This is a genomic window from Algibacillus agarilyticus (assembly GCF_003286125.1).
GTDB classification, from domain to species: Bacteria; Pseudomonadota; Gammaproteobacteria; order Enterobacterales; family Alteromonadaceae; genus Algibacillus; species Algibacillus agarilyticus.
Genome location: NZ_QMED01000024.1, coordinates 1 through 57,671 on the forward strand (window position 1 = coordinate 1; position 57,671 = coordinate 57,671).

A 57,671-nucleotide genomic window follows, 5' to 3' on the forward strand; every position below is an offset into this window, starting at 1 on the left:
CTGGCTCGTTGGCTAATTCATCTGAAGTAGAAAGATTTTCGTCTTCTTCAAGTTCAAATTCAGGTAAGTCAAGCTCTTCATCTGAGTCTTCAAGCTCAAACTCGGATAGATCAATTTCGTCTTTGACTTCTATCTCAGAAGCATCTATATCACTCGTTGGCTCAGATAACTCTTCAACTGGCTCATCGCTAGATTCTTCTGTATCAGGAGTATTCTCATCATCTTCAAGTTCGAATTCTGATAAATCAATATCATTATCTGAATCAGTATCTAAATCGACAAGCTCTGATTCAGGCGTTTCAATATCACCTTCAGATTCTGAAGTTAACGCGGCTAGATCAATATCGTCATCTGAGTCTTCAAGCTCAAATTCGGATAGATCAATTTCGTCTTCGACTTCTATCTCAGAAGCATCTATATCACCCGTTGGCTCAGTTAACTCTTCAACCGGCTCGTCGGCTAATGCTTCTGTATCAGGAATACTCTCATCATCTTCAAGTTCGAATGCTTCTGTATCAGGAACACTCTCATCATCTTCAAGTTCGAATTCTACTAAATCAAGTTCATCATTGATTTCAGTACCTGCCTGAGGAGAATCTACATCATTATCTAGCTCTGTTAGTTCTTCAACTGGCTCGTTGGCTAATTCATTTGGAGAAGTATTTTCATCGTCTTTAAGTTCAATATTTTTATTGATTGACGAAGGAGAAGATATGAAACTATCGAGCAATTCACCCAAATAGACTTCATCTAATTCTGGACGCTCTGGCTCTGGCTCTGGCTCTGGCTCTGGCTCTGGCTCTGGCTCTGGCTCTGGCTCTGGCTCTGGCTCTGGCTCTGGCTCTGGCTCTGGCTCTGGCTCTGGCTCTGGCTCTGGCTCTGGCTCTGGCTCTGGCTCTGGCTCTGGCTCTGGCTCTGGCTCTGCAGGTGATTGTAAATCCATACTTTCTTCGTCAGAAAGCATTTCTTCATTTTCAGTTGAATTATCTTCAGCTTCAAGCTTTGGGCTAGTACCTACATTCTCCTCTTGCTCATCTTCTTTTAATAAGTCCTTAATTTCATCAGAGCTTATTTCATCAGGATTTGTTAGTTCTTGGTCATCGCTTGTTTCATCTAATAATGATTCAATATCATTTAAATCAAAGTCGTCAGCTAAATTATCATTATTTTCTTCATCAAATAACGCATTAATATCATCTTCATTTAACGAGTCACTATCCTCTAAGGACTGTTTTTGCTCTTCTTCAAGTAAACTATCAACATCTATATTCTCTAACGCATCGATATCATCAGTTTCGTCTTCATTTGAAGACACTACTTCAGCACTTGCTTGCTCATCAAGTAATGAGTCAATATCAAAATCATCTTCAATATCGTTAGTTTCGGCTGTTTCTGTATCCGCTTGCTCATCGATTAATGAATCAATATCAAAGTCATCTTCAATATCGTTAGCTTCGGCTGTTTCTGTATCCGCTTGCTCATCGATTAATAAATCAATATCAAAGTCATCTTCAATATCGTTAGTTTCGGCCGCTTCGGTTGTCTCTGTTTCCGCTTGCTCATCAATTAATGAATCAATATCAAAGTCATCTTCAATATCGTTAGTTTCGGCCGCTTCGGTTGTCTCTGTTTCCGCTTGCTCATCAATTAATGAATCAATATCAAAGTCATCTTCAATATCGTTATTAACGGCCGCTTCGGTTATTTCTGTATCCGCTTGCTCATCAATTAATGAATCAATATCAAAGTCATCTTCAATATCGTTAGCTTCAGCAGCTTCGGTTGTCTCTGTTTCCGCTTGCTCATCAATTAATGAATCAATATCAAAGTCATCTTCAATATCGTTAGCTTCAGCAGCTTCGGTTGTCTCTGTTTCCGCTTGCTCATCAATTAATGAATCAATATCAAAGTCATCTTCAACATCGTTAGTTTCTGATGCGCCTGTACCGGCTTGTTCATCAAGCAAAGAATCTATATCGAAATCCTCTTCGCTATCGGTATCAGGCTTCGCTTCATCAAGCAACGATTCAATGTCTATGTCAGTGTCTAGCTCATCTTCACTTATTGCTTCAGTGCGACTGCTATCACCGGCTGCCAACAATGCATCGATATCGTCATCATTCATATCTTCATTAGACGTTTCTGAATCTTCAGATAAGAAATCTTCAGCATCATCGTTGTCGATTTCAGGCGCCGTCGCTTCATCCAACAACGCATCTAATGAGGCTTGATCTAATTCAGATTCACCGGCTTCATCTGGTGAATCGACACCGGATAATAAATCATCAATATCAGATTGATCGACCGTTGCATTATCATCATCTTTTTCTTCTGGTCCTCCTCCATTCAATAACTCGTCTAATTCGTCCTGCGATAGTTCTTGTGGAGGCGCTTCTTCATCAACACTGTCTAGTAGTGCATCGATATCCGTTTCATCAACCGTATCATCACCACTTAATAAATCATCAATATCAGATTGATCAATTAAGCTATCACCATCATCACTTTCATCAATGGCTTCATCAGGGACCGATAATAAATCATCGTCATCATCTTCGTCATAAACCAGAATATCATCGAGATCATCGTCATCCTCCATAGGAGCCAGTAGGTCATCGTCGTCATCTTCATCTAAACGAATTGATTCTTCATCAGGTACAAGCAAATCATCAACCGCATCGTCTAAATCATCACCCATCAATAAGTCATCTTCTTGTAAACTTAAATCGAGATCAGGCGCGGCGGCAGCGCTGTTAGCATTAGCGGATGTAGGTGATTGAGGTTGAAAAATAGCTTCGGGTTCAGCGGTTTGCTTTTTTCGGAAGAAAATTAAAAAAGTCAGCCCCACAATCAGTAATACAGAAAATAAACACGTTAAGATCAGATACAGTAAATTATTACTAATAACCTGCCAAAGCTCAGCTAAAGGGTTTTTAGCAGACTCTTCTGCATCTCGTTTTTGTTCTTCTATAAATTGAGTTTGTTGAGCGAGCAACAATTCTATCTGTTGCTGTAATTCACTACCTTGACCCACTTGTGTCCGTAAATTTTTAACTTCTTCATCGACAGAGGTTAACCTGTTTTTCAATCTTTCATTTTCTTCGAGTAATACTTGGATACTTTCTAAAGAAACTGAAAATTGATCTTTCATTATTTTATATGAAGCAACCTGCTCCATTTGAAGAGCTTTTATCTTGCCTTCAAGCTGATCTTTCGCAACTTCAATATCCGCTTGTTTAGCATTGGTTTGACGTTTTTTTTCCGCAGGTGATGTTTTAGCCGCCGCAACACGGCGCATTTTATCCGCCCAAAGGTCGTCATCTAAATCAGATTTATTTTTTGCTGCGGTTTTATTTATTTTACGAATAGCAGAAACGGTTGGAATTTTTAAAGAGGCACCAGTGCGAATATGGTTAAGGTTGTTATCTAAGAAAGCTTCAGGGTTTGCTTGAAATATCGCAACCATCACTTGGTATGTCGATACACTTTTATCAGGTTTAACTTTTTCAGCAATGCGCCATAACGTGTCGCTTGAAAGAACAGGACCATATGCAGTGCCGCTTAAACCATTATCAGTTTCTTTATCACCTCGAATACGCATACCTTCTGCGTATGCATTATTGATGAATAAGCCAGTTGATAAGAAAAATTCCGAACTAATTATTGTGGCCAAAGCACACACTAACAAGATTCGTCTTATTAAGTGCATCATATTTATCCTGAAATTGACTTTTTGTGAGTCAATTATTTATTTAAAACCCAGCGTTTTTTTATTAATAAGCAAACACTGTTCCAGCTCGTCACTATATAGCAGATTATACACAGGGTCTAATTTAGCCCTTTTGTAATGCTTTTGCTAAATCTTCAGGTGTATCAATGCCCGCAGGCGGAACCACATGCGCTTGCTCAACATGAATTTTTTCGCCGTACCAAAGTACGCGCAGTTGCTCTAGTGATTCTATTTTTTCAAGTGCTGTCGGGTTCCATGTAATGTATTGTTTAACAAAACCAGCCCGATAAGCGTAGATACCAATGTGACGAGAATAGAATTCGCCTATTTCTTCAATGGTTTCTTTATTCATAAATCGCTGTCGATCATAAGGGATTGTCGACCGACTAAAATATAATGCGTAACCATCGTGATCGGTGACAACTTTCACTGCATTTGGGTTTAATGCTTCTTCAATATCTAAGATAGGCACTGATAAAGTTGCCATATTAATATGCGAACGTGACACTAAATTCTGAGCGACTTGTTCAATTATCGCTTGTGGGATAAAAGGTTCATCACCTTGTACATTAACGATTACTTCATTTGGCTCAAGGTTAGCCAGTTCAATAACTTCTGCAATTCGCTCCGTACCCGATTCATGCTTTGCCGATGTCATAATAACTTCAGCATCAAATGATTTAGCAACATCGGCAATGCGTTGATCATCAGTAGCAATAATAATACGCTCAGCTTGAGTTTTAACACATTTATCATAAACATGTTGAATCATTGGCTTACCTTGAATATCAACTAAAGGCTTACCCGGAAAGCGAGTTGAACCATATCGAGCAGGTATGACAATCGTATAACTCATAGCATTATTCCTTTTCAGCGAGTGTAATTACCCGAGCTTCATCCTCAATTAACACCGGTATCCCCTCTAGAATAGGATAAGCTAAATTAACGGCTTGGCTGATTAATTCATTTTTTTCAGCATCGTATTCAAGTTTGCCTTTGGCGACTGGACACGCAAGGATCTCTAATAATTTTTTATCGAAGTTCATATTTTTTAACTAAGCCTTGAATTTTGTTTTGTAGGGTCGATGTAAATGAATCGCTCACCACCGCTGAAATTGGTAAATACCAATAATTCTCAGTTGCAAAATGCCGACACTTCACGGCATCTTTCTCTGTCATAATGATACATTGATCATAGAGCTGACTAAAATCTGTTTTTTGATATTGATGGTGATCAATAAATTCTATTTTTTGATCAATATCGATACCGCATTCAGCTAACGACTGATAAAACCGTTGCGGGTTACCAATAGCAGAGACCGCCACGACAGCCCCCGATAAATTTGAAAAAACACGATTCGGATCTAATAAGTTGATAGGGGCTTGCGGCTTTATTTGCATATGATTGGGTCTATCATTTATGCCCGAATATAACGTCAAATCATGATCTTTAATCCGCCATTTCCCTTCTCTTAATGGTCCGGCTGGCAGTAAAAATCCATTTCCTAATTGTCGGTTTCCGTCGATAAGAATAACTTCTAAATCACGGTCTAACGCATAATGCTGTAGACCATCATCACTTATAATAATGTTGCAATTTGTATACTGAGTGATAAATGCGGCTGCTTTTGTTCTTTGTGGTGCAATGACGACAGGCACTTGTGCTTTCTCAAACAGCAATAAAGGTTCATCACCGACCTGCTCTGCGGTGTCTTTAGAAGATAGAAGGTGAGGAAAGGTTTTAATGTTGGCCTGATAACCACGAGAAACAATTGCCGGCTTTAGCCCCATTGATTTCAACAATTTGACTAGCCACAACGTAAAAGGCGTTTTACCGGTTCCCCCAACCGAGATATTACCAACGATAATAACCGGGATACCAGGATGGAATGTCGATAACAAATTGAAACGAAATAAAAGTCGTCGCAGGCTTGATAGTAAAAAAAACAAACCACTTAGCGGTAATAAGAGCCAAGTGATTAAATTAGGATTATACCAACTCGCTTCAATTTTACTCATTTACTCTACGCTGCTGTAAATTGCAAATCATGTAAGTTACGATAATGACCATTTAAAGCAAGTAACTCATTATGAGTGCCTTGTTCTATTATTTGTCCTTCATCAACCACAACAATTAAATTTGCATTTTCAATTGTTGATAGGCGGTGGGCAATGACTATCGCAGTGCGATCAGAGCGCAAGCGATCAATTGCTTCTTGGATATGTCGTTCTGATTCAGTATCTAAGGCCGAAGTAGCTTCATCTAAAATTAAAATAGGGGAGTTACGTAAAATAGCACGAGCAATCGCGATACGCTGCCTTTGGCCACCCGATAACATGACCCCGTTTTCACCAATTTCAGTATCTAAACCATTAGGCATATTATTAGCAAATTCATTAACATGAGCCGCTTGTGCTGCTGCAATTATTTGTTCATTGGTGACTTTATCGGCACTACCATAGGCAATATTATTTGCAATCGTGTCACTGAATAAGGTGACATGCTGCGATACCATCGCAAACTGCTTTCGCAATGATGTTAATTCAAACTCATTAATGTTCATTCCATCAATTAAAATTTGGCCTTCATCGTGATCATAAAAGCGGGTAATTAAATTAGACAGCGTTGATTTACCGCTGCCTGATTTCCCAACCAGAGCCACGGTTTGTCCAGATTTGATTGCCAGGTTAATATTTTTAAGTGCCGGCTTATCTTTATTCTGATAAGTAAAAGTTACATTATTAAATTCAATATTTCCGTTAACCCGTTTTATGACTTGCGTGCCTGTATCAACTTCTGTTTTTGAATCCAAAACCGCAAAAATACTATTACAAGCCGCTAACCCCTTTTGAAATTCACTGTTCACAGTGGTTAATTGTTTTAACGGACGTAGCATCATCATCATAAAAGTGAGTACAGTCGTGAATGTCCCTGTACTTAATTTATCTAAGAATTCAGGGTTACTCGCAATAATCAAAACCGCTGATAGCGCAAAAGACGCTAACACTTGAATAACCGCAACACTGGCCACTCGGGTTGTCACCAACTTTAATTGTTGTTGACGGCTTTCATTATTAACTTCAGAAAACTTTTCACCTTCAATTTTTTGCCCGCCATGTGTGATCACCACTTTATGGCTATTTAACATTTGTTCAGTCACGGTAGTTACACCACCAATGGCCGTTTGAATGCGCTGGCTAACCAGACGAAATCGTTTGCTGACATAACTAACGATAATACCAACAGCAGGGCCTAAAATTAAAAATATGAGTGATAATTGCCAACTCAAATAAAAGACCCAAGCTAACAAACCAATAACAAACGCGCCTTCGCGGATTAAAATAGTTAACGCTTTACTTGATGCATTATTAACTTGCTCAGTATCAAACGTTATTTTAGAAATCATTTCACCAGTCGAGTGCTGATCATGAAAACTGACCGGTAAAGCAATCAAGTGCTCAAATGTTTGTTGGCGCATTTTTGCCACAACTTTAGCACCGACCCAAGACAAAGCATAAGTACTAATAAAGTTAGCGACACCACGGAAGAAAAAGATCACGGGGATAGCAAGACCCATGTTAAAAAGCAATTCATGCTTTTTTTGTGTTAAACCTTCATCAATAAATTTTTCTATATTTGACAAAAAATAAACATCGATAGCGGCATAGGCTAACATGCCAATAATAGCGATAGAAAAGACGGTTCTATATTCTCGAATATAAGTTAATAAACGTAAAAAATTATTTTTGTGAGGTACTGAAACGTTTGAATCCTGCATCATGCAAATGGTACTTAATACTTTATCACCAAAAGATAGGCTCTATTCTAAAGGCATAAGGCAATCAATGTCACTTGTTAATTATCAGTTAATTATATTGTTTAATTTTTGAGCCACCAAGGATTAAACAAACGCCCCAATTGAGTCTCTATTGCTATTTTCTCCTCAAAAAGAGTAAAAGTAGTTTGGCCATTGTATGCCGTATCCCAAACGGGGTAGCCAGATAAACGCTTTACAACATCTGAATGAGGGTGGCCAAATCGATTATATAAACCTCGACTGAGTAACCAATGGTCTGCATTAACCAGATTAACAAACGCATCTGTCGTCGATGTTTTACTCCCATGATGAGGCACTAAGGCAAAAGTTGATGTTAACGTATCGTCATTAAACCGAGTGGCTAGTTCAAACTCGGCTTTACGCTCGATATCTCCCGTTAATAATAACGACATGCCCTCTTGGCTTACTTTCATAACACATGAGCTATTATTATCACTTAACCGTTGGGTTAGATGCTGATCAATCGAGTTTTGATTGGGCGCCAATACCTGCCAATCTAGGGCTAACCAAATAAATTGCGCAGGATAAATACAACGATTATTTTGAGGCGTGACTAATTCAGTAAATGGAAATTCATCTTTAATTTTTTGCAAACCGCCGGCATGATCATTATCTGAGTGACTAATAATAACAGCGTCTAACGTAAGTCCTTTTGCTTGAATATAAGGTAAAACGACAGCATCAATCATATTAAAACCACTAGCATAGGCCGCACCTGTATCATAAAGTACAGCATGATTTTCACGTTCAATTAAGACAGCAAGTCCTTGCCCTACATCAAATAATTGAATACGCCACCAGCGGTCATCTTCTATCGGAATGAGTAATAAACTGAATATAACACCGCCAAAAAATTTTAAATATTTATTTATCGGAAGCAAAATCAACCCGATAGAAAGAAAAGCACACCCAATAAATAAGGGGGAAAATTGAACGGATATAGCAGAAGATAATGAAGATGCATAGATAAGCACTCCCCATAATAATTCAAAACAATAATCAGCCGAGCTATATAACATATAGCTCAATGTAGGTTCAATAAAGGAAAGTAATAACCCAAGTAAGGCTAAAGGAATAACCGTAAATGACATCCAAGGTATCGCGAGAGGATTAACGATAAGGCTCAAGATTGAAAATTGCCCTAACACCCACCATTGAATCGGAATAAGTAAAACGCCGAGAGCCAATTGAATACCTAAAAATTGTCGCCAGTATAATGCCCAACCTTTAAAATGCAGTAATTTTCGCTTGGTAATCACCAAGCTAAACATAATGGCCGCTACCGCACCAAATGAAAGCCAAAAACCAACACTTAAGGGCGCAAAAGGATCATAAATTAAAACGCAAAACATCGCTAAATAAAAACGTAACGACCAACTTACCGGTTTAAAAAACAAATAACCGACAACAAAAACACTCAACATGATCAATGCACGAACAGTCGGGATCGCAAACCCCGAAAACCAAGCGAAAAAAATCGTCGCCACTAATGCAACAAGACTAGAAAATAAATAAATCTCGCCTTGCTTAAATACACACAAAGCCCATGCATTTATATTGGCCGATTTAAAATTCAAAATGAGCAAACTATATGCTTTGATAACAAGCAGGCTTAGCGTAAATGTCCAAGCAAATATTAAACTTAGATGTAAACCCGAAATAACCATTAAGTGCACAGTGCCGGTATTTTTAAGCACTAACCATTGGTCTTGAGAAATCGCCTGTTTATCACCCGTTAACAGAGCATACAGTAAAGCTTGTGAAGTAAAGGAATGCAGTGATTGCTTGATCTTTACATATTCATTTTCACGCCAATCCAATCCGTGCTCAATCACGGTAATGGCTTTAACATAACCTATCGCTTGTATTTTATGACTTACCAACCACTTTACATAATTGAAACCATATTGATTGTGCAGACCATTAATTGGTTTTAAACGCAAGGTTGCTTCTATTTTGTCGCCAACATTCAGCTTTTCTTCAAGTTTGTATGTATTAACCCGTAATTTTGCACTTAATGCTTGGTCATTTAGACTGATAGTTTGTAAAGTTAGCGTTTGATTCTGATTTGACTTAACCATTTGTGCCGTTACAAATGCCGTAACTTGCACATCTTTTGCAATATCTTGCGCTTTAACTTGCCAGCTAAGGTAGTTATTTGTAAAAATAGCGCAGATTATAAAACCAACGGTGAAACTACTTGTTATTTTAGCTTTATTTATGAGCAGCACACTTAAGATAAGTAAAATAATAAGAATGTAATAAGGCGCTTGTATAACAGGTGAAAAATTAGCGGTTACCCAACCCATTATTATCGCTAACAGACACTTTTCCATGTGACACCTCTAAATAATATTAGGTAATGCGCAACTATGCCCAAAAAATTGATAAAACGAATTCTTCCGGACCACGAAACCATTAAAAAAAATAAATCATTGAAAATGTTTGGCCCGGTTTTAAACAATCCAAATTTGTGGTGTTTAAATCGCCGTTCAGTTTCAGGCGCTTTTGCCTTAGGCTTATTTAATGCGTTTATACCCGTGCCTTTTCAAATGTGGCTTTCTGCATTGGGGGCAATTACTTTTAAGGTTAATTTACCTCTGTCAATTGCGCTAGTTTGGATCACGAATCCTTTAACTATCCCCCCTATGTTTTATTTTTGTTATATTGTCGGTGAATGGGTTCTTGGTGATAGTGGGCATGAATTTGCTTATGAAATGAGCTGGGAATGGCTAACTAATAGTATTTCCACTATTGGCCCCACATTTTTAACCGGTTGTTTAGTTTGTGCGACCTTTTTCTCTATCGTAGGTTACTTTGGCATTAATATATTGTGGCGACACAGTGTAAGAAAAAACTGGGCCAAACGAAAATTGCGCGTAGCTCATGCCGTATAACCTTAAAATGAGATTAAGTGATTAATTCAATATTAATCACTTAATCAATGTAAAAAGCAACATAATGAATCCCCCCACTATTCTCTCAAGAAAACTTGTAACACATGTAATGATTTGTAAAATAAAGCAGTTTAAACTCACATTTTTACTTAAATTAGTTACACTTAAAAAGGTGTATACCCAGCTCGCTGCAACACACAGGAGCCAGTGCGAATTTAAATTTATTTAAGCACGGCTTCCTGTTCACGCTAAGCACCTTGGTCCTGCAGGCGAGGCAAATAGGTGCAAGTTTAACTAATGGGTTAAATTAAGTCGGTTTAATGCAGCATAAATCAATTTATAGCCTACCGAAATAAAGTCTCTTAGCAGATGTTACTTCGGCATTAAAATCACTTGAGCATATTGGTTTAAGCGCTTAATAAACTGTCAATTGTAGGATTTTAGTCATGATCAAATTAATCTTTTTTATCAGCTTAACAATCAATTTAATAAGCTGTGCGCAGCTGCCAACAGAGAAAAAAATACCATCAATCAGTGATATTTTAGCCGAAAAAACCCAACAAGATGGCAGGGTTTGTATTGATAAAAGTGATATTAAAGGGTTTGGTACGGGTCCTTTCGACACTTTATTTGTCGATGGTAACCGCGATGAGTATTATATTATCACGACTCGCTTATCTTGTTTTTCTTTAGATACCGCCTTTCAAATCGGTTTTGAATCACGGAGTTATCAGATTTGTGGTAATCGAACAGATTCGATTGTGACAGCCGATTATAAATGCCCAATAGGTAAAATATTTAAACTTGAAAGCCGAAAAAAAGCACATGATTTAATGGATGAAGCGCAAGCAATACGTGAGTCAATGATGGAATAAACGACGGCTATAAAAAACGCTCTACTTATAGAGCGTTTGTAGTGTTATGCGTTAAATAAGCAAATCAGTTTATTTGTCGCGACGTAACTCGGCTTTTCGTACCGCTTTTCGAATGCGGTTTGATTTAATGACATCGACTTTATTACTACGAGGTAATTCTTTACGTGCTTCAATCGGCCCCATTTTAACGGTTTTTCGCAAATAATTAACTTCTTTACTATCAAGTTCAGCCCAGCCACCTAATGGTAATGAGCGTGGCATTTTTATATCACCATAACGAATACGCGTTAAGCGACTCACGACTACTTCTACCGCTTCCCACATGCGTCGAACTTCACGGTTTCGGCCTTCAGATAATGTAACATGATACCAACGATTTAATCCCTCTCCGCCTTGGCGAGAGAGCTTAGAAAACTTAGCCGGACCATCTTCTAATTGCACGCCAGTTCGTAATTTTTGTGCCATACCATCGGTCACTTCACCAAATACACGAACAGCATATTCTCGTTCAATTTCATGTGATGGATGCATTAATCGATTAGCTAATTCACCATCTGTCGTAAATAGAAGCAAACCTGAAGTATTGATATCTAAACGCCCCACTGCTATCCATCGACCACCAGGCATACGAGGCAATCGATCAAATACCGTTTTTTTATGCTCAGGATCAGAGCGGCTACAGATCTCACCTTCAGGTTTATTATAAACAAGCACACGACATGGTATTGATTCAGCGGTTTGATAACGAATTTGTTTGCCATCAACACGCAATGTATCACCTTCACCAACACGAACACCCAACGTGGCTATTTCGCCATTAATACTAACGCGACCTTCAGCAATCACACGTTCCATTTCACGTCGTGAGCCGATACCGGCTCTCGCTAATACTTTTTGTAATTTTTCAGACATTATCGGATTCTCCCGAATCGGATTGAGTAACTACTTGACTATTTTCTATAGCCGTTTCGTTACTTAAATTAAACATAGTCGGCGCAACCTCTTGTAACACCGGTAAATCTTGCAACGATTCTAAACTAAAATAGTCTAAAAATGCAGAAGTCGTTGAAAATAATGCCGGGCGACCAGGAATTTCTTTATGACCGACGACTTTTATCCAACCTCGTTCTTGCAAACTGCGCATAATATTTGAACTAACAGCAACCCCTCGTATATCTTCAATTTCGCCTCGCGTGATCGGCTGTTTGTATGCAATTAAAGAGAGTGTTTCAAGCATAGCTCTGGAGTATTTAGGTGCTTTTTCAACCCAAAGTTTACCTAACCACGGGCTTAGTTCGCTTCGCGTTTGAAAACGATATCCTGTCGCAACTTTGGCCAATTCAATTCCATGTTCGTGATAACTTGTTTGTATATCAGTGATCAATTCAATGACGTAATTAACGGTTAAATTAAATTCACTTAATACGGTTTGCCGGAGATCATCCACACTGAGCGGTTTACCGGCAGAAAAAATAGCCGCTTCTATTATTTGGCTATAATGTTTTTTTCGTTTTGCTTTTATTGGCATGTTAACGAGTCAACTCAACAGTATTAGGTTTGCTTGCCATGACCCGCTCAATCGTATCCACTATCGTTTGCGTTTGAGTATCAATTTCAACATTAACCTTGTGCCCCACTCGCAACTTATCAAAATTAGTGATGTTTAATGTTTCAGGTATTAAATGAACGTAAAACGAATTAGGGCTCACCTCCCCTAACGTTAAACTACAACCATTTAAGCCAATGTAGCCTTTATACATAATGTATTTTTGCCACTCTGGTGAAATAGAAAATTCAATCGAGAAGGCTTTTTCGGCTTGAGTAATCGATACAACGGTCGCTTGGGTATGAATGTGTCCAGATAATAAATGCCCACCAATATCATCGCCAAAACGGGCTGCGCGCTCCACATTAACCCAACCTTGAACACCAAGATCATCTAAATTAGTTAAACGCAATGATTCCGGAATAACATCAAAGCTTAATAACAATGCGTAATTAAAAGCGGTAATATCACATACGGTTAAACACACCCCGTTAAGTGCGACACTCGCCCCCAATGTAATATTGCCAGCATAATCCGCATCGAGCAAAATACTAAAACGCTTGCCATAATCTTTCACGTCAACCGATTGCAATTGTGTTTCTAATTTAACAATGCCTGTAAACATACTTACTTAAATACCTTATATTTTTATCTGACCCAGCGTAGAATGCAGCTTCGTAAACCAAAACCAAATATTCAACTTAATTTATTACTATTTTAGCAAAAATAGCCAATAGATATCGTCAATTGAACTTAAATATAGTCAAAGCGATCGGGTTTTAGGGGGAAGCCGTCAAAGCTACCGCGTCCTGCTCTCGCCCCTTACCTGCATCCATGCAGGCAAGCTTCGAGACCCCATATGCATATGCTCTACTATGTGATTGGGGCCGCCTAAATGGATTTAGGTGTTAGAACGACGCAGGAGCCAAAGTCGAGAGTAAGCGCTGACAATGAACCATAAAACCTGAGCGAGAAGACTATAACTTAAGTTCTTAAATAAACCCATTTTAATAGCGTGGATTTTAGTTATATGACATTACGAGTGCAAGCCAAGCGCATCATTCTTCTTGCCTGGCCTATCGTCATCACCCAGCTTGCGTTATCTGGCATGGTAACTATCGACACGATTATGGCTGCAGATTTTGCTTCAATCGATATGGCAGCATTAGGTACATCTTTAGGTATTTGGCATCCTATTTCGCTTTTTACGTTAGGCGTGATCACCGTTTTCAGTCCCATATTATCGCGTGACTTTGGTAGCCGAAATAAGGCTAATTCAAATATTCATTTTAGCAATGCGCTGCTAATTACATTTGGCTTATCTATTTTTAGTGTTTTGCTCATGCTGGGTAAAACACCTTTACTTAATTTGCTCGATCTTGAACCAAACATGCTCATTATCATGCATGAGTATTTATTCTATTTAATGCTGAGCTTGCCTGGCTTTTGCTTTCTCATTTTATTTAGAACCCTGAATGAAGCCATGGGCAATACACGTTTGATCATGTATTTGCAGATAGGAGCGTTAATTTTAAACATACCACTTAATGCTATTTTTATTCATGGTTATGCGGGTATTGAAGCGATGGGCGGCGCAGGAGCCGGACTCGCCACAGCCTTAATTAATTATGTAATGTTATTTGTCTTAATGTATATCAGCTTTAGAAAAAGTAACTGCCAGTTCTATATTAATGATTTAACGTATGCTCATATTAGTCGAGCTAAGATAACCGAATTTTTAAAGTTAGGTTTACCTATTGGTATTACCCTCTTTTTTGAAATAGCATTATTTGGCGCAATAGCCCTCGCCATTGGCACTTATGGCGTTGATGCCGCTGCCGCGCATCAAATAGCCATTAGCTTTGCCTCTAACATGTATATGCTACCTTTAAGCTTAAGTATTGCGACAAGTGTAGTGATAGGGCAATTAATCGGTGAAGAGCAGCCTAATGCGGCGATAACAGCAGCTAAATCAGGTATTTTACTCGCATTAAGTATTGCTGTCATAACTGCATCCGTTACACTATTTGGTCGTCAGTACGTATCATTACTTTATACTAATGACCCCGATGTGATCGCTGTCGCACTGGCTTTATTAATCTGGGCGGCCGTTTTTCAATTATCCGATGCGATCCAATCGGTAACACTAGGCGCCTTACGTGGGTTTAAAGATACACATATTCCGATGGTTTATACCTTGATATCATACTGGTTAATTGGTTTTCCGATTGGATGGTTACTTGCCGAAACCACGCTATTAACGAGCCAACCTTTAGGCTTACATGGATACTGGGCGGGGTTATTAATTAGTTTAACTAGCGCAGCCATATTATTATCGCAGCGTTTATTTAAAATCATTAAACATAACCAACATTTACTCATCAATACTGAGTACTCACTAAGGTAGTTCATAGCCAATACTCACCTTTAGTCGTTTGTTAGCAAGTCAATTAATTTACGCTAAAACCGCGTTAAGCAGTTGGCTTGGTAAAGTCTAATTTGTTATCATTGCCAGCCATTTTTTATGAACCCCCCTGTCTTTTTTAGGAATATGATTGCATGAGCCTTGCAGATAAAGTTTTAGCGGTTAATGATGACCTCCCGATACGTACCCATAAACCAGTCCATAGCGGTAAAGTGCGCTCAGTATATTGGTTAACCGACGAAGACAGCCAACGCTTAATAAAAGAAAAAGGCTACGACGTGCGGCCTGACGCCCCACTCGCTATCATGGTGATAAGTGATCGTATATCAGCTTTTGATTGTATTTGGCAAGGTGAAGGTGGAATGAAAGGCGTGCCTGGTAAAGGGGCAGCACTTAATGCGGTATCAAACCATTGGTTTAAATTATTTAAAGAAAACGGCTTAGCCGACAGCCACATTTTAGATATTCCTCATCCATTTGTTTGGATCGTACAAAAAGCTAAACCCGTAAAAATAGAAGCTATTTGTCGTCAATATATTACGGGGTCAATGTGGCGAGCTTACACGAAAGGCGAGCGTGACTTTTGTGGAATTAAGCTGCCAGAAAACCTCAACAAAGATCAAAAACTAGAAGAGATTTTAATTACACCTTCGACTAAGGGTATTTTAACAAATATTCCTAACGTGCCAGAAGTAGACGATGTCAATATTACCCGTGATGATATTATTAATAATTTTTCAGCGTTTAACTTTAATCAAATTGAAGACATCGCGTTATATGAAAAATTATTAAAAGAAGGCTTTGCCGTAATCAGTAATGCGCTAAGTCAAATTGAGCAAATTTTTGTAGATACTAAGTTTGAGTTTGGCTATGTAAGTGACACTCAAGGTAACGAAAAGTTAATTTACATGGATGAAGTTGGCACACCTGATTCATCAAGAATATGGGATAAAGCCAGTTATGATGCAGGTAAGATAGTCGAAAATTCGAAAGAGGGTTTCCGCCAATTGCTGTTAAACCACTTCCCTGATCCAGATATTTTATTAAACAAAGACCGTATGAATGAGCGAACAGCATTAGCGTTAAACAATCCGCTTCCTGTTGATGTGCTCATGCAAGTTTCAGAAACCTATGTGGCAATCGCTGAGAAAATTACAGGTGAGAAACTCACACTATCGGATAATCCCAAAGCCGAAATTATTAAGGTGCTGAAGCAAGAATACGGTTTAATCGATTAGTCGTTTAAGCGTATATACTTAGGTCAATCGTGGTCATTGTAAAAACCACCATTGACCTAAGTTAAAAGCTAAACCTGCTTACCAAATTTGCGTAAACGCGCTGCCTTTATCTCTTTTCTTTTGTGGCACGGCCGATTTAGCAGTCCCTAGATATAAAAATCCGACTATTTCATCTTCTGCTTTTAATTTAAACTGTTGTTTTACATGGGCATCATACGCTAATGCGCCTGAACGCCAAATACCGTCAAAACCCTGAGCTACCGCCGCCATCTGCATTGCATGCACACAACAACCTGCGGTTAAAAGCTGCTCCTGTCTCGGTATTTTAGTGCTTTCTTTAATATCAGCGATGATGGCAATCACTAAAGGTGCTCTTAACGGCATCAATTTAGCTTTCTCAACCAGATCAGGTGCCGCTTTTTGTAATTCGGCCGCTTCGGCAAAAATTTCCCCTAAATCACATAACGCCTGATCTTGAAAAACGATAAAACGCCACGGTTTTAATGCACCATGATCTGGAACACAAACAGCCGCATCTAAAATAATATCTAATTGTTCAGTAGAAGGAGCCGGTTCCATTAATTGATTAAATGAATTGCGTTGTAGTAATAATTCTAAAGCTTGCATATAAAAACCTATTTAGAGCGATTAAGCAGACATCACGTCATCACGAGATGGTTTATCAGATAAAGACGTAGCACCTTGTGCACAAAATATATCTTTGTGAGCTACGTATAAAGAACAGATAGTGATGGGTAAGACAATCAGTAGCCCTAACCCTAAGGGTATAAACGAAATGAAAAACAGGGCAGCAAAAACTAAACCAAAAGCCGTTAAGGGCATCGTATTTAATATACAGGCTTTAAAGCTAAAAACCATTGCTTGATAAGCGGATACTTGCGAATGTAAAACCACAATAATGGGTGAAAAAATAAAGGCCATAGCTGGAATGAGATAAACACATAAGCCAATTAGCGTGTTATACATAAACTCACTCAGCTGTTCTGGAGTTGGCGGCGTTTCAGAAAATAACGGTTGAGCAGACTCACCTACAATAGGATAAAAAATAGCCATTGCAACAATTGAATTTATAATGCATAACACACCAAGCGGTAGCGCAGAATGCTTCAATGAATTAAGTACCGCCATTAAATCAAATGGCTGATCTTGATCACGTTGTTGAGCTACAACATAAATACCACTGGCTAAAACAGATGCAATCAAAGAACCAATATACGGTATAAAACTTAATAACATCATGCCACCAAGATAGGCCATATATCCAATAACCCACCAAAGTGCATTCTTTTTAAATAAATCAAAACCTTGGCCAAGCCATTCAAACCCTTGCTTAAAAGCAAAAGTTTTAATTTCGAATGTAAATTGATTCGCTGACGATTTATGCTCTGTAGGCTGTTCCATTAAAAGGCCTTTCTAAATATATAATTAACGTTTAGGCCATAGATATTTAGCAAGCGCAGGTAACACTAAAATTGCACCAAGCATGTTTACAACAAACATAAAGGTTAATAAAACCCCCATATCGACTTGAAATTTTAACGTTGAAAATAACCACGTACTCACACCAATAGCCAGCGTAAGACCGGTAAATATAACTGCGCTGCCCCGTTCTTTAAGGGCTTCTATATATGACGCTTGTACACTGTAGCCTTGGTTAAGATAAATAATCATGGTTGATAGAATATAAATACCATAATCAACACCAATACCGACACCCAGCGCAATTACCGGCAGAGTATAGACAGTTAAACCAATTTGTAAATACGTCATCAAAGCTTGGGCTAACGTAGACACAACATATAATGGCACAATAACCGCGATTGTTGCTTTAAGCGATTTAAAGCTAATCAAACACAAAAAGATGACGGCTCCGTATACATACAACATCATAGGCGTTTGTGCTTCGGTAACCGCTTCATTGGTTGCTGCCATGACACCTACGGGTCCAGAGGCTAACCTAAAGTTGATCCCACTGTGCTCAAACTGTGTTTTTTGCTGTTTAATCTCATTTATCACTCGCTCAATAGTTTCAGCTTTATGATCGGCTAAAAATAAAATAATGGGCATAGCGCTACAATCGCCATTTAATAAGCCACTGTTTGTTGGAACACGTGAGACCGACTGAGCGAGTGTTGCTTGATTTTTAGAGATTACACGCCATTTAGGGTTGGCTTCGTTATAACCAGCATTAATAATTTTAGCAACCGACGTTAAACTAATTGATGACTGTACACCTTCAACATTAGATAACCGCCATTGAAAATCATCGATAGCCGACATTTTTTCATAAGAAGTACAGGCGTCAGGTGATGTTTCGGCGATCACCGATAATATATCAACACTAACAGAGTACTTTTCGGTAATTAAAAAGGTATCTTGGTTGTAGCGTGAGGTTTCATGTAACGCAGGGGCTCCTGCATGTAAATCCCCTACTTTCATTCCTTGTGCGTACCAAAAACCCGCAACAAATAATGTAAAAGTCATGGCTATCGCGATGGTAGCAATTGGAAGGCGGGTTAAACTCGCTAAGCGAACCCACAATTTCTCATTGCTGTTTTGAGGCGCTTGCAAATTAGATAAATCAAGGTAAGACGCCAATACGGGCAGAAAGATCAAATTAGTTAATATAATCACCCCAACACCGATCGACGCAGAAATCGCCAGTTCGCGAATAATGCCAATATCTATGCTTAATATGGTTAAAAAGCCGATAGAATCAGAAACTAAGGCAATAAAACCAGGGATAATCAATGCTTTAAAAGCATTAGAACAGGCTAACTGAGTCGATTTCGATTTATGGTAATCTTTAGCAATTGCATTGATCATTTGCACACCATGGCTCACACCAATCGCAAAAATCAAGAATGGCAATAAAATAGACATTGGGTCTATGCCGAAACCAAGTAATGACAGCAACCCAACTTTCCAAATAATCGCAATCAAAGAGCAAACAATGGGAAAAACAGCAAGTTTAATAGAACGACAAAATAAATAAACTAATAGCGTCGTAATAATAATGGCAAACAAGAAAAACAAAATAACGCCTTTTGCCCCTTCGGCGACATCACCAACCATTTTGGCAAACCCAATAATATGAACGGTTATACCCTGTTTTTCATATTTTTGCCTAATATCGCTTTCTAATTGCTTGGCGATCTCAATGGTATCAAGCGCATCACCGGTTTGCGGATCAAACTCCATTAACTGGGCACTGACCATCGCACAGCTATAATCGTTTGACACTAATCGACCAACTTTACCTGACTTTTCCACATTCTGTTTAACGGTTTCTAATCCGGCTTCATCAGCTTGAAAATCAGCAGGAATGACTGGACCACCCGCAAAACCATCTTCAACCACTTCAGTGAACCTAACAGCGGGTGAAAACAATGAATTCACACTTACCCGATTCACTCCGGGTATAAAAAAGAGCTGGTCGTGAACGTTTTTCAACGTCGAGAAAAAAGAAGCATTGTAGATATCATCTGAAGGGTCACACAACGAAATCAATATGTTATTCGCTCCTCCAAAATCTTGTTGATAATCTAAATACGTTTTCATGTATTCATGTTGCAACGGAATATTTTTGGTAAAAGCAGCATCTAATTTTATTTGTGCCGCGTGGTAGGCAAAAAACAGTGTAAACAGACTAAAAACAACGACAACCGCTTTTTTTTGTTTAAATAACATCATTTCGATAAAAGTAACTAAACGAGAAAATTGCATATAAAAACCTAAATAATGTTAATAAGCAGAAGGAAACTTGAAGGCGCTGATACCTAATTCACCTACAGTGATAATATGATTTTTATAAAAAAGTCCCGATGTTTGGCTTTTCGAGCTTAATTTTTTAATATCTTGGTAGCCTATATTATCGTTATATAAACTTAATAAATTCGAATTTGCCAATATCAAAAATTGATTGTTCGGCAGAATAATAATCTGGTTAATCGATGTTTTTCTTTTACTGTGCAGAGGCTGCCAATCTGTTTCAACACGTTGAAAAACATGCCCACGAAGCCCAGCAACAATGACAAACTCATCTGTTATTTGCACATCAAAAAACGAACCTGCATAAATTTCATCTTCACGATACCATGTTGTACCTTGATCAATACTTTTTGCAATAAGTCCGGCTTCACCAACAACCCATAAATCGCCATTAGCGAATGCTAATTTATTTAAATGGGGCAACACAGCGGCTAATTCTTCTTGATACTCGTCTTCACTACTTTGCTTTATTTCATTTAAGTATTCAATATCATCAACGGGCAATAAAGTCGCATGTAATTCTTTATGCCAAGTTAAACCCCCATCTAGGGTGCGCATAAATAGTCCATATGCACCAATCGCAATCCCTTGTTTATCATTAAAAAATAAAATATCAAAAAACGGTTTTTCTAAGCTAAAATCTTGAAATTGTATAGTCCACGTTTCTCCATGATCTGGACTATATAAAATGGTAGCACCATGTCCAACAGCCCAAACTTGACCAGTCTCAAGCGCAAAAACGCCCGTTAACATCTCGGCAGTAGGAACAGGCTTCTGCCGCCACTCGAAAGACTCAGCCGGTTCATTGTTCGTTTTATTAGCGACTACAATATGACCTCTTTCACCCACCGCTATTAACGCATTACGGGTTTGCGAAATATCTAATAATAAAGATTTAGGTGCTAACGGCTGGATCTCAGCATTTTTAGCTAAGACATCAATAGAGACAATCAATAATAATAAAATAAGAAGCGGATGAGTGAAATTCAATTTAAACCTCAAATTGTGTTAACGATCAAGATAGGTAGAAATAAAGCTGAAAGGACCCGCAGTGATGCAATATGTCATCACTGCTTTAAGGCTGACTTAAATTAACGAGATCGCTAACCGATATGCGCGTTATCGTTTACCCGCTCGACGTAAGGCCGAAGTGGTAAAATCTTTAGGCGATAACTCAACACTAAAATCATACATTGGTTCATTGTTATCTAAACCTAAAGCTAAATAACGACGAGAGTTTAAATCATGATAAACATCAAGTGTTGACCAATGCGTTGGGACTTCGTAGTAGTTTAAACCATAAGAAAAATTGACACGATAAAGTTCATCACGCGCATCATAAGCATCCGCTACATGAATTTGCCAACTATCTTCATCAATATAAAAAACACGCTTTTTATAAATATGACTTGTGCCTTCTTTCAGATCGGCTTCAACCACCCAAACACGATGTTTTTCGTAACGAGTGTATTCTGGGTTTATATGACCAGCATGCAAAATATCATCATAACTAATACCTTTAGCATGCAGTTTATAACTGTTATAAGGAATATACAGTTCTTGTTTACCCTTCAAAACCCAATTATATCGGTCTGGCGAACCATTATATAAATCAAAATCATCTGTTGTTCTTAAACCATCTGATGCAGTACCGGGTGCGTCATACGCTACGTTAGGCGCTTTACGAACACGACGTTGGCCTGTGTTGTAAGTCCAGGCATTACGGGGCGTTTTAACTTGGTCCATGGTTTCGTGCACCAATAATGCAGTCCCCTTTAAACGAGCGGGTGATGTCACTTCTTGGCTAAATTTAAATAAAATATTGGTATTTTCAAGCACTTCCGTTGTCGCATCTTTCATCGAATATTGAAAAATAATACGCTCATCAAAACCAATAAATGTGTAATCACCCGAAGAAGTCGGCATTGCTTGGCCACCGTTACGAATTGCGGATTCACCTCGATAGCGTAATACATGGTTCCAAATAACTTCTAACCCCGTTTTAGGTATCGGAAAAGGAATACCAATCGCAGTCCCTTTAATACCATTTCCGCCTTCAACTAATTCAGCACGTGTTGCGTTAGCCAAGGTTGCATCATAAACATGCTGAGGGTTTGAAGCCGTTCTTCTAGTTGGGTATACCGGCATTTTAAAGGTCTCAGGGTAAGTCGCAAAAAGCGCTTTTTGCCCTGCCGATAAATTGTCGCTATATTGACTGACATTTTTAGCATCAATCGTAAATAAGGGCTGATCAGTCGTAAACGGATCCGGATGGTGATTCCCTACTTTATAATTTGCAGGGGCTTTTGTTATACCTTGTGTCCAAGCCGGAATACTACCGTCTTTATTACCTGCCTTTTCAGCCCCGAGCGGCGTTAAATCTTTACCTAGGCGTGCTGCTTCATCTGCCGTTACTTTAGCCCATATTGCACTTGAAGAAAGAGTCAGTGCAATGGTTGTTGCTATCAATGTTGTTTTATTAATCATATCAAGATGCCTAACTTATATTGAATATTTAATACTAAAAGATACATAATCTCTATCAGAAAACGAGTTAGTTGTCCCTACCCCGCCCCAGAAGGCATTATATGAAAAGTCAGCACTTAGCTTGTTTTGATAATCAATAGTCACACCTAAGCTGCCAGATTTGCGTTCTTCAACAAACAAAAACATCGGATCAGGCGTGATGCCTTTCACATCATGAGAAAAAATAGCACGAGGGAAAACATTAACCATGCCTAAAACATTGTTATAAGTTAATTTGCTAACCAATCGATAACCCCATGCATCTTCAGTTGGAAAGGGATTAGTTTCATGCCCGCCAGATAATGAACCTCTCACACCTTGCTTAAAATCATCATAACCAGCGCGTGCCGTACCGGGTCCATTTAAATATTGATCTAAACCATCAGGAAAATCATCAATATAGACATAGCCAGCTTCTGCAAGCAATGCAACCGAGTCGGCACCTAATGTTGGCCCTAATAAATGAGTTACCGTGGCTTGAAATTGAGTTGTATCTCGGCGTATATAACCTTGAGCAATGTCACCAGATTGAATACCTTCAATTTGAGATATCCCCGCTGCCGCTTCAAAGCCTGGTATGCCCGCATTAGCTAATTGTTCAGGCATCGCGGCATAAAGTAACTCAACATCATCTAATTGTAAGGGCTCATCTTGTCGATGTGCTATTTCACCGGCAAACGCAGTCTCGCCGATACTGGTATTAAAACTAAACCCATAAAGTTTAATATCTTCTGGATATTCTAAAATGGCCTGTGTAAACACATCAAACTCTTGCAATGCATCTGGATTAGCGCCATTGGCTAAAAGGTTAGCAACATCACCCTGCAAACTCGCAGTCGTAAAATTAGAGGCTCGGCCTGAAATTAAAGGACGACGGCTATGATAATTCATATGATAAAAGCTAAACTCAGTGTCATTCAAATCTGGAGAATATATTGAAAACTTAATCCCATATTGCCCTTGGTCATCCGGTTCAATATCTGTATTTTTACCCATTACAGATACTTTTGTGCCTAACCCAATTAAAGCCAAAGGTATATTGGCCGCAACAGCCGCTTTTTGATCTTCAGGGGCCGTTAAATAAGCCGCACGTAGACCATTCAATTGCGCAACTACGTATTCCGCATTCATGTCAGGGTTTTGCGTAAAGCCTAATTGTACATTATTTTGATAACCCCCATCTCCGGCAAAATCATTAGTTGAAAAATAACTTCCTGGTGCCGGTAAAATTGTTTTCTCCCATTCATATTGATAATACATATCTAATGAGATGTTCTCGGTTAAGCCAATCGACGTCCAAATCATACCAACAGGAATAAAAGCTTCTTTTAATTCAGCACCGGGGGCTTTTAATCTGGCAATATCCACAGGGTTAATCGAGTTAATACCATGCGAGATAAGTGTGCTTTCTCCCCAACTAACAACTTGGTCACCTATACGAATAGAAACAGGGGTTTCTTCACCCAGCGTGAAGTCGGCATAGAAAAAAGCGTCTAATAATCGAAAGTCTTGGCATACTTGCTTTTTCGATTCTTCATCTGCACATACGTCATAGCGCGAGCCCGTTAATGGGTTGTTCCAAGCCGCACTGCCTTTAGCTTGATCATCATAAAAATACATAAAGCGTGTAAAAAAGCCATAATCACCCGCATTGATATCAACTTCATGTGTACCTTTAAATAAGGTACTAAATGCTTCACCCGGATCATGGTTTAAATTACCTAAATCGCCATTAGCCGAATACGACCCTGATTGCTGCCAAATATCATTGCTGGCATAAATAGGATTAGATAACGAATAGTTAGACCAATCAAATCGAGGGTGGTTATTTTTCCCTATCAGATCAAAATTACGGTCTTCAATTCGATAGCTAGTACCTAGTGTGAAAGTTGAATCAAAACTAATGGTAAAGTCACCTATTTCAAATTCACTGGCAATTGATGACGAACTCATCGCAAGTGCAATAGCTGCACTTAACACTTTTATTACAGGTGTTTTAGCTAAATCTTTACCGCTTAGCTTCATATTTTTCTCCCAAATTGCCTTCGGTACTACTCGGCATTGTTATTTAAATAGGTAAACCAAATAATATAATTACAATATATTAACACTCACATCAGGTCTTACCAGTATTAATTTATTAATATTTCAACAGGTAAGCATTTATGTCAAGAAAACACTTACTCTCTTTGTAGATTAATTGTTATAAAATGTAAAATTAATCATCGATTGTTTATTAAATGAACGTCAGTGAATAAAATCGATGATTGGGACCGTTAATGGATGATGAATTTTGAAAGTGCTTTCAAAAAAGCCATCTTCACTCGCTACCATTAAGTGCTCATGATCAATAATAATACTCCAACTTAATTTTTTATTAATACTACGCGACAAACTTTCAATTAATGATGTCTGTAACTCAATCATTTGTAACTGTGGATGTTTATTAATTTTATTAAGTAGTTTCTCATTCTTGTCTTTATCACAATAAAATAACCAAACATGTTCACTTTTCGCTTTTGCTTTTTCCAAACTATCTAGGGTAAGCGTGCCCACACTACACCAATGTAAATAATGACTTTGGTTACGTCGAATATACAATTCAGGTTCGTCAAACTGCTGACAATTAGGGCTGATCTGCATTTGTGAGTGATGCAACAAAGCACACGCCAGTAATTTTTCAACAAAATAAAAAGGCGTTATACGCGATGAGTAAGCAAGTGTTTGAGTAAAATGCTCATAATTATCAGAATCAATACGCGAAACATCAAATTGTGCACTGACTAACAAATTAGAATACGACATTTGACACCTCAGCTAAACTTCAACCATTGTTTTAGTTTAGTGCTAAGGCGTCAAGTTAGCCATTTTTGCATGTTTAATAAAATAATTTAAGTGGATTTATTCTATTTATCGTAACGTGCTATACAACGTAAATGTACCGTCACTTCTTCACGATCATGGTATAAGTGCTTAGCCACTAAGCTATAACGAATATCGTGATCAGATAATTTTTCTTCGATCGTTTGAAAACTATCTTTCACTGATTGATAACGTTGCTTCATTGGAAGTTTCAAATTAAAAATGGCTTCTTGGCAATCACCATTGATCAACCAATTTGCCATCAGCCGAGCAACCTTTGTTGGCTTTTCAACCATGTCACATACTAGCCAATGTACATTTTTTTTACGTGGTTTAAAGGCAAATCCATCTTCTTGAAAATGCTTAACTTGCCCCGTATCCATTAAGCGAGTATCCATTGCACCATTATCAACGGCCGCGACAAACATGCCTAATTGCACCAGTTGATAGGTCCAACCGCCAGGTGAAGCACCCAGATCAACCGATTGCATACTTGACGCTAAACGCGTTTCTCGTTCTTCAGGTGGTACAAAATATAAAAAAGCTTCTTCTAACTTTAATGAAGAACGGCTGGGCGCATTTTTAGACGCTTTTAAGCGGTGTATACCTAAATGATGAGCTGATGAATTGGTTAAAACGCTCGCGCCAAGAATAATATGACTCGATTCTTGAAGAAAAAGGTGTAATGCACGCTTAGCACCTCTGCGTAAAATACGTTTTTTTTCTAAAGCTTTTGTTAAAGGTAACGTAAATTTTTTGGCAAATTTTGCCATTTCTTTACCGTTGTTAGTATCAGGATAATCAATAGAAACATGACTAAACTCTTCACCATTTAACGCCTCAACAATAGGTGTTATACGATCTCCCTCGGTTAACTCTTCTAACCGAGAAACCACACGAAACCATTGACGGCAAAAAATAACGTCTTGTAACTTAATTAACTTAAAGAGCAAGCCATTTTCAGCTTCAGTTGCGCTAAACTCAATAAAACCTTCGTTTTCTTTAACTTTACAAAAACCGTATATTTCTTTCATTGCCGCTTTATCTTGGATCTCTGCGGCTAAATCTTTTTCAAAACCGGGGCGGCAATATAAAATATAATCTGACATTAAAATCGTTTAACTCCAAAATAACCCAAATTCAGCCATGCAAATATAAATGCGAGCCCGCCGATTGGGGTAAGAGGCCACAAAAATGACCATTCAAAGACAGCTAATCCATATAAACTGCCAGAAAAAAATATAATACCAACAATTAAGCTTAATGCAGAAATTAACACACTGCGATCAGACTGGTATTTATATAAAATGCTCAAGGCAAGTAACCCTAAGGCGTGAAAAAACTGATATTCAACTGCAGTCTGAACTGCCTCTAAAGACGCTAAGTTTAAACTGTTTTTTAACGCATGTGCAGCAAATGCACCCAAACTAACGGCTAAAGCTAAAAATAAGCAGGCACTAACAAACAAAATTTTATACAGGGGCATCAACAAACGCCTTAATCAAATGAATAGCTGAACTTAAGTTATCATCTAAGCTGAAACCACTGGCTTTTCTGGGTTTAAAACTATGGTCACCGTCTGGTAGCCATTTAATACGTGTTGATAGGTATTGCGCTAATTGATAGCTTTCTACATCGCTTTTATTACCAAAAGTATCTCGTTCACCTTGAATAATTAAAAAAGGCGATGTGATCGCATTAAAATGGGCTAATCGTGTTTTCTCTGGCTTACCTGGCGGATGAAATGGGTAACCTAAAGCGATAACCCCAGCGATTAAATCAGCACAAATTAATGATAAGTGTGAAGCAATCCGACCGCCCATCGATTTACCGGCAATAAAAACAGGTACATCAGTTTCTTCGACAGCTTCATATAACACCGCTTTATAACTTTCGATTAAGATATCAAGCTTGTTAGGTGGTCGCCTTTTACCGGTTTCATACATCATTTGCATATACGGAAAATCAAATAATAAAACACTGATGCCTTGTGCTGATAAATTACGCGCCATAAACTGCATAAAATCATGCTGGCTGCCCGCACCTGCACCATGCGCTAAAATCAATAGCGCATTTGGGGTTTCGGCTTTAAAATATTGCTTGTTCATCAATAATTTCTTCTTGTTCTTTTTTCACTAATGCTAACATCCAAGCCCTAAACGTATTTATTTTACCGATGTCTTTTTGACTATTTCGGCAAACCAAGTAATAAGCGTTTTTAGTAATTAACATTTCAGGAAAAGGTTGAATTAAACGACCAGCTTCTAGTTCAGGTCGTGCAAGCACACTATGCCCTAACGCAATACCTTGACCAAAAACCGCCGCCTGAATAACCATACTAGAATGGCTAAAAATGGGGCCATGGTTTACATTAATATTTTTTAAATCAAACTTACGACACCAAAGTTTCCAATATTTACGATTACTGTCATGTAATAAATTATGAAAAGTTAAATCCGATAGTTTATTTAATGGTTTGTCTAATGTAATTAAATTTGGCGAGCACACGGGGGTTAAATATTCGGTATGCAATTTAGTCGCTTCTAATCCGGGCCAGTTACCTCGCCCAAAATAGATAGCAACATCAACATCATCAGTTAAAGAGCCTTCATCCATATCAACCGCTTTAATTCTTACATCAATCTCAGGGTGTTGGGTTGAAAACAAATTAAGTCGAGGTACAAGCCATTGAATAGCAAAACTAGCCGGTAAACTCACTGTGATCGCACCTTTAGCACCTTTAGCTAATAAACGTTCTGTTGATTCATAAAGCGCATTAAATATATCTTTGATGTCGACATGATACGACTGACCTTCTTCTGTTAATAACAAGGCTCTATTTTTTCGCATGAAAAGTTTAATACCGAGAAACTCTTCTAACGCTTTTATTTGATGCGACACAGCCGCTTGAGTAACGAACAACTCCTCTGCAGCCTTTGTAAAACTTAGGTGTCGAGCTGCTGCTTCAAATGTTCGTAAAGAATTAAGTGGGGGTAATCGTCTCATGATGTATTAGTTTTTCTTATCCGAACAAATAATTTTAATCATTTTTAATAGACATGCATATCAAGTAAATTATACACGTCAAAGGAAAGATGGTACTTAATTAAAGATTTAGCCACTTTTTTTAACATAAAAAGAAACTTTATTACATAAATTTTACTAATGTAGGAATTAAATTATGAAAACACTTAAAACAATCACATTTTTAGCAACATTCGTTACTGCAAGCGCATTTGCCGCACCCACTAAAGTTGAATTAACTGAAGAACTTAAAGCATTTGCTATCGCTGATATAACAACGAACATTGAAGTCGAAGTTGAAAACAGCATTAAAGTTAACGACACAGCAATTAAAGTTGCTTTACGTAAAGAAGCTGAAGGCGCAGATTATAATACAGTAACAATTGCTGCAAGCAACAACACGAAAACGCAAGTGGCTGAATAATTCCACTTGCTAATTTTCGTTATTATTAAACTATTTAATCTCAATCGGCGTAAAACTTTTAACTAATTCATCAAGCGACTTGATTTGACTTAAAAAAGTTTCAAGTTGTGAAAGCGGAAATGCTGATGGACCATCACATTTCGCATTATCTGGATCAGGATGTGACTCCATAAATAGACCTGCTAATTTTGTCGACATACCCGCACGAGCGAGTTCTACCGTTAAATGACGACGACCACTCGATGCTTCTCCCATCGGATCACGACACTGCAGCGCATGAGTCACATCAAATATAATTGGGCTTCCTTGAGTCGTTTCTTTCATCACCGGAAAACCTAACATATCAACAACGAGGTTGTCATAGCCCATACAAGAGCCTCGTTCACACAGAATAACCTTGTCATTACCACACTCTGCAAACTTCTCTACAATATTTTTAACTTGTGATGGGCTCATAAACTGTGGCTTTTTAACATTAATAACCGCTTGAGTATCTGCCATCGCTTTTACAAGGTCAGTTTGACGCGCTAAAAAAGCGGGTAATTGAATAACATCAGCCACTTCGGCAACCGGTGCAGCTTGTTCACATTCATGCACATCTGTGATAACCGGCACATTAAACGTTTTTTTGATCTCTTCGAATATTTTTAGACCTTCATCTAACCCTGGCCCACGATATGAATGAATAGATGAACGGTTTGCTTTATCAAATGATGCTTTAAACACATAAGGAATATTTAGCTTTTGGGTTACTTCAACATAAGCTTCAGCGATTTTCATCGCTAGATCACGTGACTCTAAAACATTCATGCCACCAAATAACACAAAAGGTTTATCATTATTTACGGCAATATCTTTAACTTGTATCGTTTTTTGATTCATTTTGAATAACTCATTGAGAAATAAATTGTAATACTTGGCCACAAAACCAAGCTATATAAGTACCTAAAGCATAACCTAAAACGGCCAATAACACGCCAACCGGTGTTAAGGATGAAAAGCAGAAGCCACAATAGGTGTCGACGCGGCCTCCCGTAAAGTAGTTTGATACCAACCGCCAAATAAAACAGTGGGGCTTTAATGATCTAAGCCCTGGATCGCATTATCACTATGTGTATCAAAATCTACACACTGCCGAGAAAAAAAATAGACGATATAGTGATTGCAGTCACATCCGTTTATAAGCCATTAGTCGCAACTAAAATAGTAATGAAATAATAGTCATAAAAATTTGAGCTATTTTAGTCGAACCGACACTTTCTAATTTTCTTACGGCTAAAATAAAGGCTAATCTCTACCATTTTACAGTTGTAATCAGCCAAAAAAATGACAATGTAAGATAACACGGTAATTTAAGAACGAAATAGAAAAATGACGCTCAACAGCGCCATTAAAATACCAAATAAACAGTATCATTAGCGATCAAATACATGAAAGTTAATGGATAATTTGTTGCGACATATTAAAATCATCCAACTGCAACTTTAACATTTTAGCAATGGGATCATCAGGGCATTTCTCTACAAAATAACGATAGTCCTCTAATGCTTGTGGCTTACATTCCATTTGTTCAAGTAAATAACCGCGCTCTCGTCGTAAGTAAGGGTTATCAGGTTCATCAAATAATAAAGATTCACAAATTTTAAACGCCGGAATAAATTTATTTTCGGCAATTAAAACCGCTTTATAAAGTGTAATGATATTGAGTAATATGTTCTCATCCGTTTCAACTTCAATCGCTTCGACTTTCTCTTCTGTATTTACGCTATCAACATCATATAGCGCTTCTATTTCGTTCCAGTCATAAGAATAACCAGTTGATGGCTCAATAAACACATAAGCGTCATCATCAACACTAATACGCACTAGATAAGGAGAAGGCGTGATTAAAACATCCGATTCAAAACCCAGTGCGCGCGAAAAATCAGCGAGAACGAGAGACAGTAATCCCTGTTGTCCAGTACGATATTGGATCACATGTAATAAGCTAAAGAGTTGGCTATTTAGATTGCGATCATGCTTATCAGGCTGACTAAACATCGCTTCAGTGAAAAAAAAGTCGAGTAATATTTGTATTTTATCTACTTTTTCTTCTGCAGAAGCCACAACCTTAGTGCGAAGTTTATCAATAAGACTGAGGTACTCTTGAGTGGCTAATTCGACACTCTGTGGCGCATAAACAGACTCAGCGATATCAAGATATTGAAAAAAAAGAGATGTAAAAGAAGTTTGATGATTCAAAACACAGAAAAATTTTTAGTTAACTTAACTATAAAATGGGGACATTAAATTAAATTTCAATGCCCCTTCTATTTTTTATAATATGAAAGCTTGTTTAGACATTGCTAAATGGATAATCACCGCAATACAAGCAATCGAGGCACCGAGTGTCAACGCACGCACTTTAGCATTTGCTGTGTTTTTGATGGTATAAAAACCAAAGCCAATATAAGCAATAACTAGCAAGAGTTTTTCAGTCAACCAAGGTGTTTGAAAAGGATATTGCTGAATAGTAAACATTAAACCAAATGCAGACACTAATAAAATAGTATCAATGACATGCGGCATGATTTTCAACACTTTTTTATTAATCATCGCAGAATCACGGCAGATTAAAACATAACGAAAAATAAGTAACGAAACACTGAGTACAACAGCAAGCATGTGAACATGCTTTATAGCAAAATAGGGCATTATTTATCCGGATTATTAATTAAAATTTGTTCAAATTCGTCAACACTATCGATAAAATAATTAACGATTTCGGGATCAAAATGATTTCCCGATTGTGATTTAATATAGTCAACGACATCTTCTCTTGGCCAAGCATCTTTATAACAACGTTCATTACGTAAAGCATCATAAACATCGGCTAACGCCACTATACGACCATAAATATGGATAGATTCACCTGATTTTCCTTCAGGATAACCTGTACCATCCCATTTTTCATGATGATCTTTAGCAATAATAGCTCCTGCCTTAATTAAAGGGCGATCGCTACCTTGTAATAAGTTGAAGCCTAATAATGAATGCTCCATCATATTTTCACGTTCAAGTTCATCGAGTTTAGCCGGTTTATTTAAGATATCGTCGGCAATACCAATTTTACCTAAATCATGTAATGGAGCTGCATGCATAATCTGGTCGGCTTCTTCTTCACTCATCCCTGCTTTTAACGCTAATAACCGACAATATAAAGAAACCCGTTTAACATGATTTCCTGTTTCTTTTGATCTACATTCAACGGCTTCACTTAGGCGCATTACGATTTCACGCTGTGTATCTTCTAAATCGCGGGTTAATAGCACATTATCATAGGCAAGCTGAACATTAGTGGTGAATAGCTCAATTAAATGTTTATCGGTATCGCTTAATTCATCATTTAAACCGGCAATATAAAGCAATGAACCTTTAGATGATTTACTCTGACAATAAGCAATAACGTAATCTTCGCCATACACGATTTCTTTATTATTTAAAGCCTGATTAAAAGCAGACATCATAGCGGGTTTTAAAACCGTTTTAACAGATTTACCTTCCGCGTTGGCATAATCGCCCTGTCCCGCCACAACCACTAAGTCAGAATCATCTTGACTATGATCATTTGCAATCAGCGTTGTTGCATACATCGCTTTATCACTGCAACTGATCACCGATGTTAACTGTTGTACAATGCCACTAATGAATGATTCCATTGAATGAATAGAAAATAGATTGGTTGATGCTGTGATTATTTTTTCCAACCCTTTCCTATTTTGTTCTATCGCAATAATATCTCGATAAGAGCGCAAGCTAGCCATAATCACGGTAAATAGCTTTTGTGCGGTTAGTTCAGTTTTTGATTTGTAATCATTGATATCGTAATTCACAATAACTTGTCTTTCAGGCGCTTGCCCTGGCTGACCCGTGCGTAAAATAATACGCACAAAATGATTTTTTGCACGCTGACGTATATATTCAGCGACTTGCAAACCGGCATCATCCGATTCCATAACAACATCGAGCAAAATAATTGCCGCATCTGGGTGGTCTAATATCAGTTGTTTAGCTTCTTCTCCCGAATAAGCACTATGAAACTCTAAACCTTTGTGTTGAAAGCTAAAATCACTTAAAGCGAGCTTAGTCACCGCATGTACTTCAGGTTCATCATCAACAATTAATATTTTCCAATTCGAATCTGATACTTCGACAACATCATTGCTGTCATCATCATCGGCAAATAAAAAATCATTCACTATCTATTTCCTTAATCACTGATTATATTAACTTACGGCTGCCAGACAAAATACGCTTAAAGACTCAGTCGTTTTTATAAATACTTACCTGAACAAATTGTCACTTGAAAAAAGAACAGACTCAGTTTTTAACTTATTTATTCCATAAATGAGTTAAGTAAAGTATTAGAAAGCATATTGTGCAAGTGTAACTCGTGCTTGACCATTTAAATCGGCAATGTTTTCAATATTAATGTAGTTACCTTTTTCAAACAACTTTATTACATCTTCTTTTTGATCATAGCCATGCTCAATTAATATCCAACCTCGAGGCCGTAAATAGGTTGGTGCATTTGCAATAATATGCATAATATCTTGCAAACCGTTTAACGGCGCAGTTAAAGCGGATAAAGGTTCAAATCGAACATCGCCTTCAGTTAAATGCGGGTCGTTTTCTCGAATATAAGGCGGGTTAGAAACAATAATATCGAATTTTTCATGTTGTACAGGTAAAGCGTCAAACCAACTTCCAGAATACAAATCAATGTCGAGCTGATTAAGAACACTGTTTTCTTTAGCTAATTGTATGGCTTCGGTTTTGTAATCAGTCGCGGTTATTGACCAATCTGGTAATTCACTTTTAAGCGCTAAAGCAATAGCGCCTGTGCCCGTGCCTAAATCTAAAATATGACCTGATTTTTGTTGTTTTTTCAGAGCAAGTGTTAAAGCGCTTTCAACAAGCGTTTCGGTGTCTGGTCGAGGAATCAATGTTGAAGGCGCGACTTTGAATGGCAACCCCCAAAATTCTTTGTTCCCTAAGATATAGGCAATTGGCAAACCTTGTAGGCGCTTATCTAATAGGCGATTAAATGTCACTAACTGTTCATCAGTGACTATTTTGTCAGGCCAGGTATACAAATAAGCCCGGTTTTCTTTGCCTAAAACATGCAAAAGCAACAACTCAGCATCAAGTTTGGCACTATCAGAGTCAACTAACCGTGCGCTAGCATGCTTTACAATTGCCTGTATATTATTAAGCATTAATCGTTAGACAATGCAGCTAATAAATCAGCTTGATACTCTTGCATAATCGGATCAAGCAATGCCTGTAAATCACCCTCTATAATATCGGTTAATTTATATAAGGTTAAATTAATACGATGATCGGTTACACGCCCTTGAGGGTAATTATACGTACGGATACGTTCTGAACGATCACCACTGGCGACTAAGTTACGACGTGTTGAGTCTTCTTCTTCACGACGTTTTTCATCTTCTGCCGCTTGTAAACGCGCTTGTAAAACCGACATCGCTTGTGCGCGATTTTTATGTTGAGAACGTTGATCTTGACACTCAACCACAACCCCGGTTGGGATATGCGTAATTCGAATGGCTGAATCAGTTTTATTAACGTGTTGTCCACCCGCGCCTGACGCTCTGAATGTATCAATTCGTAAATCAGCCGAATTTATTTCTATCGCTTGAGATTCAGGGATCTCAGGCATAACTACAACCGTACACGCCGAAGTATGAATGCGACCTTGAGATTCAGTTTCAGGTACACGTTGTACACGATGCCCGCCCGATTCAAATTTAAACGTACCATAAACACTGTCGCCCGATAAATACAAGATGATCTCTTTAAAACCACCATGCTCACCTTCATTTGAGTTCATGACTTCAACACGCCAACCTTGCGATTCGGCGTAACGTGAGTACATTCTAAATACATCACCGGCAAAAATTGAAGCTTCATCACCACCCGCACCGGCTCTGATCTCAACATAACAGTTATTATCATCATTAGGATCACGTGGCAGCAATAAGATTTGAATGTCCGTTTTTAACTGCTCAAGGTTAGCTTTACCGTCTTTTATTTCTTCTTGCGCCATTTCGCGCATTTCTTCATCATCTTCTTCAAGCATTTCATGTGCAGAAGCTAAATCACTCACCGCTTGTAAATAATCTTGATAAGTTTTAACGATTTCTTCAAGCTGTGAATATTCTTTAGATAATGTTCTAAATTTATCTTGATCGGCGATCGTCCCCGGATCACTCAATAAGGCCTGAACTTCTTCATAACGCTCTTGCAAGCCTTCTAATTTTCTTAATATGGAGTCTTTCATAAACTGTTTATTTTGACCTAGAGCTTTTTTGCTCAGTAATTGTTTCTATAAATTCGGTTTGCTCAAGCTTCACGGCTTCTCTTATCGCCACAGTAGGCGAATGCATCAGCTTGCGAGTTAGTTGAGTGGCTAAATTTTGTAAAACTTGTTCAGCCGCCGCGCCATTTTCTAGCTGTTTTAACGCTTTATCTAAAGCGAATGATTTGTGTTCTTCACATTGCTGACGGTAAACACGCACATAATCAACCGACTTTAAACTTTCAAGCCATTCAAGAAAAGCATTAACTTCCGTTTTGATAATAGATTTAGCTTGCTCTGCAGCCGCCAATCTTTGCTTTTGATTGTTTTCAATTATGCCTTGCAAATCGTCAACGGTATATAAGTATACATTATCTACCGCGTTTACTTCTTCTTCAATATCGCGGGGCACCGCAATATCGATCATTAACATGGGTTGATTCATCCGCTTTTTAAGCGCTTTTTCGACCATGCCTTTACCTATAATGGGTAAAGGTGAGGCAGTAGATGATACAACGACATCAGATTTTATCAATAATTCAGGTATTTCATTTAAGGTTGCACTAAGGCCATTAAATTCCTGAGCTAAAGCTTGAGCTCGCTGCAAAGTCCGATTAACCACCGTAATTTGCTTACAGCCAGCCTCATTTAAATGCCGAGCCACTAATTCAATTGTTTCACCCGCACCGACTAATAATACTTTAGCATCGCCTAAATTTGAAAAAATATGCTTAGCTAAATTAACCGCGGCAAAAGCGACCGATACTGCAGAAGCGCCGATATCGGTGTTAGTGCGGATATCTTTGGCCACTGAAAAGGTTTTTTGAAATAGTTTTTGTAATAAAGTATCAAGGTGATTTCTATTTTTAGCTTGTGTGTAGGCTTGCTTTAACTGCCCTAAAATTTGTGGTTCACCTAAAACTAATGAATCTAACCCGGCCGCAACCGACATCAAATGCTCGATAGCCGCTTCCTGTCGATAAAAATAAAGACAATCTTGGATCAGTTTATTGTCAATATTCGCATGAAAAGCAAACCAATTAACAACATCATGTTCAGTGATACTATCCGCTACCACATAAACTTCGGTACGATTACACGTTGAAACGGTAACAACTTCATTCACTCGATACGTTTTTTTTAAGTCAGCTATCGCGTTATCAAGATCTTCGGTGGAAAAAGCCACTTTCTCCCGTATACTAACCGGAGCGGTTTTGTGACTTATACCAAATGAAAAAAACGCCATATAAACTGCCTAAGAAGCGATCCGGAAAAATGAGAGGCCTGATTTTACGAGAAGGCAACGCAGAATTAAAGCTCTATACCCAAATGATACGAAGACTTTTTAATAAATGATTAAACTTTATACAATTGCCCTGTTATGTTTTTTTCTTATTTCATGTGTAAACACACCCGAAGAGATAAAACCCACTCACTATACCCATATTAAACAAATTAAAAATTTTACAATAAAAGGCAAAGCGGCTTTTATTTCGCCACAAAAGAAAGAATCCCTTAATTTTTTCTGGCAACAAAAAAATGACCAATACGATATTAAGTTCACGACTTTCATGGGTATTGAAGTCGCCCATATTACCGGTAACAACCGCACTATCAATATCGTTGCCGATGGTGAAACTTACACATCAACACAGCCTGAGCAGTTATTAAATGAAATAACAGGATGGGACATACCCTTGCGGTATTTAGCACGTTGGATAACTGGCAATCATTCTGGCGTTGTTTTAGATAAACATATCGATATAAACCAGCCAAAGCATGTTTTAGCACGAATAAATGCAGAGCAAGAATGGAAGCTTGAATATCAGGCTTATTATCCTTACTTTAAATTGTTATTACCTAAAAAAATGCAATTAAAGCAATATAATAGCCGCATTATTCTATCGATTAACTATTGGAGATTAGATTAATGCAAAGCCAGTCAGTGCAATATAGATGTCCAGCGCCTGCCAAAATAAACCTCTTTTTACATATCACGAGCCAGCGATCTGATGGTTATCATAACTTACAAACTTTATTTCAATTCACTGAATTTTGCGACTGGTTAACTTTTAGCCTCAATTCTACAGACGATATTGTCTTAACCGGCGACTCCGTCGGCATTTCACCTGAAGATAATCTTATTTATAAAGCGGCCCTGCTGCTTAAATTTAAAACCAAGTGCCCGTTAGGGGCAAAAATAGACCTAGAAAAAAATATTCCCAGTGGCGCAGGTTTAGGCGGCGGGTCATCCGATGCAGCAACAACGCTTTTAGTCTTAAATAAGTTGTGGGATCTAAAGTTAACAAATGATGAGCTCAGTGCCATTGGTTTAACGCTCGGTGCAGATGTCCCCATTTTTATACATGGCAATAGCGCTTTTGCTGAAGGAGTCGGCGAAAAGCTGATTAATGCGGAATTAAGTGAATTAGATATTGTATTAGCCATGCCAAAACAAACATCAATTTCGACGCAAATCATTTTTACTCACCCAGATTTACCACGAGATTCAGCAAAAATTGACTTTTCGGCATACCAATTTGCAAAAACACGCAATGATTGCGAAATGATTGTGCGACAATCTTATCCTGCTGTTGCAAATACATTGAGCTGGTTGGTAGAATACGCGCCGTCTCGTATGACAGGCACAGGAGCTTGTTGTTTCGCTTTATTTAATAACCGTTCATCCGCTGATGAAATGGTAAAGCATTCACCTAATTTTGTGGATTGCTATGTAACGAAAACGTGTAACACGTCGAGTGCACACGATTTCATTGCCACACACTTTAAAAATTAATACTGGAGTAGCCGATAATTGCGGGTGCTTGATTTTTTAGATTTAAACACTTCAGAGGTTCTAACTGTGCCTGATATGAAAATTTTTTGCGGTAATGCTACCCCAGATTTAGCTAGAAAAATTGCTGAACGACTTTATACACAAGTTGGTTCAGCCGATGTTGGACGTTTTAGCGATGGCGAAATTTGCGTTCAAATTAATGAAAATGTGCGTGGTTCAGACGTTTTCATTATTCAATCAACTTGTGCGCCAACCAATGACAATTTAATGGAATTAATTGTGATGATCGATGCGTTACGCCGTGCGTCTGCTGGTCGTATAACCGCCGTTATTCCATACTTTGGTTATGCAAGACAAGATCGACGTGTTCGTTCAGCTCGTGTGCCTATCACTGCAAAAGTCGTTGCTGATTTCTTGTCGAGTGTTGGGGTTGACCGTGTATTAACGGTTGATTTACATGCAGAACAAATTCAAGGATTTTTTGATGTTCCGGTTGATAATGTGTTTGGTAGTCCCATTTTGCTTGAGCACATGTGTGAACAGAATTTTGAAAACCCAGTTGTGGTGTCACCTGATATTGGTGGTGTGGTTAGAGCAAGAGCTATTGCTAAGCAATTTGATGATTGTGATTTAGCCATTATTGATAAAAGACGTCCTCGTGCTAATGTAGCTCAAGTGATGCATATTATCGGTGATATTGAAGGTCGTGACTGTATTATTGTCGATGACATGATTGATACAGGCGGTACGTTATCAAAAGCCGCAACAGCCCTAAAAGAACGTGGAGCTAAACGTGTATTTGCTTACGCAACTCATGCGGTATTCTCTGGCGAAGCTTATAACATTATCAAAGATTCTCAATTAGATAAATTGATTGTTACTGACTCTATTACCTTGTCGCCTAAAATGGCTAAATTAGAAAAAATAGAGCAATTAACACTCAGCGGCATGCTAGCTGAATGTTTACGCCGTGTAAGCAATGAAGAATCAATATCGGCAATGTTTGATAACTACGAATCGAATTAATCGTATAGTTATTTAAAATATAAAAAAAAGCGCTATTAAGCGCTTTTTTTTATATACCCAAGTCACTTAGGTATATAGACAACATAACAGTCATCATGAATAAATCGAAATTAATGCTCTGTTGCCTGCGCGACTTCATTAATCAAACGTCTTAACCAGATATGACTAGCATCATGATGTAGCAATGGACTCCAAATCATTTTTAATTCCATCTCAGGTATTTTAATCGGAGGCTTAGAAATTAACACATTCTCGAAATTACGGTAATTAAAAGCAGCACGATGCGGCACAGTAACCAACATGTTTTTTTCAAGTGCTAATTGGATGGCAACATGATAGTTTCGAGTAAACACCGTTATTTGTCGTTTTTTGTTTAATTGATCTAACGCATCATCAACCCAACCTAACTTGCTAACATCTTCAGTGTCCATACCAACCCCAACACCAAAACCCGTTTTACTCACCCAAATATGTTGGCCTTCTAAATATTCGTCTAACGTCACTTTATCGCCAATCACCGCATCTTTATGCGTCAAGCAAACAAAATGATCTAACCAAATACGTTTTTGATGAAATGAAATGGGTAAATCTTCAAAACGATTAATCGCCATATCAATTTTACCGGCTTCTACATCATGAAATGTAACATCACTCGGTGTCATAATATCTAATGCAACATGCGGAGCTTCATTTCGTAATCGAGCAAGCAAAGGTGGCAGTAAAGTAGATGCAGCGTAATCACTCGCCATAATGCGATAAACGCGAGTACTGCTTTCTGGGACAAAATCATTTGAAGGCTGAAGCGCTTCTTCCAGTTCGAGTAAGATACGTCTTACTACAGGCTGTAATGTTCTCGCTTTTTCAGTAGGCGACATACCATCACTTGTTCTAACCAGCAATGGATCATTCAATAATGTGCGTAATCTTTTTAAGCCATTACTCATAGCGGGTTGAGTAATTTTTAATTGGTTTGCCGCTCTTGTTACATTTTGCTCTCTTAACAAAACATCCAAATAAATTAATAAATTTAAATCTACGTTCGCAATATTCACTAAATTGATACCTTTGTAAAACACATATTCACCAAATAAATATACGCTTTTTTTGATTAGGTTTAAACTTAATTTATGACATTTATTTAAAACTTTCTTATTTAAATCACGGAGTACAACAATGGCTCAAGCCTTAGATATGGCCCAAGTGGATAAAAGTCTTGAAAATTTTGTGATCCCCCCCCGACCAGACTTATTAATTAGATTACAAGCTGAGATTGATAAACCTGAACCCAGTATTATTAATATTGCCAGTATTGTTGAGCAAGACTTAGCAATATCCGAATTCACGCTAAAAGTCGTTAACTCGCCTTTATTTGCGGCTAACCGCGAAATTAAAACGATAAATCATGCCTGTTCTATTTTAGGTTTAACCAAATTAACCAAAGTGATCACCAGTATTATTTTACGCTACACTTTTTTAAATGAAGAAGAACCACAAAGCTTTAATTCAAAACTATGGAACTCAGCAGCCATAATCGCGGATGCGTGTTTTGCGATTGGCCAATTTATCGATGCTGAATCGCCAGATGATGCATACACAATTGGTATGTTCCACAATGCCGGTATGTCTTTGATTATTGAACAGCAACCCAATTACCCTGATATTTTGTATAACGCCCACATGCAAACAGAAATGCCGATCGGTTTATATGAAGAAGAAGCTATTGATACCTCACATGAAGTTTTGGGCTTTTTAATCGCGCAAAACTGGGGATTAGACCATATTATCAGCAACGTCATCGCTTACCATCATTCCCCTTCGATTATTCTTAATACGGGTTCATATACCGAAAAGCAATTGTTCTGTATTTTGAAATTAGCCGAGCATATGGTTAATTTACCGGCCATGTTAGTCAATGGGCATGATGTTTATGAATGGGAAAAAATTAGCCATCAGGTGCTCGATATCTTAGAAATAGAAGATTATCAATTACACGACCTAGGCGAACTTTTATTTGGCTTTGGCGTTAAAACGATTTACCACAGTTAATCTATAAATTAATCTGAGCTCATAGGATCAGTGGCAGTGTTATTTGTTTTTAAGCTGTATTTTATTTTAGCAAGCGTATCGGCAACGGTAATGAGTGACATAGCCTTAGGGTGATGCACTCTTTCATGCCAAGATAACTCATTTTCAGACTTACTTAATAATAGCTCTGCCGCATTATTATATTTATCAATGGTTAAGTCTGCTGCACGATAAGGCCCAGACAAAGCAGAACGCGCAACAGCATAAAGCCCAACCACAGGAACAGAAAAAGCCCGTGCAATATGAACAGGCCCTGAATCAGGGCTGACCAATAAATCACTCTGCGCGATCAACCACAGCAGCTGCTTTAAATTAGTTTTGCCCACGAAGCTTTCAACCAAAGGAGAGAGCGATTTAATAACAGCTGCTTTATCTTGTTCTTCTTTTGAAGAGCCGCCAATCAATATAACTCTATTTTTTTTATCGTCGAGTAAATTTTTGGTCAGTTCTACGTAATAGTTAATTGGCCAATTTCTTTCTGCTTTGCTTGCCGCCAAATTAATTGCAATATAGCGATACTCGCTATCTTTACGAAACATAGGTGCTAAGTTACCTGGTAAGCAGTTTTCAAAATCAAATCCCACAAACGAACATCTACGGTCAGATATATGATCAGCTAAAGCTAGAAACCCATCCAAGATATGCTCATTTTTGTATCTAATTTGTTCAGTAACAAATAAGTGGTGTCCGTCTTTTGCCCGTACCGAATCAAAACCAATTTTCCTTTTGGCCTTGATAAAAGGATAAATAATATTAGCTGAAAAACTCGCTTGAGCACAAAGTAAGATATCAAATTGATAATGTTTCAGCTGCTTTCGAACTAAATAAAGATCGGATAAACGTTTTACCTTATTGATAACGATAAAGTTCACATTCTTAATTCCCGACAATAACTGACAACCAATCTCACTGGTGATCCATGATATTTGGGCATTAGGATAAGATTGCTTTAAAGCGGGAATTAACGCTGAGCACATCACTAAATCACCAATAGCTGATAATCTAAAAATACAAATATGTTGAACATTATCTATTTCGGGTTTAAGCACGTTAAAACACTAAGCTGTTTGTAATTAATATTTATTTTAGCTGTTCATTGTGAAATCAATGTGTCATCGACACTTAATTTACATGTCATGGTTCAAGATTATGCTTGAGTCTAATTTGCTTAAAATATCTATGCTACGTTTGAAATACTTATGAAAAATCATATTTTGTACAACACGCTAATGCGGATCTTGCTTCCTTTTGTATTATTAAATTTAAAACGCAAAGCAAAAAAACAACCTGAATATGGTTTCCGTTGGGATGAACGTTTAGCAAATTGCCCAATTAAAGTTAGGCCAAAAGGCATTTTAATTCATGTAGCCTCATTAGGAGAGGCCTTATCCGCGGCTCCGATTATTCAAGATTTAATAGCCCACTACCCTAATGAAGCAATCACAGTAACAAGTACAACTCCAACAGGATCTGCCCAGATCCAACAATTATTTAGCACACACGTTACGCATTGTTACCTTCCTTATGACCTGCCGATCCTTCAATATCGTTTTATTAATTTAATTAAGCCACGATTACTGGTTTTAATGGAAACCGAGCTTTGGCCAAATTTAATCTCGAATGCTAAACGTGTCGGTGCAAGTGTTGTGGTTATTAATGCAAGACTCTCAGAACGATCATATAAAGGCTATGCACGTTTTAGATCGGTTAGTGCCACCATGATCAATCAGATCGATCTTATATCAACACAATATTATACTGATGCCCAACGGTTTATAGACTTAGGCGCTAAACGATCGCAAATTAAAACAACCGGCAATATAAAATTTGATTGCGAACTTTCTGATGATCAAGCGCTTAAAAACCAACAACTTAAAAATCAATGGCAATTAAATAAGCCAGTCGTAGTAGCCGCGAGCACGCATGAAGGAGAAGAAGCGATTATATTAGCCGCATTTAAAATTTTAAAAACAAACATACCCAACTTAGTTCTCATTATCGTACCACGCCACCCAGAACGCTTTGATTCTGTATTTCAGTTATGTTCACCCCATTTTAATACCGTTTATAAAACACAAATAACTGAAAGCGTCCCTATTAATACCGATATTATAATCGGTAATACGTTAGGTGAAATGCTGCAATACATGAGTTTAGCCCAGGTTGTTATTATGGGAGGCAGTTTAGTTGAGCGAGGAGGCCATAACCCGTTTGAAGCGATTTGCCAACAAAAAGCCGTTATTACCGGGCCGCATATTTTTAATTTTAAAGCGTCTTACCAGATATTAAAATCAAGAGAAGGTGCACTAGAAGTAGAAGACAAACAGCAATTAATCGATAATTTATACACATTATTAATGAGTGAAGCCGAATGCAACACCATCGCGCAAAATGGGTATCGCTGCTTGAAAGAATTCCAAGGTTCGAGTCAAAAAACAACTCAATTATTAATCGAGCAATTTGATAAAACAGTGCCAGTAAATGTGTATAACGTGGTAAAAAAGATTAGTCATGCGAAAACCTAACAAAGCGCACTTAACGCAACAAGTCGTTCTACTTTCGCATAGCATGACAAGAACATTCACGTATGTGTATAGGTTGAATGAGAATATTGTAAAGACATTATCGGTTTTTTATTGATGGTTTTGTATTTAGATGTGTTGAAAATGTTCATGTGTCTCAGCGTTTTAAAACCGAAAAAATAGTTTTAGGTATAAGCCGATTATATTCCGATATTCGGTTTGTAATCGGCTCTTTAACTTATCAATTAGTGATAAACATTAACGCCATGCTCATTATAATAAGCCAGTCTTTGCTCGATAAAATTAACAATCTCAGGTAAATTTTCAGCAATTTCAGGAATAATTTGAACTGCAGTAGCCGGAATAACGAATTGAGTTAAGTCAGGATTGGCTTCAAACATAACACGATAGGTAATCAAAGCGGCTAACAAGTAAGTATTCTCCATACCATGCGGCGCAGAATCGCCATACATATCAGTAAATACCACATCACTCATATACGTTTCATTTTCGAGCAAATCAGCAATAATAGGCCCGACAGGGATCATTCGAATAGACGTATTAGGTGTTGCAGCATTAACTTGGTCTTGATAATCAACGAACCACTCGTGGTAATCGCCTGCCGTATATTGATTATATTCACTAAAACCAGCCGCATTAATTACCGAAATAGGATCGTCTCCCAAACTCTGAATGGCCAAAGGGCTGTCAGGCCAATGCTCATAAATAAAGACATCAGCACTGGGTTGATTTTCAGTGATAAATTCAACGAGCTCTGCAGCAGGAGCTAACGAATCAATCACCGGACGGCTTGGCTCTTCATAGTTAGAAGGCATAAAAATGACATCATCAAAAGATTGTTGCTCAAAACTCGTTCCATCCATATCTGGATCCCAATAAATATCGCTATTACATTCATAAGCATAACCAACACCCGTGTTAGCTGATTGAGCAAGATGTCCAGGAATTTGACCAAAAATGCCGCCTCCAGAGGCTTTAGTTCCACTTGCTAAAGCGAGCATACCCAACCAGTTACCCGCACGCGTATACAAAGTAGGTGTAGCTAAATCACCGCCATCAAAGGTAAATAAACTATGACCAAAAACAAAATAATTTGAACTCGCTACCGGTGCATAATTTTCAGGCGTGGTCACATTAAAATCAGTTGATACATTTGACTCTATATACGAGCCTGTTTGTCCTGAAATATTGACCGTATAATCAGTCGATCCAACCAAATTATCTAATATGATATGAGTACTTGTTGTTTCAGTAATGAATTGACCATTAATACGAATAACATAACTCTCTGTTGGTGTTTCTGCAGGTGCCGTATCTTGCCATGTTAAGTTTATACGCTCAGGTTGAATACAATTCACAGCCAGACCATCAGGTGAAAATGGCCAGATATTGCCTGATGGCATCGGTATTTCAGGTTCAATTGGCGTTTCATCGATAGGTGTTTCATCGATAGGTGTTTCATCAATAGGCGCTATTGGTTCAGGTATGTCATTTGGGGGTAAATCAACGTTTTCATTCACTGTTATCGTCGCGACAGCCCAATCGACATGCGTAAAACAACCACAATCATGACCATCACTCAATGTATAAGTAAACTGAGCTTCCCCCATAAAATCATCGGCAGGTGAAAACCAAATAATTTGGTTTTCACGATCAAATACAAAAGAACCATTCGATACATCATCCGCTAGCAAAACCGTTAACAAGTCGCCATCAATATCGTGATCATTTTCTAATAGCGTTGAAAAAGGGATCGCCAATGACGTATTAACTTGGGTTGTTAAATTGTCACCACTGGCAACTGGCGCAGTATTGGCAGCGTCAACGCTACAAACATCATTATTGCCAAGATCTACATCTCCAACTGCAATTTCAACAGAGCTAAATCCCATTAACCCCCAATCGCCTCCATCCGTCCCATCTGAAACCGCGTAGGTAAAACGAGCAATACCATTAAAATCAGTTTGCGGAATAAATGTAATCACGCCTAATGCTGGATCATGACTAAATGTGCCATGCTCAACATCATCTAAAGTCGCGATCGAAAGCGTATCATTATCAGCATCAAAATCATTGGCAAAGATCTGGCTAACCGGGATCGTTACGCTGGTATTGACAGGCGTTGTGAAATAATCAGAGTTAGGTAAAGGGACATGTTGCTGATCCGCGCGTTGCGTATTCTCAATAACCAGCGTCACATTACCCCAATTCATTAAATTATAATCACCATCGTCTGTGCCATCTGACAAGGTATAGGTAAAACTCGCCTGCCCTGTGAAATTATCGAGAGGGGTAAATCGAATAACACTTTCGTTTGAGTCCGTTACACTATTGCCCTGTGTTGTATCATCCGCCATCAGAATAGTTAACGCATCACCATCTTCATCATAATCATTGGCCGTTAAAACCGAAAACGGTATGCTTATCGTAGAATTCATCGGAACATAAAGTGTGTCAGCTGCCGCATACGGTACAGCCGCAATAGCAGGTGAAAAGATCGATACAGCACCAATAGCTAATAACACCGCTTTAGCCGTAGCCGTTTTAGTCGGGGTCGTAATAGGGGGTTTAAATAACAACATAACTCAATTCCTTTAACAAATTATCTTAAAAACAACGTCAGCTTTTTATAAAGAGTAAAGAAGGTTGAGCATGAAAGAGATGGCACTTAGTGCCAATATCAAGGCAATTAGTGCCACTTAATAAAATTGTGAACGGGTTCTCAATAGTTAGGCGTGATGAGTTAAACAGACATTAAATATTGAGCAGGCGTGCAATTCATCCATCGCTTAAATGCGCGTGAAAACCCACGTTGATCGGCATACCCTAATAAAAATGCAACGTTATGTAATTGACAACTTTTAACTTGCAAGTACGATAACGCCATCTTTTTTCGTTCATCATCTAACAACAGTTGATAGGAAGTACCTTCATCTTGTAGTTTTCTATAAAAAGTACGTTTACTCATATGATATGAGCATGCGATATCTTCAGCTGAAAAGTGCCCTTTTGCTAATCTACCCGCAATTAAGCTTCGAACGCCATTAATAAAATCAACGCGATTATCTAACTCACTTAATATTTTGTCAGCTCTAGCTTGTAAAATGGCATACAAATAATCATTAAATTGCGCGTTTTCAACTAAATATAATTGTTTATCAAAGACAATCGAATTTTGATTTTGGTTAAAATAAATCGGGCAGTTAAACCGTTTTTGATATTGCTTGGCATGTGCTGGTGCTGCAAATTGGCAACTAATACGCTCAGGGCATACCGCCTCCCCTGCAAAAACTCTCACCCAATTTAAAAAGCCACTAAACACACGTTCAATTTCATAACTATGAAAATACTTAGCTTCAATTGAATAAATAATCGAGAAATGTTTTTCTGTTTCTTCTATTTGCAAACCAATATGATCAGCAAGGACTTTAGTATATTTGTATTTATTCGTAACAGCGGTTTTTAAATCTGGGCTTGCAGCAAAAAGTAACCCAACAATACCTCTTTTATAAGGATCTGAATGCGCGCCCATTTGTAAACCAATCCCAGAAAAGGGTAATAACTTATCTGCAGCTTGCCATAATTTCAAATGTTGCCCCACGGGATAACGACTCTCAGGTTGTTGTAAATCAGAAACTGTCACGCCAGATTCGCTGATTAGGTCATCTTGCGAGATACCACTTTGTAAAATGGTATTAAATAACTCGCGACTGGTTTCAACCGCCATACAAGGAGTTTTAAACATTGATATTACTCATTTTTATTATTCATTTTTATTATCATTATTTGCCCCTTGAATTCGCTTAATAGCCACTCATATTGAAATTTTCTCGATGAAAAACAGGTCAATATATACTCATGTGACATAAGTATACTCCCCAAGTAGCACCCAAAATCGGTTACAGAAACACTTGAGCTCATACGAATACACACTCAATATCAGTATGCAGGTTAATCAATACATGACAGTTGTACTATCATTCGGTTTAATCAACAATCAACAAATAAAAAAATTTATGATAAACGTTAAACAGATCAAATTTTTATATCCGAAATTAACCTATAGTCAAAACGATCGGGTTTTAGGGGCAGGTTCCTAGTTCCAGACGAAACCTAAGTACTTACTTCCATGTAAGCAAAGCCGTCAAAGCTACCGTGTCCTGCTCTCGCCCCTTACCTGCATCCATGCAGGCAAGCTTCGAGACGCCATGAGCATATGCTCTAATATGTGATTGGGGCGAGTAAGCGCTGACAATGAACCATAAAACCTGAGCGAGAAGACTATATTATGCCGTTCGTAGAAAACACATCGAACTCATAATTTAAACAGCTAACCTCTTTATGCACATATTCACATTTATCACTATTTTAATTCTGTTTCTGTTTGTCGGTTTTTTAGCATCAAAACAAAGCAATAATAATGCGAGTGACTACATACTCGCGAATAGAAATGTATCATCTCTGTTAACGGCGCTTTCTGCGGCTGCCAGTAAATACAGTGGTTATATGTTTATTGGCCTCATTGGTTATATTTATACTTATGGCCTATCGGCTATCTGGATCATAGTCGGTTTCATTCTTGGGGATTTGATAGCCTGGTTGTTTGTTGCTCACAAAATAAGCCATATAACAACTCAAACATCGGCAATTAGTTTTGCGAGTTTACTAAGTCGAGGTGATGGTGAAGAATATACTCAGTTAAAAAAATTAATTGCCGGTATTTCACTATTATTTTTAACCGTATATGCAGCAGCACAGCTGAGTGCCGCAGGTAAAACACTTTACGCCATATTTGATTGGTCTGTTGATATGGGCACAACTTTAGGCGCGGTGCTAGTCCTAGCCTATTGCTTCAAAGGCGGTTTACGTGCCTCGATTTGGACCGATGCACTCCAAGCTATCATCATGCTTATCGCCCTATTTTTAATCGCCTATCAGGTGTTAGACATCACCAATGGCTTACAAGGTTTCTTGCAAAATTTAAACACACACACACCTGCACACTTAGATTGGGGAATAGTCAGATTTGGTAGCATCGAAGCCGTCTGCTTGTTTGCCCTCGGTTGGATCTTTAATGGAATAGGCACACTTGGGCAGCCTCACATCATGGTGCGTTTGATGGCTCTATCCCCAACGGCTAACCTTAAGCATACCACTGTCTATTACTTTACTTGGAGTTTAAGTTTTGTATGCTTAATTTTGTTTACAGGTTTAAGTGCTCGACTATTTATTGATCCGGCAGCGATCACCGATACCGAACTGGCTCTACCGCTATTAGCACAAAAAATATTACCTGAAGTTACCATCGGCATTGTGATCGCCGGTATTTTTGCATCCATTTTATCTACCGCTGATTCGCAAATCCTCAGTTGCGCTACCGTACTCAGCGAAGACTTCTCACTTTCAAAAAGTCAAGCTGCACGTCGCATTGCAACGTTAACGATGGTGAGCATTGCGTTATTAATCGCTTTATTTGCATTAAGCAATGTATTTAATTTAGTCATATTTGCTTGGTCAGCGCTTGCTAGCGGTTTAGCACCTTTAGTTATTATTATGGCGCTGGACAAACGCCCATCAGAAAAAACCGCCATTTTCATGTTATTAATTGGGTTTAGCGCTGGTTTAGTTTGGCGATATGTGGGATTAAATTCGATTATTTATGAAGCATTTTCCGGCATTACTAGTGGGTTAATCGTTTATCTCGTCAATCATTACTATTCATTACTTCGATCATCTAATACCCATAAATTGAAGCTTAATAAATAAAAAAGCGCTTGTAATATATCAACTACAAACGCTTTGAAATGTGGGATAACCACCTAGGGCTTGCCCTACCAATATGTCAGTCTATTTATTTTAACGAGGCAAAATAAGCCGCAACATTAGCAACGTCTTCATCAGAAAGTGCAGCAGCCATGCCAGCCATAATACCGGCTTGTGTACCGGTGCGCTCACCCGCTTTATAAGCTTTTAAAGCAGAGACTAAATACGCTTCGTTTTGTCCTGCTAAATTAGGGTAAGTGGGGATTAAGGCTTTGCCATCCATACCGTGGCAACCTGCACACATAACCGATTTAGCTTTACCCGCATCGATATTAGCTGCAAAAGCAGAAACCGAAAATAAAGCACTCAATACCGTACTAACTAAAACTAATTTTTTCATTCTATACTCCGGATTAAAACGAAAGACAATAATAGACTTCTTCTGCTTTCATTATAACGTTAAATCGATAAGGGTAAATAAACTCGAATTAAATCATGAGAATAAATAACGCATTTATTAAAAAAGCCCACTTAACTAACATTAAGTGGGCTCATATATTAAAAATTTGATTTTTTAGTTACTAAGCTTATTTAGCTAAATCATCAAAGAAGCGCTTAACACCATCAAAGAAGCCTTGTTCTTTTGGTTTATGCTTGCTGGTTGTTGCTTCACCAAGCTGTTCTAAAAGTTCTTTTTGTGAATCCGTTAAGTTTACAGGCGTTTCAATAACAACACGACAAATCAAATCACCAACGGCACCGCCTCTGACTGATTTAACGCCTTTACCGCGCATTCTAAACATACGACCGGTTTGTGTTTCAGCCGGTATTTTAAGCTTAACTTTTCCATCTAATGTTGGTACTTCGATTTCACCACCTAAAGCCGCAACCGTAAAGCCGATCGGTACTTCGCAATGTAAATTACTTTCATCACGTTGGAAAATACGATGCTCACGTACATTAACTTGGACATATAAATCACCAGCGGGTGCACCAAACTGCCCTGCTTCACCTTCACTGGCTAAGCGAATTCTATCGCCCGTATCAACACCGGCTGGTACTTTAACTGAAAGCGTTTTACTTTTTTGTACACGGCCTTGACCAGAACAAGGTTTACAAGGGTCTTTAATAATTTTACCCGTACCATGACACGTAGGACAAGCTTGCTGAACAGCAAAAAAGCCCTGACGCATTTGCACTTGACCTTGACCATGACAAGTACCACAGGTTTGCGCTTGCGTGCCTTTTTTAGCACCACTACCCGAACAAGGATCACACGAAACCCAAGTTGGCACTTTAATTTCGACCGATTTACCTTTAACCGCTTCTTCTAAAGACAAGTCTAAATTATATCGAAGATCGGCACCGCGTTGCGCTCTAGATTGTCTTCCGCCACGACCACCGCCGCCGCCAAATAAATCACCAAAAGCGTCACCAAATATATCGCCAAAGTCTTGAGCACCGCCGCCACCGCCGCCAAATCCACCTTGCTGAGGGTCGATACCCGCATGGCCATATTGATCGTAACGCGCGCGCATATTATCGTCAGTTAAGACTTCATAAGCATCTTTAACTTCTTTAAACTTAACTTCTAAATCTTTGTCGCCTTGAGTACGATCCGGGTGATACTTCATTGCAAGACGTTTATACGCCTTTTTAATATCGCGTTCGCTGGCATCTTTCGCCACGCCTAAAACTTCATATAGATCCCGTTTCGACATTTTTCTACTCTATTCTATAACTTAAATTGATCGGCTAAATAAACCATTTAACGATAAACATATATGACTAAATGGTTTATCCACTACTTATTTTTTACTTTATATTTTGGTTTTTACGACGAATATCGAGAGGATTCAATAAAATATAAAGTAAAAAACAAATGGCTAATCGTAAAAAACGGGCGGCTATAAATAGCTCACCCGTTTTATTTAAATAACGTTTACGTTATTTATCTTCTTTAACTTCTTCAAACTCAGCATCAACAACATCGTCAGCCGGATTAGCTTGAGTAGGCTCAGCACCTTCTGGCGCTGCGCCGCCTTCAGCTTGCGCTTTAGCTTGAGCAATTTCCATTAATTTAGCAGAAGCCGTGATAAGCGCTTGAGATTTTTCTTCAATCACGTCTTTATCGTCGCCTTTAATCGCTGTTTTTAATTCAGCTATCGCCGCATCAATCGCTTCTTTATCATTAGCCGCTAATTCTTCGCCCGCTTCTTCAACTTGCTTGTTAGTAGCATGAACAAGGCCGTCAGCTTGGTTACGCGCTTGAATTAATTGTTCAAATTTCTCATCTTCATCCGCATTTGCTTCAGCGTCACGTACCATTTGTTCAACTTCTTCATCACTTAAACCAGAAGAGGCTTTAATGGTGATTTTTTGCTCTGTACCCGTGTCTTTATCTTTAGCTGATACATGTAAAATACCATCAGCATCAATATCAAACGTAACTTCAATTTGTGGCGTACCACGCATTGCAGGGCGAATACCTTCAAGGTTAAATTGACCAAGTGATTTATTTAAGCTTGCTTGCTTACGCTCACCTTGAACAACATGAACCGTAACCGCTGATTGATTATCTTCAGCCGTTGAGAATGTTTGTGATTTCTTAGTTGGGATACTGGTGTTTTTCTCGATAACCGCAGTCATCACACCACCCATTGTTTCAATACCTAATGACAATGGCGTCACATCAAGTAATAAAACGTCAGTTACGTCACCAGAAAGAACACCACCTTGAATAGCAGCACCGGCAGCAACCGCTTCATCTGGGTTTACATCTTTACGAGGTTCTTTACCAAAGAACTCAGTAACCGCTTTTTGAACCATTGGCATACGTGTTTGACCACCAACCAAGATAACATCGTTAATATCGCTTACTGATAAATCAGCATCGGCTAACGCTTGTTTTAATGGCGCTAATGATTTTTTAACTAAATCTTCAACTAATGATTCTAACTTGCTACGTGTTACTTTAAGGTTTAAATGTTTAGGACCTGAAGCATCAGCCGTAATATACGGTAAGTTAATATCAGTTTGTTGTGCTGAAGATAATTCACATTTAGCTTTTTCTGCTGCTTCTTTTAAGCGTTGCATGGCTAAAGGATCTTTACGTAAATCAAAACCTTGGTCGTTTTTGAACTCTTCTACTAAATAATTAATTAAGCGGTTATCGAAATCTTCACCACCTAAGTGAGTGTCACCGTTAGTCGCTAATACTTCAAATGAATGCTCGCCATCAACTTCATCAATTTCAATAATTGAGATATCGAATGTACCACCACCTAAATCGTATACCGCAACAACGCTTTCGCCGCCTTTTTTATCCATGCCGTAAGCAAGAGCAGCCGCAGTCGGTTCGTTGATAATACGTTTAACATCTAAACCAGCAATACGACCCGCATCTTTAGTTGCTTGACGTTGTGAATCATTAAAGTAAGCAGGAACCGTAATAACCGCACCTGTTACTTCTTCACCTAAATAATCTTCAGCGGTTTTTTTCATCTTTTTCAAGATTTCAGCAGAAATTTGTGGTGGAGCGATTTTTTCGTTCTTAACCGAAACCCATGCATCACCGTTATCCGCTTTTGTAATTTCAAAAGGCATGATCCCGATATCGCGCTGAACTTCTTTATCGTCAAAACGACGACCGATTAAACGTTTGATTGCAAATAACGTATTTTGTGGATTTGTAATTGCTTGACGCTTAGCCGGTTGACCGACTAATGTTTCGCCTTCTGCTGTATAAGCAATGATCGACGGGGTTGTGCGATCGCCTTCAGCATTTTCTAAAATTTTTGGTTTGTCGCCATCTAAAACAGCAACACATGAATTTGTTGTACCTAAATCGATACCAATGATTTTACCCATTTGGAAAAACCTCAACTTTAATATTTAAATTGGAAATAATTACTTGCTTTATAAGTAGGGTCTTTATTAAAACTTTCAACCGTTACTGATAAAAAATTGTTTATAGCGCATACATTTCGTTTTTAAATGAACGCAATCATGTGCTCTTGAAAGCTATATGGGGGAGTTAAAGACTTTTTCAATTATAAATTTATAAAAGATCGTAATTAATTACATTTATCAGTATTACCGCGGCAGGAGTCAGGTTGGAAAATAGACTCAAGTCACTTCAACAAGCTTGTTCAGAGCTCTTGAGTATATAAAAAAGGCCACTAAACATGATATTTAGCAGCCTTATTAAACAACATTAGGCAAGATGCCCTCATAAACGTTAGCTTATTTAAAAGCTATAACGAGCGCCAACAACATAGCGAGGTCCATATTGGCGAGCAAATAAGAATTGCTCTTCATATCGACCATAACCTTGCTCGGTTTCATTCGTTAAGTTAACGCCATCTAAAGAAACCGTGAGGTTGTCAGTTACATCATAATTAACGCTCATGTCTAGCTGACCAAATTCACGATGATATTGTGGCGGGTTTTCAGCGGAACCTTGCGATTGGCCTACGCCAATTAAATAACTGTCACGCCAAGAATAAGTGACTTTAACCGATAAGCCATCCTTCTCGTAAAAACCTTGCAAGTTCATTGAATCGCTCAAGCCGACCAAAGGCGTTTGAATGGCTTCAACATCATCATTGTCATATTCATTGTCACTTTGAATAATGGTTGCGTTAAAAGCAGCTCCGTATCCAGAGTTTCCAAACATATGCTGGATAGCAAACTCAATCCCTCGGCTACCTAAATCAGTATCGTAATTTAACGGTTTGGTTACGAGCCAAATTAAACCTGGATCATCCGAACTTTGACTAATTGTCGTGCCATCAGCGTCGGCACCACCGTTATCCAAAATCTGCTGATATATTTCGCCAATTTCGGGGGAGTAACTAGGATTACCTTGTGCAGCTCGAATATCGGCAATCGCTTGCTCTGCTCTTGGCCCCGCAAGAGGGTCGTTTAAGCCATCAACCACAACATCTGTTTTTAAGTCGGCGATCCACCCGGCAACGGACTTATCAAAAATACCTAATGTAATCGAGCTCGCTTCGTCATAGTAATATTCAAAAGAAAAATCGATCGTGGTTGCTTCAAATGGTTGTAAGTTAGGGTTTCCCGATGAACCATTACGCGAGCCAGGCTTTGGTCTTGCGCTTAACGATTGTGAACCTCTTAAAGCACCAAGTGGTGCACGTGTTATTGATTTACCCGCAGAGAAACGAGCTATAAACTCGTCACTTAACTCAACTTTAAAATCGAGCGTCGGCAAAGTAACCTGATGCTCCCCCGGCACAGCATAAGTGTCATTTGAGTCTATATAAGTTAAATTCCACTCGGTTGGGTTCACCCATTGCACACTGCTAGGAATATCTTGATTAATAAAGCTCGATACTTCAGTTTTTTCATGACGCACCCCCACATTTAAATCAGCAGGAAAGTCACCAATATCAAACTGCATTGCCGCTTGTAAATAAATACTATTGGTTACCTCTTCTAACTGATCTGAACTTTTATTGCCATTATTGGGGTTGGCATCAAAATCATCACCAAAATAAGCAGCAGAGCGCGTTAACGCCTCATCAAAATTGTAATCATAATAATAATTTGTGGTTAAGTTACTGCCACCGCCAGCCAGCTCATCTAAAAAGTCACCGGTTTCTACACGAGTAAACATACTGTCAGGAAATATAGCTTGGTTATCGCAATAACATACAGGGCCTTGCTGACCAGAACTCGCATTATTAGCCGACAAGTTTTGTTTAGTCTGTGCTAGGCCAAATTTGATATTAGCTAAAATACCATCATCTTGATTAACCCATTCGGAATGCAATTGCAGCTGCTGAACTTCAGATATACCCGCATTACGATTAAATTCAGCAAACAGAAGGTCAAAATCATTAGGAGCAGCCTCTGATGCGCCATCAGGCCAGAAAAGTTCAAACTGTGGCACTTCTCCGGTAGAGTAATCATAATTTTTAGACACCAGATTATTAGGTGCAATAATGATAAACGGTGAGCTTTGGCTGCCACTGTCTGCACCATTATCAATTTCATTTGAAGAATCATGATAATCGAGTTCAACATGCAATGCGTCTGTCACTTGCCAATCTAAATTAATACCAACAGATTCGGCTTCTACTTTAGTTGTCCCTTTGCGTGCAGTATGGGCGTAATCATTATTGGATTCATTAAATTTAATTGCCGTACCGCGTTCATCCAATTCGTATGATTTGATATTGCCGCCAAAGTTAAACCACACGCCAAATGATAAACTTTCATCCGCTAATTCAGCTTGCGTTGTGGTGTAATCTAATGTGGCCGTGAAGTCTTCAGTTGGTGCATACTGTAAGGTAAGTTGTCCATTGTTTCTAACTTTTTCAATGTTGCTTTTACCATATCCTAGATTTCGCGGTAAAAATGAGTGTCCAGCTTTTATCGTATTACCGTCGTCGTCAAGTGTGTCGGGACGCATATCAATAGCATCAAGACCGGTTGCATCACCTAACCCCTGATCCATTTGCCAACCATCAATTGACGCACCTTGCCTTTGAAAATGACGAGTTTGATGCGAAAGCGATAAAGCGACACCAAACTTACCATCAGCAAATGTATTACTATACAATGCCGCTAACTCAGGTGTAATGTTGTCACCTGTATCGACTGACGAATCAATGATCCCTTTGGCAGAAACAGAATATTTTAAGCCATCATTTTCAAGCGGTTTAAGGGTTTTAATATTAACAACCGCACCTAAACCACCACTGGGGTTTTCAGCACGTGCTGTTTTATATAGCTCTAAAGAGCTGACGCCATCAGAAGCTAAGTTTTCTAATTTATACGAACGACTAAACCCGGTACCCGGCATCTGGCGGTTATTAAGTGTAACCAAGTTAAAATCGGGACCAAAACCACGAACAGTTATTTCGCTACCTTCACCGTTTGAGCGACTAATCGAAACACCCGTAATTCGACCTAACGATTCAGCTAGGTTAGTATCCGGGAATTTCCCCATCTCTTCTGCTGAAATCGCATCAACGACCCCAGTACTGCCTCGTTTAATATCACGTGCTTTCATTAAGCTACCGCGAATACCCGATACTTCAATAACTTCAACTTCATCTTCTATATCAGCTTCTGCCATCGTGATCGGTGTTATAAAGGCAGAACCCAGTAATATTGATAATGAAGTCGCTAATTTTTTCTTTTTAAAGTGAGTTAGTTTCATCACAGACCTCTAAAAATGTCTAAGTATAAAAGGGCTTATGAGTGCATAAACAGATAAACATAAGCCAATAATTCAAATTTTACGTGCGTTGAAGTTCGATTAATTTACTCAATAACCACGTTATCAAGTCGGTAGACCGCACCTTCACCACTACCCCATGCAGGAAAAACCATCACGACATCGATATCCGTTAAATCTAAACCGGCATCCATCAACGAAAGTAATGAAAAGCGATAGGTTTGCCATTGACCCGCTACCGGTGCAGCCCCTTCGATACTATCGATTAAATCAAGTTCAACAGCGCCGGTTGCCGCGCCACTCTCAATTTTAAATTTCCAATCAACCGTACCCGCATTTGGCTCTGTGACTATTTTCATATCAAACTTAACCATGCCCGTACTCGCAATTGATGACGCATCAAAACTAATGCCCGAACCATCAGCTGGTTTAAAACCCATCACGGTAGGCGACGCGCCAATCGCAAATTCAACGACTTGCATATGGGCATCGTCATCGGTCGCTTGAGCCGGAGCAGAACCCGCACAACAATCCCATGCCGCCCAATCGCTATTTGGTGTTTCTTTAAACAGTTCTAAACGAGCGGCGGTTACCCCACCTGAATTCGTCGCATTAGGGTTATAAATTTTAGCGTTATCAACTCGATAAACAGCCCCTTCACCCGAGCCCCAAGCTGGGAATATCATCACCACGTCAATGGCACTTAAA

General features: G+C 38.4%; 47 protein-coding genes (1 of these 47 running past the window's edge). 11 read left to right on the forward strand and 36 right to left on the reverse strand.

What is annotated here, in order from left to right; translation table 11 throughout:
• The 6 genes from DPX34_RS16070 to DPX34_RS16095 all read right to left on the reverse strand — a co-directional run.
• The coding region (locus DPX34_RS16070; protein WP_332872831.1) for a FimV/HubP family polar landmark protein at nucleotides 1–3,712 on the reverse strand (3,712 nt) is incomplete at its 3' end.
• Nucleotides 3,713–3,833: 121 nt separating this feature from the next.
• A complete protein-coding gene (gene kdsB, locus DPX34_RS16075) occupies nucleotides 3,834–4,586 on the reverse strand; it encodes a 3-deoxy-manno-octulosonate cytidylyltransferase (RefSeq protein ID WP_111979471.1) in 753 nt (250 codons plus the stop codon).
• Nucleotides 4,587–4,590: 4 nt separating this feature from the next.
• Complete coding sequence (locus DPX34_RS16080; RefSeq protein WP_111979472.1) at nucleotides 4,591–4,776, reverse strand: Trm112 family protein; 186 nt, start codon at nucleotides 4,774–4,776, stop codon at nucleotides 4,591–4,593.
• A complete protein-coding gene (gene lpxK / locus DPX34_RS16085; protein ID WP_111979473.1) occupies nucleotides 4,763–5,749 on the reverse strand; it encodes a tetraacyldisaccharide 4'-kinase in 987 nt (328 codons plus the stop codon). The genes DPX34_RS16080 and lpxK overlap by 14 nt, the downstream gene beginning before the upstream one ends.
• A gap of 5 nt (nucleotides 5,750–5,754) precedes the next feature.
• Nucleotides 5,755–7,509 (reverse strand): lipid A export permease/ATP-binding protein MsbA, encoded by a 1,755-nt coding sequence (msbA, locus tag DPX34_RS16090; protein ID WP_111979531.1) that lies wholly within the window; start codon nucleotides 7,507–7,509, stop codon nucleotides 5,755–5,757.
• 101 nt (nucleotides 7,510–7,610) lie between these two features.
• Nucleotides 7,611–9,905: a DNA internalization-related competence protein ComEC/Rec2 gene (locus tag DPX34_RS16095; RefSeq protein ID WP_111979474.1), complete on the reverse strand. Its 2,295-nt coding sequence runs from the start codon at nucleotides 9,903–9,905 to the stop codon at nucleotides 7,611–7,613.
• A gap of 36 nt (nucleotides 9,906–9,941) precedes the next feature.
• Here DPX34_RS16095 and DPX34_RS16100 point away from each other — a divergent pair, with 36 nt between their 5' ends.
• Together DPX34_RS16100 and DPX34_RS16105 are read left to right on the forward strand one after the other, a co-directional pair.
• Nucleotides 9,942–10,466, forward strand: a complete 525-nt coding sequence (locus DPX34_RS16100; protein WP_111979475.1) for a DUF2062 domain-containing protein — start codon at nucleotides 9,942–9,944, stop codon at nucleotides 10,464–10,466.
• A 446-nt stretch (nucleotides 10,467–10,912) separates the two neighbouring features.
• A complete protein-coding gene (locus DPX34_RS16105) occupies nucleotides 10,913–11,341 on the forward strand; it encodes a DUF6491 family protein (RefSeq protein ID WP_111979476.1) in 429 nt (142 codons plus the stop codon).
• A 69-nt stretch (nucleotides 11,342–11,410) separates the two neighbouring features.
• On the opposite strand, the gene rluB is transcribed toward DPX34_RS16105, so the two are convergent.
• Genes rluB through DPX34_RS16120 form a run of 3 tightly spaced genes read right to left on the reverse strand, consistent with a single transcriptional unit; the run spans nucleotide 11,411 to nucleotide 13,512 of the window.
• Complete coding sequence (rluB, locus tag DPX34_RS16110; RefSeq protein ID WP_111979477.1) at nucleotides 11,411–12,253, reverse strand: 23S rRNA pseudouridine(2605) synthase RluB; 843 nt, start codon at nucleotides 12,251–12,253, stop codon at nucleotides 11,411–11,413.
• Nucleotides 12,246–12,863, reverse strand: a complete 618-nt coding sequence (scpB, locus tag DPX34_RS16115; protein WP_438938523.1) for an SMC-Scp complex subunit ScpB — start codon at nucleotides 12,861–12,863, stop codon at nucleotides 12,246–12,248. Before scpB ends, rluB begins: the two co-directional genes overlap by 8 nt.
• A gap of 7 nt (nucleotides 12,864–12,870) precedes the next feature.
• Nucleotides 12,871–13,512: a riboflavin synthase subunit alpha gene (locus tag DPX34_RS16120; RefSeq protein ID WP_111979479.1), complete on the reverse strand. Its 642-nt coding sequence runs from the start codon at nucleotides 13,510–13,512 to the stop codon at nucleotides 12,871–12,873.
• A gap of 405 nt (nucleotides 13,513–13,917) precedes the next feature.
• On the opposite strand from DPX34_RS16120, the gene DPX34_RS16125 reads away from it, so the two are divergent.
• Together DPX34_RS16125 and DPX34_RS16130 are read left to right on the forward strand one after the other, a co-directional pair.
• On the forward strand, nucleotides 13,918–15,294 hold the full coding sequence (locus DPX34_RS16125; RefSeq protein ID WP_111979480.1) for an MATE family efflux transporter: 1,377 nt from the start codon (nucleotides 13,918–13,920) through the stop codon (nucleotides 15,292–15,294).
• Nucleotides 15,295–15,446: 152 nt separating this feature from the next.
• A complete protein-coding gene (locus tag DPX34_RS16130; RefSeq protein WP_111979481.1) occupies nucleotides 15,447–16,550 on the forward strand; it encodes a phosphoribosylaminoimidazolesuccinocarboxamide synthase in 1,104 nt (367 codons plus the stop codon).
• A 78-nt stretch (nucleotides 16,551–16,628) separates the two neighbouring features.
• Here the strand turns inward: DPX34_RS16130 and DPX34_RS16135 are convergent, their stop codons facing one another.
• The 11 genes from DPX34_RS16135 to DPX34_RS16185 all read right to left on the reverse strand — a co-directional run bounded on the left by DPX34_RS16135 (nucleotide 16,629) and on the right by DPX34_RS16185 (nucleotide 28,739).
• Nucleotides 16,629–17,177, reverse strand: a complete 549-nt coding sequence (locus DPX34_RS16135; protein WP_111979482.1) for an NAD(P)H nitroreductase — start codon at nucleotides 17,175–17,177, stop codon at nucleotides 16,629–16,631.
• A 21-nt stretch (nucleotides 17,178–17,198) separates the two neighbouring features.
• On the reverse strand, nucleotides 17,199–17,972 hold the full coding sequence (locus tag DPX34_RS16140; RefSeq protein WP_111979483.1) for a BPSS1780 family membrane protein: 774 nt from the start codon (nucleotides 17,970–17,972) through the stop codon (nucleotides 17,199–17,201).
• 24 nt (nucleotides 17,973–17,996) lie between these two features.
• Nucleotides 17,997–20,297, reverse strand: a complete 2,301-nt coding sequence (locus tag DPX34_RS16145) for an efflux RND transporter permease subunit (RefSeq protein WP_111979484.1) — start codon at nucleotides 20,295–20,297, stop codon at nucleotides 17,997–17,999.
• An 18-nt stretch (nucleotides 20,298–20,315) separates the two neighbouring features.
• Nucleotides 20,316–21,332: a WD40/YVTN/BNR-like repeat-containing protein gene (locus DPX34_RS16150; RefSeq protein WP_157964760.1), complete on the reverse strand. Its 1,017-nt coding sequence runs from the start codon at nucleotides 21,330–21,332 to the stop codon at nucleotides 20,316–20,318.
• 129 nt (nucleotides 21,333–21,461) lie between these two features.
• Complete coding sequence (locus DPX34_RS16155) at nucleotides 21,462–22,829, reverse strand: DUF1329 domain-containing protein (RefSeq protein WP_111979486.1); 1,368 nt, start codon at nucleotides 22,827–22,829, stop codon at nucleotides 21,462–21,464.
• 15 nt (nucleotides 22,830–22,844) lie between these two features.
• A complete protein-coding gene (locus tag DPX34_RS16160; protein ID WP_111979487.1) occupies nucleotides 22,845–24,893 on the reverse strand; it encodes a DUF1302 domain-containing protein in 2,049 nt (682 codons plus the stop codon).
• Nucleotides 24,894–25,115: 222 nt separating this feature from the next.
• The gene (locus DPX34_RS16165; RefSeq protein WP_111979488.1) at nucleotides 25,116–25,673 is read right to left on the reverse strand and encodes a YaeQ family protein; all 558 of its coding nucleotides are present in this window, start codon (nucleotides 25,671–25,673) and stop codon (nucleotides 25,116–25,118) included.
• A gap of 101 nt (nucleotides 25,674–25,774) precedes the next feature.
• On the reverse strand, nucleotides 25,775–26,839 hold the full coding sequence (gene rlmM / locus DPX34_RS16170; RefSeq protein WP_111979489.1) for a 23S rRNA (cytidine(2498)-2'-O)-methyltransferase RlmM: 1,065 nt from the start codon (nucleotides 26,837–26,839) through the stop codon (nucleotides 25,775–25,777).
• The gene (locus DPX34_RS16175) at nucleotides 26,839–27,216 is read right to left on the reverse strand and encodes a DUF423 domain-containing protein (protein ID WP_111979490.1); all 378 of its coding nucleotides are present in this window, start codon (nucleotides 27,214–27,216) and stop codon (nucleotides 26,839–26,841) included. Before DPX34_RS16175 ends, rlmM begins: the two co-directional genes overlap by 1 nt.
• Nucleotides 27,203–27,838, reverse strand: a complete 636-nt coding sequence (locus tag DPX34_RS16180; RefSeq protein ID WP_111979491.1) for an alpha/beta family hydrolase — start codon at nucleotides 27,836–27,838, stop codon at nucleotides 27,203–27,205. The genes DPX34_RS16175 and DPX34_RS16180 overlap by 14 nt, the downstream gene beginning before the upstream one ends.
• Nucleotides 27,819–28,739 (reverse strand): transcriptional regulator GcvA, encoded by a 921-nt coding sequence (locus tag DPX34_RS16185; protein WP_111979492.1) that lies wholly within the window; start codon nucleotides 28,737–28,739, stop codon nucleotides 27,819–27,821. The genes DPX34_RS16180 and DPX34_RS16185 overlap by 20 nt, the downstream gene beginning before the upstream one ends.
• Before the next feature lie 172 nt (nucleotides 28,740–28,911).
• Here DPX34_RS16185 and DPX34_RS16190 point away from each other — a divergent pair, with 172 nt between their 5' ends.
• On the forward strand, nucleotides 28,912–29,178 hold the full coding sequence (locus DPX34_RS16190; RefSeq protein ID WP_111979493.1) for a hypothetical protein: 267 nt from the start codon (nucleotides 28,912–28,914) through the stop codon (nucleotides 29,176–29,178).
• Between the two features lie 30 nt (nucleotides 29,179–29,208).
• Here the strand turns inward: DPX34_RS16190 and kdsA are convergent, their stop codons facing one another.
• From kdsA to hemA, 7 genes are all read right to left on the reverse strand, one after another.
• Nucleotides 29,209–30,060, reverse strand: a complete 852-nt coding sequence (gene kdsA, locus DPX34_RS16195) for a 3-deoxy-8-phosphooctulonate synthase (RefSeq protein ID WP_111979494.1) — start codon at nucleotides 30,058–30,060, stop codon at nucleotides 29,209–29,211.
• A gap of 555 nt (nucleotides 30,061–30,615) precedes the next feature.
• Nucleotides 30,616–31,419 (reverse strand): tetratricopeptide repeat protein, encoded by an 804-nt coding sequence (locus tag DPX34_RS16205; protein WP_111979496.1) that lies wholly within the window; start codon nucleotides 31,417–31,419, stop codon nucleotides 30,616–30,618.
• 75 nt (nucleotides 31,420–31,494) lie between these two features.
• Nucleotides 31,495–31,872, reverse strand: coding sequence for a SirB2 family protein (locus tag DPX34_RS16210; RefSeq protein WP_111979497.1), 378 nt, complete (start codon nucleotides 31,870–31,872; stop codon nucleotides 31,495–31,497).
• Complete coding sequence (locus tag DPX34_RS16215) at nucleotides 31,872–33,419, reverse strand: DUF3369 domain-containing protein (protein ID WP_111979498.1); 1,548 nt, start codon at nucleotides 33,417–33,419, stop codon at nucleotides 31,872–31,874. The genes DPX34_RS16210 and DPX34_RS16215 overlap by 1 nt, the downstream gene beginning before the upstream one ends.
• Nucleotides 33,420–33,581: 162 nt before the next feature.
• Nucleotides 33,582–34,436 carry a peptide chain release factor N(5)-glutamine methyltransferase gene (gene prmC / locus DPX34_RS16220; protein WP_111979499.1) on the reverse strand — a complete coding sequence of 285 codons (855 nt, stop codon included), beginning with the start codon at nucleotides 34,434–34,436 and terminating at the stop codon, nucleotides 33,582–33,584.
• On the reverse strand, nucleotides 34,436–35,521 hold the full coding sequence (gene prfA, locus DPX34_RS16225; protein WP_111979500.1) for a peptide chain release factor 1: 1,086 nt from the start codon (nucleotides 35,519–35,521) through the stop codon (nucleotides 34,436–34,438). Before prfA ends, prmC begins: the two co-directional genes overlap by 1 nt.
• Nucleotides 35,522–35,528: 7 nt before the next feature.
• Entirely contained in the window at nucleotides 35,529–36,785 is a 1,257-nt protein-coding gene (gene hemA, locus DPX34_RS16230) for a glutamyl-tRNA reductase (RefSeq protein ID WP_111979501.1), read from the reverse strand.
• A gap of 106 nt (nucleotides 36,786–36,891) precedes the next feature.
• Here hemA and lolB point away from each other — a divergent pair, with 106 nt between their 5' ends.
• From lolB to DPX34_RS16245, 3 genes are all read left to right on the forward strand, one after another.
• Nucleotides 36,892–37,470, forward strand: coding sequence for a lipoprotein insertase outer membrane protein LolB (gene lolB / locus DPX34_RS16235; protein ID WP_111979502.1), 579 nt, complete (start codon nucleotides 36,892–36,894; stop codon nucleotides 37,468–37,470).
• A complete protein-coding gene (gene ispE, locus DPX34_RS16240; RefSeq protein WP_111979503.1) occupies nucleotides 37,470–38,336 on the forward strand; it encodes a 4-(cytidine 5'-diphospho)-2-C-methyl-D-erythritol kinase in 867 nt (288 codons plus the stop codon). The genes lolB and ispE overlap by 1 nt, the downstream gene beginning before the upstream one ends.
• Before the next feature lie 66 nt (nucleotides 38,337–38,402).
• A complete protein-coding gene (locus DPX34_RS16245) occupies nucleotides 38,403–39,362 on the forward strand; it encodes a ribose-phosphate pyrophosphokinase (RefSeq protein ID WP_157964762.1) in 960 nt (319 codons plus the stop codon).
• Nucleotides 39,363–39,472: 110 nt separating this feature from the next.
• Here the strand turns inward: DPX34_RS16245 and DPX34_RS16250 are convergent, their stop codons facing one another.
• Nucleotides 39,473–40,414 (reverse strand): LysR family transcriptional regulator, encoded by a 942-nt coding sequence (locus DPX34_RS16250; protein ID WP_111979533.1) that lies wholly within the window; start codon nucleotides 40,412–40,414, stop codon nucleotides 39,473–39,475.
• 121 nt (nucleotides 40,415–40,535) lie between these two features.
• On the opposite strand from DPX34_RS16250, the gene DPX34_RS16255 reads away from it, so the two are divergent.
• Nucleotides 40,536–41,408, forward strand: a complete 873-nt coding sequence (locus DPX34_RS16255) for an HDOD domain-containing protein (RefSeq protein WP_111979504.1) — start codon at nucleotides 40,536–40,538, stop codon at nucleotides 41,406–41,408.
• Nucleotides 41,409–41,416: 8 nt separating this feature from the next.
• On the opposite strand, the gene DPX34_RS16260 is transcribed toward DPX34_RS16255, so the two are convergent.
• Nucleotides 41,417–42,496: a glycosyltransferase family 9 protein gene (locus DPX34_RS16260; protein ID WP_111979505.1), complete on the reverse strand. Its 1,080-nt coding sequence runs from the start codon at nucleotides 42,494–42,496 to the stop codon at nucleotides 41,417–41,419.
• A gap of 150 nt (nucleotides 42,497–42,646) precedes the next feature.
• On the opposite strand from DPX34_RS16260, the gene waaA reads away from it, so the two are divergent.
• On the forward strand, nucleotides 42,647–43,972 hold the full coding sequence (gene waaA, locus DPX34_RS16265) for a lipid IV(A) 3-deoxy-D-manno-octulosonic acid transferase (RefSeq protein WP_111979506.1): 1,326 nt from the start codon (nucleotides 42,647–42,649) through the stop codon (nucleotides 43,970–43,972).
• 242 nt (nucleotides 43,973–44,214) lie between these two features.
• On the opposite strand, the gene DPX34_RS16270 is transcribed toward waaA, so the two are convergent.
• Nucleotides 44,215–46,572 carry a cadherin-like domain-containing protein gene (locus DPX34_RS16270; RefSeq protein ID WP_111979507.1) on the reverse strand — a complete coding sequence of 786 codons (2,358 nt, stop codon included), beginning with the start codon at nucleotides 46,570–46,572 and terminating at the stop codon, nucleotides 44,215–44,217.
• Nucleotides 46,573–46,733: 161 nt separating this feature from the next.
• Nucleotides 46,734–47,735 carry an AraC family transcriptional regulator gene (locus DPX34_RS16275; protein ID WP_111979508.1) on the reverse strand — a complete coding sequence of 334 codons (1,002 nt, stop codon included), beginning with the start codon at nucleotides 47,733–47,735 and terminating at the stop codon, nucleotides 46,734–46,736.
• Nucleotides 47,736–48,331: 596 nt separating this feature from the next.
• On the opposite strand from DPX34_RS16275, the gene DPX34_RS16280 reads away from it, so the two are divergent.
• Nucleotides 48,332–49,756: a sodium/proline symporter gene (locus DPX34_RS16280; protein ID WP_111979509.1), complete on the forward strand. Its 1,425-nt coding sequence runs from the start codon at nucleotides 48,332–48,334 to the stop codon at nucleotides 49,754–49,756.
• An 85-nt stretch (nucleotides 49,757–49,841) separates the two neighbouring features.
• On the opposite strand, the gene DPX34_RS16285 is transcribed toward DPX34_RS16280, so the two are convergent.
• From DPX34_RS16285 to DPX34_RS16305, 5 genes are all read right to left on the reverse strand, one after another.
• Nucleotides 49,842–50,153 carry a c-type cytochrome gene (locus DPX34_RS16285; protein ID WP_111979510.1) on the reverse strand — a complete coding sequence of 104 codons (312 nt, stop codon included), beginning with the start codon at nucleotides 50,151–50,153 and terminating at the stop codon, nucleotides 49,842–49,844.
• A 187-nt stretch (nucleotides 50,154–50,340) separates the two neighbouring features.
• The gene (dnaJ, locus tag DPX34_RS16290) at nucleotides 50,341–51,474 is read right to left on the reverse strand and encodes a molecular chaperone DnaJ (RefSeq protein ID WP_111979511.1); all 1,134 of its coding nucleotides are present in this window, start codon (nucleotides 51,472–51,474) and stop codon (nucleotides 50,341–50,343) included.
• 226 nt (nucleotides 51,475–51,700) lie between these two features.
• A complete protein-coding gene (gene dnaK, locus DPX34_RS16295; protein WP_111979512.1) occupies nucleotides 51,701–53,623 on the reverse strand; it encodes a molecular chaperone DnaK in 1,923 nt (640 codons plus the stop codon).
• A gap of 379 nt (nucleotides 53,624–54,002) precedes the next feature.
• Nucleotides 54,003–56,945, reverse strand: a complete 2,943-nt coding sequence (locus DPX34_RS16300; RefSeq protein ID WP_111979513.1) for a TonB-dependent receptor — start codon at nucleotides 56,943–56,945, stop codon at nucleotides 54,003–54,005.
• 104 nt (nucleotides 56,946–57,049) lie between these two features.
• Nucleotides 57,050–57,671 carry the final stretch of a glycoside hydrolase family 16 protein gene (locus tag DPX34_RS16305; RefSeq protein WP_232824774.1) on the reverse strand. It continues 2,054 nt past the right edge of the window, so 622 of the gene's 2,676 nt are visible here — the last part of the coding sequence; its start codon lies off the right edge, out of view; the stop codon is at nucleotides 57,050–57,052.

Coding starts and splice junctions, on each gene's coding strand:
- kdsB (WP_111979471.1), bottom strand. CDS start 4,586: ATGAGTTATACGATTGTCATACCTGCTCGATATGGTTCAACTCGCTTT.
- DPX34_RS16080 (WP_111979472.1), bottom strand. CDS start 4,776: ATGAACTTCGATAAAAAATTATTAGAGATCCTTGCGTGTCCAGTCGCC.
- lpxK (WP_111979473.1), bottom strand. CDS start 5,749: ATGAGTAAAATTGAAGCGAGTTGGTATAATCCTAATTTAATCACTTGG.
- msbA (WP_111979531.1), bottom strand. CDS start 7,509: ATGCAGGATTCAAACGTTTCAGTACCTCACAAAAATAATTTTTTACGT.
- DPX34_RS16095 (WP_111979474.1), bottom strand. CDS start 9,905: ATGGAAAAGTGTCTGTTAGCGATAATAATGGGTTGGGTAACCGCTAAT.
- DPX34_RS16100 (WP_111979475.1), top strand. CDS start 9,942: ATGCCCAAAAAATTGATAAAACGAATTCTTCCGGACCACGAAACCATT.
- DPX34_RS16105 (WP_111979476.1), top strand. CDS start 10,913: ATGATCAAATTAATCTTTTTTATCAGCTTAACAATCAATTTAATAAGC.
- rluB (WP_111979477.1), bottom strand. CDS start 12,253: ATGTCTGAAAAATTACAAAAAGTATTAGCGAGAGCCGGTATCGGCTCA.
- DPX34_RS16120 (WP_111979479.1), bottom strand. CDS start 13,512: ATGTTTACAGGCATTGTTAAATTAGAAACACAATTGCAATCGGTTGAC.
- DPX34_RS16125 (WP_111979480.1), top strand. CDS start 13,918: ATGACATTACGAGTGCAAGCCAAGCGCATCATTCTTCTTGCCTGGCCT.
- DPX34_RS16130 (WP_111979481.1), top strand. CDS start 15,447: ATGAGCCTTGCAGATAAAGTTTTAGCGGTTAATGATGACCTCCCGATA.
- DPX34_RS16135 (WP_111979482.1), bottom strand. CDS start 17,177: ATGCAAGCTTTAGAATTATTACTACAACGCAATTCATTTAATCAATTA.
- DPX34_RS16140 (WP_111979483.1), bottom strand. CDS start 17,972: ATGGAACAGCCTACAGAGCATAAATCGTCAGCGAATCAATTTACATTC.
- DPX34_RS16145 (WP_111979484.1), bottom strand. CDS start 20,297: ATGCAATTTTCTCGTTTAGTTACTTTTATCGAAATGATGTTATTTAAA.
- DPX34_RS16155 (WP_111979486.1), bottom strand. CDS start 22,829: ATGATTAATAAAACAACATTGATAGCAACAACCATTGCACTGACTCTT.
- DPX34_RS16160 (WP_111979487.1), bottom strand. CDS start 24,893: ATGAAGCTAAGCGGTAAAGATTTAGCTAAAACACCTGTAATAAAAGTG.
- DPX34_RS16165 (WP_111979488.1), bottom strand. CDS start 25,673: ATGTCGTATTCTAATTTGTTAGTCAGTGCACAATTTGATGTTTCGCGT.
- rlmM (WP_111979489.1), bottom strand. CDS start 26,839: ATGTCAGATTATATTTTATATTGCCGCCCCGGTTTTGAAAAAGATTTA.
- DPX34_RS16175 (WP_111979490.1), bottom strand. CDS start 27,216: ATGCCCCTGTATAAAATTTTGTTTGTTAGTGCCTGCTTATTTTTAGCT.
- DPX34_RS16180 (WP_111979491.1), bottom strand. CDS start 27,838: ATGAACAAGCAATATTTTAAAGCCGAAACCCCAAATGCGCTATTGATT.
- DPX34_RS16190 (WP_111979493.1), top strand. CDS start 28,912: ATGAAAACACTTAAAACAATCACATTTTTAGCAACATTCGTTACTGCA.
- kdsA (WP_111979494.1), bottom strand. CDS start 30,060: ATGAATCAAAAAACGATACAAGTTAAAGATATTGCCGTAAATAATGAT.
- DPX34_RS16210 (WP_111979497.1), bottom strand. CDS start 31,872: ATGCCCTATTTTGCTATAAAGCATGTTCACATGCTTGCTGTTGTACTC.
- prmC (WP_111979499.1), bottom strand. CDS start 34,436: ATGCTTAATAATATACAGGCAATTGTAAAGCATGCTAGCGCACGGTTA.
- prfA (WP_111979500.1), bottom strand. CDS start 35,521: ATGAAAGACTCCATATTAAGAAAATTAGAAGGCTTGCAAGAGCGTTAT.
- hemA (WP_111979501.1), bottom strand. CDS start 36,785: ATGGCGTTTTTTTCATTTGGTATAAGTCACAAAACCGCTCCGGTTAGT.
- lolB (WP_111979502.1), top strand. CDS start 36,892: ATGATTAAACTTTATACAATTGCCCTGTTATGTTTTTTTCTTATTTCA.
- ispE (WP_111979503.1), top strand. CDS start 37,470: ATGCAAAGCCAGTCAGTGCAATATAGATGTCCAGCGCCTGCCAAAATA.
- DPX34_RS16255 (WP_111979504.1), top strand. CDS start 40,536: ATGGCTCAAGCCTTAGATATGGCCCAAGTGGATAAAAGTCTTGAAAAT.
- waaA (WP_111979506.1), top strand. CDS start 42,647: ATGAAAAATCATATTTTGTACAACACGCTAATGCGGATCTTGCTTCCT.
- DPX34_RS16270 (WP_111979507.1), bottom strand. CDS start 46,572: ATGTTGTTATTTAAACCCCCTATTACGACCCCGACTAAAACGGCTACG.
- DPX34_RS16275 (WP_111979508.1), bottom strand. CDS start 47,735: ATGTTTAAAACTCCTTGTATGGCGGTTGAAACCAGTCGCGAGTTATTT.
- DPX34_RS16280 (WP_111979509.1), top strand. CDS start 48,332: ATGCACATATTCACATTTATCACTATTTTAATTCTGTTTCTGTTTGTC.
- DPX34_RS16285 (WP_111979510.1), bottom strand. CDS start 50,153: ATGAAAAAATTAGTTTTAGTTAGTACGGTATTGAGTGCTTTATTTTCG.
- dnaJ (WP_111979511.1), bottom strand. CDS start 51,474: ATGTCGAAACGGGATCTATATGAAGTTTTAGGCGTGGCGAAAGATGCC.
- dnaK (WP_111979512.1), bottom strand. CDS start 53,623: ATGGGTAAAATCATTGGTATCGATTTAGGTACAACAAATTCATGTGTT.
- DPX34_RS16300 (WP_111979513.1), bottom strand. CDS start 56,945: ATGAAACTAACTCACTTTAAAAAGAAAAAATTAGCGACTTCATTATCA.